General features: G+C 50.6%; 55 protein-coding genes (2 of these 55 running past the window's edge). 37 read left to right on the forward strand and 18 right to left on the reverse strand.

Features of this window, described 5'->3' with window-relative positions; all coding sequences use genetic code 11:
- From queG to B0F88_RS14480, 3 genes are all read right to left on the reverse strand, one after another.
- Nucleotides 1-277 carry the 5' end (the start) of a tRNA epoxyqueuosine(34) reductase QueG gene (gene queG / locus B0F88_RS14470; RefSeq protein WP_104424646.1) on the reverse strand. The gene continues 809 nt to the left of window position 1, outside the view, so only the first 277 of its 1,086 coding nucleotides appear in the window; the start codon lies at nt 275-277; its stop codon lies beyond the left edge, outside the window.
- Between the two features lie 254 nt (nt 278-531).
- Nucleotides 532-807 carry a type II toxin-antitoxin system RelE/ParE family toxin gene (locus B0F88_RS14475; protein WP_104424647.1) on the reverse strand — a complete coding sequence of 92 codons (276 nt, stop codon included), beginning with the start codon at nt 805-807 and terminating at the stop codon, nt 532-534.
- Nucleotides 808-810: 3 nt separating this feature from the next.
- Entirely contained in the window at nt 811-1,074 is a 264-nt protein-coding gene (locus tag B0F88_RS14480; RefSeq protein WP_104424648.1) for a type II toxin-antitoxin system Phd/YefM family antitoxin, read from the reverse strand.
- Between the two features lie 423 nt (nt 1,075-1,497).
- Here B0F88_RS14480 and B0F88_RS14485 point away from each other — a divergent pair, with 423 nt between their 5' ends.
- From B0F88_RS14485 to B0F88_RS14530, 10 genes are all read left to right on the forward strand, one after another.
- Nucleotides 1,498-2,964 (forward strand): NAD(P)H-hydrate dehydratase, encoded by a 1,467-nt coding sequence (locus B0F88_RS14485; RefSeq protein WP_104424649.1) that lies wholly within the window; start codon nt 1,498-1,500, stop codon nt 2,962-2,964.
- Nucleotides 2,961-3,383 (forward strand): tRNA (adenosine(37)-N6)-threonylcarbamoyltransferase complex ATPase subunit type 1 TsaE, encoded by a 423-nt coding sequence (gene tsaE, locus B0F88_RS14490; RefSeq protein ID WP_104424650.1) that lies wholly within the window; start codon nt 2,961-2,963, stop codon nt 3,381-3,383. Before B0F88_RS14485 ends, tsaE begins: the two co-directional genes overlap by 4 nt.
- Before the next feature lie 83 nt (nt 3,384-3,466).
- Nucleotides 3,467-4,825 carry an N-acetylmuramoyl-L-alanine amidase gene (locus tag B0F88_RS14495; RefSeq protein ID WP_104424651.1) on the forward strand — a complete coding sequence of 453 codons (1,359 nt, stop codon included), beginning with the start codon at nt 3,467-3,469 and terminating at the stop codon, nt 4,823-4,825.
- Nucleotides 4,826-4,924: 99 nt separating this feature from the next.
- The gene (gene mutL, locus B0F88_RS14500) at nt 4,925-6,739 is read left to right on the forward strand and encodes a DNA mismatch repair endonuclease MutL (protein WP_104424652.1); all 1,815 of its coding nucleotides are present in this window, start codon (nt 4,925-4,927) and stop codon (nt 6,737-6,739) included.
- A gap of 132 nt (nt 6,740-6,871) precedes the next feature.
- A complete protein-coding gene (miaA, locus tag B0F88_RS14505) occupies nt 6,872-7,813 on the forward strand; it encodes a tRNA (adenosine(37)-N6)-dimethylallyltransferase MiaA (RefSeq protein ID WP_104424703.1) in 942 nt (313 codons plus the stop codon).
- Nucleotides 7,814-7,969: 156 nt separating this feature from the next.
- Entirely contained in the window at nt 7,970-11,428 is a 3,459-nt protein-coding gene (locus B0F88_RS14510; RefSeq protein WP_104424653.1) for a mechanosensitive ion channel domain-containing protein, read from the forward strand.
- Between the two features lie 362 nt (nt 11,429-11,790).
- A complete protein-coding gene (locus B0F88_RS14515; protein WP_146083360.1) occupies nt 11,791-13,014 on the forward strand; it encodes an NrdH-redoxin in 1,224 nt (407 codons plus the stop codon).
- Nucleotides 13,011-13,436, forward strand: a complete 426-nt coding sequence (locus tag B0F88_RS14520; RefSeq protein WP_308555361.1) for an archease — start codon at nt 13,011-13,013, stop codon at nt 13,434-13,436. Before B0F88_RS14515 ends, B0F88_RS14520 begins: the two co-directional genes overlap by 4 nt.
- Before the next feature lie 12 nt (nt 13,437-13,448).
- Nucleotides 13,449-14,879, forward strand: coding sequence for an RtcB family protein (locus B0F88_RS14525; RefSeq protein WP_104424655.1), 1,431 nt, complete (start codon nt 13,449-13,451; stop codon nt 14,877-14,879).
- A gap of 94 nt (nt 14,880-14,973) precedes the next feature.
- Nucleotides 14,974-15,699 (forward strand): DUF72 domain-containing protein, encoded by a 726-nt coding sequence (locus B0F88_RS14530; protein ID WP_104424656.1) that lies wholly within the window; start codon nt 14,974-14,976, stop codon nt 15,697-15,699.
- A gap of 70 nt (nt 15,700-15,769) precedes the next feature.
- Here B0F88_RS14530 and B0F88_RS14535 read toward each other — a convergent pair whose 3' ends face one another.
- Complete coding sequence (locus B0F88_RS14535) at nt 15,770-16,267, reverse strand: GNAT family N-acetyltransferase (protein WP_104424657.1); 498 nt, start codon at nt 16,265-16,267, stop codon at nt 15,770-15,772.
- Nucleotides 16,264-16,545: a type II toxin-antitoxin system TacA family antitoxin gene (locus tag B0F88_RS14540; RefSeq protein ID WP_104424658.1), complete on the reverse strand. Its 282-nt coding sequence runs from the start codon at nt 16,543-16,545 to the stop codon at nt 16,264-16,266. The genes B0F88_RS14535 and B0F88_RS14540 overlap by 4 nt, the downstream gene beginning before the upstream one ends.
- Nucleotides 16,546-16,703: 158 nt before the next feature.
- Here B0F88_RS14540 and B0F88_RS14545 point away from each other — a divergent pair, with 158 nt between their 5' ends.
- From B0F88_RS14545 to B0F88_RS14560, 4 genes are all read left to right on the forward strand, one after another.
- The gene (locus tag B0F88_RS14545) at nt 16,704-17,195 is read left to right on the forward strand and encodes a phage holin family protein (protein ID WP_258076683.1); all 492 of its coding nucleotides are present in this window, start codon (nt 16,704-16,706) and stop codon (nt 17,193-17,195) included.
- Nucleotides 17,196-17,350: 155 nt separating this feature from the next.
- Entirely contained in the window at nt 17,351-18,676 is a 1,326-nt protein-coding gene (locus tag B0F88_RS14550; RefSeq protein ID WP_104424659.1) for a pyridoxal-dependent decarboxylase, read from the forward strand.
- Between the two features lie 113 nt (nt 18,677-18,789).
- Entirely contained in the window at nt 18,790-20,838 is a 2,049-nt protein-coding gene (locus tag B0F88_RS14555) for a sodium-translocating pyrophosphatase (RefSeq protein ID WP_104424660.1), read from the forward strand.
- 51 nt (nt 20,839-20,889) lie between these two features.
- Nucleotides 20,890-21,858, forward strand: a complete 969-nt coding sequence (locus B0F88_RS14560; protein ID WP_104424661.1) for an omptin family outer membrane protease — start codon at nt 20,890-20,892, stop codon at nt 21,856-21,858.
- 89 nt (nt 21,859-21,947) lie between these two features.
- On the opposite strand, the gene ahr is transcribed toward B0F88_RS14560, so the two are convergent.
- Complete coding sequence (gene ahr / locus B0F88_RS14565) at nt 21,948-22,964, reverse strand: NADPH-dependent aldehyde reductase Ahr (protein ID WP_104424662.1); 1,017 nt, start codon at nt 22,962-22,964, stop codon at nt 21,948-21,950.
- A gap of 219 nt (nt 22,965-23,183) precedes the next feature.
- On the opposite strand from ahr, the gene B0F88_RS19405 reads away from it, so the two are divergent.
- The gene (locus B0F88_RS19405) at nt 23,184-23,354 is read left to right on the forward strand and encodes a hypothetical protein (RefSeq protein ID WP_181049913.1); all 171 of its coding nucleotides are present in this window, start codon (nt 23,184-23,186) and stop codon (nt 23,352-23,354) included.
- A 408-nt stretch (nt 23,355-23,762) separates the two neighbouring features.
- Here B0F88_RS19405 and B0F88_RS14570 read toward each other — a convergent pair whose 3' ends face one another.
- The 5 genes from B0F88_RS14570 to B0F88_RS14590 form a co-directional block, all read right to left on the reverse strand.
- Nucleotides 23,763-25,439, reverse strand: coding sequence for an ABC1 kinase family protein (locus B0F88_RS14570; protein ID WP_104424663.1), 1,677 nt, complete (start codon nt 25,437-25,439; stop codon nt 23,763-23,765).
- A 16-nt stretch (nt 25,440-25,455) separates the two neighbouring features.
- Nucleotides 25,456-26,091: a DUF6781 family protein gene (locus B0F88_RS14575; RefSeq protein ID WP_104424664.1), complete on the reverse strand. Its 636-nt coding sequence runs from the start codon at nt 26,089-26,091 to the stop codon at nt 25,456-25,458.
- A 154-nt stretch (nt 26,092-26,245) separates the two neighbouring features.
- Nucleotides 26,246-27,223: a hypothetical protein gene (locus B0F88_RS14580; protein WP_104424665.1), complete on the reverse strand. Its 978-nt coding sequence runs from the start codon at nt 27,221-27,223 to the stop codon at nt 26,246-26,248.
- 194 nt (nt 27,224-27,417) lie between these two features.
- On the reverse strand, nt 27,418-28,680 hold the full coding sequence (locus B0F88_RS14585) for an adenosylhomocysteinase (protein WP_104424706.1): 1,263 nt from the start codon (nt 28,678-28,680) through the stop codon (nt 27,418-27,420).
- Nucleotides 28,681-28,688: 8 nt separating this feature from the next.
- Nucleotides 28,689-29,387 (reverse strand): protein-L-isoaspartate(D-aspartate) O-methyltransferase, encoded by a 699-nt coding sequence (locus tag B0F88_RS14590; protein WP_104424666.1) that lies wholly within the window; start codon nt 29,385-29,387, stop codon nt 28,689-28,691.
- Nucleotides 29,388-29,554: 167 nt separating this feature from the next.
- Here B0F88_RS14590 and B0F88_RS14595 point away from each other — a divergent pair, with 167 nt between their 5' ends.
- Complete coding sequence (locus tag B0F88_RS14595) at nt 29,555-30,580, forward strand: zinc-dependent alcohol dehydrogenase family protein (protein ID WP_104424667.1); 1,026 nt, start codon at nt 29,555-29,557, stop codon at nt 30,578-30,580.
- Between the two features lie 161 nt (nt 30,581-30,741).
- Here B0F88_RS14595 and B0F88_RS14600 read toward each other — a convergent pair whose 3' ends face one another.
- Nucleotides 30,742-34,173, reverse strand: coding sequence for an NAD-glutamate dehydrogenase domain-containing protein (locus B0F88_RS14600; protein ID WP_104424668.1), 3,432 nt, complete (start codon nt 34,171-34,173; stop codon nt 30,742-30,744).
- 566 nt (nt 34,174-34,739) lie between these two features.
- Here B0F88_RS14600 and gvpA point away from each other — a divergent pair.
- The 20 genes from gvpA (at nt 34,740) to B0F88_RS14700 (ending at nt 50,309) form a co-directional block, all read left to right on the forward strand.
- The gene (gvpA, locus tag B0F88_RS14605) at nt 34,740-34,958 is read left to right on the forward strand and encodes a gas vesicle structural protein GvpA (protein WP_021013972.1); all 219 of its coding nucleotides are present in this window, start codon (nt 34,740-34,742) and stop codon (nt 34,956-34,958) included.
- A 115-nt stretch (nt 34,959-35,073) separates the two neighbouring features.
- The gene (locus B0F88_RS14610; protein ID WP_104424669.1) at nt 35,074-35,568 is read left to right on the forward strand and encodes a hypothetical protein; all 495 of its coding nucleotides are present in this window, start codon (nt 35,074-35,076) and stop codon (nt 35,566-35,568) included.
- A gap of 513 nt (nt 35,569-36,081) precedes the next feature.
- Nucleotides 36,082-37,071 (forward strand): gas vesicle protein GvpN, encoded by a 990-nt coding sequence (gvpN, locus tag B0F88_RS14615; protein ID WP_104424670.1) that lies wholly within the window; start codon nt 36,082-36,084, stop codon nt 37,069-37,071.
- Between the two features lie 2 nt (nt 37,072-37,073).
- Nucleotides 37,074-37,382: a hypothetical protein gene (locus tag B0F88_RS14620; protein WP_104424671.1), complete on the forward strand. Its 309-nt coding sequence runs from the start codon at nt 37,074-37,076 to the stop codon at nt 37,380-37,382.
- Between the two features lie 10 nt (nt 37,383-37,392).
- Nucleotides 37,393-37,590 carry a hypothetical protein gene (locus B0F88_RS14625; RefSeq protein ID WP_104424672.1) on the forward strand — a complete coding sequence of 66 codons (198 nt, stop codon included), beginning with the start codon at nt 37,393-37,395 and terminating at the stop codon, nt 37,588-37,590.
- Entirely contained in the window at nt 37,587-38,405 is an 819-nt protein-coding gene (locus tag B0F88_RS14630; protein WP_181049914.1) for a GvpL/GvpF family gas vesicle protein, read from the forward strand. The genes B0F88_RS14625 and B0F88_RS14630 overlap by 4 nt, the downstream gene beginning before the upstream one ends.
- Before the next feature lie 9 nt (nt 38,406-38,414).
- Nucleotides 38,415-38,693, forward strand: a complete 279-nt coding sequence (locus tag B0F88_RS14635; RefSeq protein WP_104424674.1) for a gas vesicle protein GvpG — start codon at nt 38,415-38,417, stop codon at nt 38,691-38,693.
- On the forward strand, nt 38,690-40,645 hold the full coding sequence (locus B0F88_RS14640) for an ArsA family ATPase (protein WP_104424675.1): 1,956 nt from the start codon (nt 38,690-38,692) through the stop codon (nt 40,643-40,645). Before B0F88_RS14635 ends, B0F88_RS14640 begins: the two co-directional genes overlap by 4 nt.
- A gap of 18 nt (nt 40,646-40,663) precedes the next feature.
- Entirely contained in the window at nt 40,664-40,861 is a 198-nt protein-coding gene (locus tag B0F88_RS14645) for a gas vesicle protein (protein WP_219820870.1), read from the forward strand.
- A gap of 4 nt (nt 40,862-40,865) precedes the next feature.
- Complete coding sequence (locus tag B0F88_RS14650) at nt 40,866-41,213, forward strand: gas vesicle protein K (RefSeq protein ID WP_104424677.1); 348 nt, start codon at nt 40,866-40,868, stop codon at nt 41,211-41,213.
- 11 nt (nt 41,214-41,224) lie between these two features.
- The gene (locus tag B0F88_RS14655; RefSeq protein WP_146083358.1) at nt 41,225-41,503 is read left to right on the forward strand and encodes a tetratricopeptide repeat protein; all 279 of its coding nucleotides are present in this window, start codon (nt 41,225-41,227) and stop codon (nt 41,501-41,503) included.
- Nucleotides 41,504-41,646: 143 nt separating this feature from the next.
- A complete protein-coding gene (locus tag B0F88_RS14660) occupies nt 41,647-41,979 on the forward strand; it encodes a gas vesicle protein (RefSeq protein WP_104424679.1) in 333 nt (110 codons plus the stop codon).
- A 13-nt stretch (nt 41,980-41,992) separates the two neighbouring features.
- Nucleotides 41,993-42,577, forward strand: coding sequence for a hypothetical protein (locus B0F88_RS14665; protein WP_104424680.1), 585 nt, complete (start codon nt 41,993-41,995; stop codon nt 42,575-42,577).
- A 278-nt stretch (nt 42,578-42,855) separates the two neighbouring features.
- Entirely contained in the window at nt 42,856-44,277 is a 1,422-nt protein-coding gene (locus B0F88_RS14670) for a sigma-54-dependent transcriptional regulator (protein WP_104424681.1), read from the forward strand.
- A complete protein-coding gene (locus tag B0F88_RS14675; RefSeq protein ID WP_104424682.1) occupies nt 44,274-44,777 on the forward strand; it encodes an Hsp20/alpha crystallin family protein in 504 nt (167 codons plus the stop codon). The genes B0F88_RS14670 and B0F88_RS14675 overlap by 4 nt, the downstream gene beginning before the upstream one ends.
- A 7-nt stretch (nt 44,778-44,784) precedes the next feature.
- Nucleotides 44,785-46,962: a CDC48 family AAA ATPase gene (locus tag B0F88_RS14680; protein ID WP_104424683.1), complete on the forward strand. Its 2,178-nt coding sequence runs from the start codon at nt 44,785-44,787 to the stop codon at nt 46,960-46,962.
- On the forward strand, nt 46,952-47,734 hold the full coding sequence (locus B0F88_RS14685) for a GvpL/GvpF family gas vesicle protein (protein WP_181049915.1): 783 nt from the start codon (nt 46,952-46,954) through the stop codon (nt 47,732-47,734). The genes B0F88_RS14680 and B0F88_RS14685 overlap by 11 nt, the downstream gene beginning before the upstream one ends.
- The gene (locus B0F88_RS14690) at nt 47,731-48,444 is read left to right on the forward strand and encodes a GvpL/GvpF family gas vesicle protein (RefSeq protein WP_104424685.1); all 714 of its coding nucleotides are present in this window, start codon (nt 47,731-47,733) and stop codon (nt 48,442-48,444) included. The genes B0F88_RS14685 and B0F88_RS14690 overlap by 4 nt, the downstream gene beginning before the upstream one ends.
- Nucleotides 48,445-48,463: 19 nt before the next feature.
- Complete coding sequence (locus tag B0F88_RS14695) at nt 48,464-49,924, forward strand: PAS domain-containing sensor histidine kinase (RefSeq protein ID WP_104424686.1); 1,461 nt, start codon at nt 48,464-48,466, stop codon at nt 49,922-49,924.
- 4 nt (nt 49,925-49,928) lie between these two features.
- Nucleotides 49,929-50,309, forward strand: a complete 381-nt coding sequence (locus tag B0F88_RS14700; protein ID WP_104424687.1) for a response regulator — start codon at nt 49,929-49,931, stop codon at nt 50,307-50,309.
- A 215-nt stretch (nt 50,310-50,524) separates the two neighbouring features.
- Here the strand turns inward: B0F88_RS14700 and B0F88_RS14705 are convergent, their stop codons facing one another.
- Both B0F88_RS14705 and B0F88_RS14710 read right to left on the reverse strand, forming a co-directional pair.
- Nucleotides 50,525-50,950: an ATP-binding protein gene (locus tag B0F88_RS14705; protein ID WP_104424688.1), complete on the reverse strand. Its 426-nt coding sequence runs from the start codon at nt 50,948-50,950 to the stop codon at nt 50,525-50,527.
- Nucleotides 50,951-51,007: 57 nt separating this feature from the next.
- Nucleotides 51,008-51,346, reverse strand: coding sequence for an STAS domain-containing protein (locus tag B0F88_RS14710; RefSeq protein ID WP_104424689.1), 339 nt, complete (start codon nt 51,344-51,346; stop codon nt 51,008-51,010).
- 281 nt (nt 51,347-51,627) lie between these two features.
- Between B0F88_RS14710 and B0F88_RS14715 the strand changes: the two genes are divergently transcribed.
- A complete protein-coding gene (locus B0F88_RS14715) occupies nt 51,628-52,131 on the forward strand; it encodes a DUF1269 domain-containing protein (RefSeq protein ID WP_104424690.1) in 504 nt (167 codons plus the stop codon).
- 162 nt (nt 52,132-52,293) lie between these two features.
- Here B0F88_RS14715 and B0F88_RS14720 read toward each other — a convergent pair whose 3' ends face one another.
- The 4 genes from B0F88_RS14720 to B0F88_RS14735 all read right to left on the reverse strand — a co-directional run.
- Nucleotides 52,294-52,635 carry a hypothetical protein gene (locus B0F88_RS14720; RefSeq protein ID WP_104424691.1) on the reverse strand — a complete coding sequence of 114 codons (342 nt, stop codon included), beginning with the start codon at nt 52,633-52,635 and terminating at the stop codon, nt 52,294-52,296.
- A gap of 231 nt (nt 52,636-52,866) precedes the next feature.
- A complete protein-coding gene (gene ilvD / locus B0F88_RS14725) occupies nt 52,867-54,720 on the reverse strand; it encodes a dihydroxy-acid dehydratase (protein WP_104424692.1) in 1,854 nt (617 codons plus the stop codon).
- A gap of 127 nt (nt 54,721-54,847) precedes the next feature.
- The gene (locus B0F88_RS14730; protein ID WP_104424693.1) at nt 54,848-55,690 is read right to left on the reverse strand and encodes an arylamine N-acetyltransferase family protein; all 843 of its coding nucleotides are present in this window, start codon (nt 55,688-55,690) and stop codon (nt 54,848-54,850) included.
- A gap of 331 nt (nt 55,691-56,021) precedes the next feature.
- Nucleotides 56,022-57,486: the 3' portion of a spermine/spermidine synthase domain-containing protein gene (locus B0F88_RS14735; protein ID WP_258076684.1), read on the reverse strand. Its footprint extends 953 nt past the window's final position; 1,465 of the gene's 2,418 nt are visible here — the last part of the coding sequence; its start codon lies beyond the right edge, outside the window; its stop codon occupies nt 56,022-56,024.

Raw genomic sequence — 57,486 nt, forward strand, 5'->3', positions numbered from 1 at the left:
GATTCATCGTAATGGCGGATTCGGTTTGGTAATCCATGCGCACGGAAATAATGCGCACAGTGCCCGGATGCAATAGCTCGGGCCTGCTGCGTTTAAGACCGTGGCGCTGCATATAGTCCATCTCGCCGTGGAAGCCATTGTTCAGCCAGTTTTGCAGGTGGGCTTCCGCTTCCGGCAAACCGGCGTCGGTGATGCCCACTTGTTGAAAGCCCAGCTCTTGTCCCCATTGCTTGATTTGCACGGCGAGGGTAGTCATTTGTTGGTTATTGATGTCCATAGCGGGCGACGGGAGGCGAAGGATTGAATGTAGATGAAATGGAACTGATTAATAAGCCGAAACGTTAAATGTAGTCGCTTTGCTTAAATGCAGCGTTAGGGACGGGATTGCGAATCCTGTACTGCTAAAGGAACTATACTCATCGGGCTTCAAAATTCGGCATCTATGCGCCCTCTCCTGCTGGAGAGGGTTGGGAAGAGGAGATTTAAAAACTGAATTTTGAAGTGCAAACACTATAACCTTGCATATGCCCCTTACCGGTACACCTCGTCATGGCTGCCTACATCTAGCAGGATGATTTCTTTATCCGAAAACAGTAGGGTTAGGGTAAGACGATAGCTTGAAGTGATACTGACTGCTTGTACGCCCTTTAGCTTGCCGCCAAGCGAGTGATACCTGAGGTACGGTTGAAAGGGATCGCGCTCCAGATCGCCGAGAATCGCAGCAAACTTTTCCTTCAATTCCGGGTGCTGCTTTAGAAATTTACCGGCCGTGCGGGTAAAGCCTGCCGTCCAAACGAGGGTGTACATAGCTCAGCTTTCCATGTCCAGTTCCTTGAGCAACTCCTCCGCCGTGCCGCGTTGCACCCGCCCGGCGCGCAAATCTTCCAGCGAGGCCATTACCCGCGCCGTGTGCGCTTCGTCTTCCGCCTCCAGCAACGCCTGATAGCGAGCCTCGGAAAGCACCACATATTGCGGCTGATTGTTTCGTATGACATGGACATCACCTTTGGTAATGAGCTCATCTACGGCGGCAATCCCGCGCCGCTTGATCTCCTGTGCAGGGATGGTATTCATATTTATACTCCTTTTGGTACTTAATAAGATATTAAAATACCACGCCAAGTGCTATAGAACAACAGACCCAGTCAACATTTAAAAATACGCGGTACTCGACGAAATACTCAGGCTATAGGATGTGCCGACGATAGGAGGCGCATCATTCGCGAGATGATGCGCTTCACTTTTCAGCCAAGCTTTTTACTACTGCGTTATAATCAAATCCAGCCAATAAAACCTGTAGGGAAGCGTTGAGCAAATCATTTCCGTTGATGGTTCGACAGGCTCACCATGAACGGAATCAGTATGTTACCGTTTTCTTGAGCCCTTCGGCTACGCTCAGGAGAGCCCTGTCGAAGGATTAAATCGGCGTTTCCTTTAGGTTTCTCGGTGCTACCCAGAGGACCTGCCGGTTGCCGCTACGAAACAACATCACAAGACATGCAAAATTTACCAATAAAACTCTATCGCGCCGCGCAGGTCAGGGAAATGGATCGAATCGCGATACAAGAACGCGGCATTCCCGGTTTTGAATTAATGAGCCGGGCAGGGCATGAAGCGTTCCAGCGCATTAAAAAACAATGGCCGGACGCCCGGTCGGTGGCCGTTTTTTGCGGTTCCGGCAATAATGCGGGCGACGGTTATATTATTGCCGCGCTGGCAGTGGAAGCGGGGTTGAACGTTTGCGTATATGCGGTTTCGGAGCCTGATAAACTGACCGGCGATGCATTATCCGCCTACCGGAAATACAGTGCAGCCGGTGGCGCGGTTATGCCGTTTCAGGCCGGGCAAGCCATCAACACCGATGTGCTGGTTGACGCGCTGCTGGGTACCGGATTGGACAGGCCGGTTACCGGGCTTTACGCCGAAGCGATACAGACCATCAATGCCCATCCGTCCCCTGTGATCGCCGTGGATATTCCGTCCGGTTTAAATGCCGACACCGGCAACGTGATGGGTTGTGCGGTAAAAGCCGCTTGCACGGTTACTTTTATCGGTTTGAAACAGGGACTGTTTACCGGACAGGCAGCCGAGTATTGCGGCGAGATATGCTATGCGCAACTGGGCGTGCCCGAAGATGTGTTTATGGGGCTTAAAGCCTCGGCGACGCGTGTAGTCAAAACCTCATTGCCGCGCCGCGACCGTTGCGCGCATAAAGGCAGTTGCGGGCATGTGCTGATAATAGGCGGCGAACTGGGGTATTCCGGTGCGGCCCGGATGGCCGGCGAGGCGGCGTTGCGGGTCGGCGCAGGCTTGGTCAGCATAGCGACCAGGGTCGGGCATGCCGGGTTGATGAACCTGAACAGGCCGGAATTAATGTGTCATGGCGTGGAAACAGCCGGGCAGTTGGCGGCGTTGCTGGCAAAAGCCGATGTTGTCGTGGTCGGGCCGGGATTAGGGCAAAGCGATTGGGCGAAAGCGCTGTTTAATGCCGTGATAAGTTCAGCAAAACTGATGATAGTCGATGCAGACGGCTTGAATCTCTTGGCCGCTTCGCCAACCGCAAAGCCGGACTGGATTTTAACGCCGCATCCGGGTGAAGCCGGTCGACTGTTAAACTGCACGACTGCGGGCATACAGCAAGACCGGTTTGCGGCGGCCTTGTCCATTCAGGTTCGCTACGGCGGCGTTGCGATTGTTAAAGGCGCAGGCACATTGATTGCGTCCGAACACGAACTTGCCGTTTCCAACACCGGTAATCCGGGTATGGCATCCGGCGGCATGGGCGATGTGCTGTCTGGTGTGATTGCCGCATTGCTGGCTCAGGGCTTGTCTTTAAAGGATGCGGCGCAGCAAGGGGTTTATAATCACGGTCTGGCGGCGGATTTGGCCGTAGAAAAAGACGGGGAAAGAGGCTTGCTGGCCGGTGATTTAATGCCTTATCTCAGACAATTGGTAAATGAATGAAGACATATTTAAAGGATACCGAAGCGACAGAACAGTTTGGCGCGAAGCTTTGGGCGGAGTTGCCGACAAAATGCGTGATATTTTTGCAGGGCGATCTTGGCGCAGGAAAAACAACGCTGGTCAGGGGCTTTCTCAGGGCGGCAGGTTACACCGGCGCGGTTAAAAGCCCGACCTATACGCTGGTCGAAGAATATACGATAGCGGGGCGCAAGATATTTCATTTTGATTTGTACCGGGTCGCCGATCCCGAAGAGCTGGAATGGATAGGCATAAGAGACTATTTTGATCAGGATTGCGTGTGTTTTATTGAGTGGCCGGATATGGGCAAAGGCTTTTTACCCGAGCCGGATAGGGTCATCAGTTTGGCTACGGACGGGAACGGGCGCTCACTGGAATTACACGGCAACTCACAAAGTTAAAAAAATAGTTATATAACCGGCCTAGAAAAACAATTACATACTGCTATAATCTAATCCAGATTATTACTTTATGAGTTATGCCGATGGGAAGTTACTGGAAGCTCTTGTTTGTTATTGGATTACAGGTATTGGCGGTGGTACCCGGTTACGCGCAACAAATCGATGTGAGTTCATTGCGTTATTGGAATACGCCTGACCAGACTCAAATGCTGTTCGATGTGACTGCTTCGCCGGAACATCGTATTTTCCTGATGAAGAATCCGGCGCGTCTGGTGATTGATATGCGCAATGTTAATTTAAAGCAGGCGTTAAGCCAGCCGCCCGCATCCCATCCGCTGTTTTCTCAAGTACGCGTTGCAGCAAAAAATAAGACCGATATAAGAATTGTAGTCGATTTAAAAAGAGAAATTAGCGCACAAAGCACGTCACTAAGAACCAATAGCCTGAATGGCAAGCGTTTGGTTATTGAATTGCTGGATAAGAATCCGAATAGCTACGCGAAGCTTGAGCAGAAAGCAGATATTAAGCCTATTGCCTCTAAACCGGCGGCCCTCAAAGCGGCGGACAGCCAGCAACAAATAGAAAAACCGGTTAAGGAATTGCAAAAGAAAGCAGCTGAAAAGTCTGAAGCGATAGCTGTTAAATCAACAAAAGAAGCTGAAAAGGCAGAGGTCGTGCCGGTTAAATCAACAAAAACGGCCAAACGAAACAAAGACATCATTATTGCGGTTGATGCGGGACACGGCGGAAACGATCCCGGCGCACATGGAGCCAACGGTACCGAAGAGAAAAAGATCACACTCGAAATTGCCAGAAAACTTGCGCATTTAATTAATAAACAGCCGGGCATGAAGGCCGTCATGGTTCGCAAAGGCGACTATTTCGTCGATCTTAGGAAAAGAATGCAGATTGCCAGGGCGGCCAAGGCCGATTTATTCATCTCAATTCATGCCGACGCCTTCCAGAATACGACAGTCAAAGGCGCTTCGGTATTCACCTTGTCTAACAAAGGAGCAACCAGCGAAGCCGCGCGTTGGCTGGCAGACAGCGAAAATGCATCGGACTTGGTCGGCGGCGTCAGCCTGAACGATAAAGAGGATGTGCTGGCTTCGGTATTGTTGGATTTGTCGCAGACCGCTACTCAAGACGCCAGCGTGAATGTTGCGGGCAAGGTGTTGAAAAATTTCGAACGCATCGGCGAACTGCATTACGCTTCGGTGCAAAAGGCCGGATTTTTGGTGCTGAAATCGCCCGATGTGCCGTCTATTTTGGTTGAAACAGCGTTTATCTCCAATCCGTCGGAAGAGCTTAGGTTAGTCAATGCCGCGCATCAAGCGAAAATAGCCGGCGCTATTTTTGATGGCGTGCGCAATTATTTCGATACGACGTCTCCTTACAAACCCTCCCCAGAGGGAAGCAGCGTAGCGGCTTTAGAGATGTGAAAAAGCTTTAACCTTGCAGGATGCCGGTCGGCTTCTTACAAGGCAGTGTGAATAATTACCCCCATCATATAAAATACGCTTTTTGCTTTAGGCTGGCTGATGCGTATCCGTTCCCTCCCCACTCAACTTGTTAACCAGATTGCCGCCGGCGAAGTGGTCGAAAGACCCTCGTCCGTGGTTAAAGAACTGGTTGAAAACTGTTTTGATGCGGGGGCCAGTCAAATCTCCATTGAAATCGAGCAGGGCGGCGCAAGGCTGATAAAAATCAGGGATAACGGTTGCGGCATCATCAAAGACGACTTGCCGTTGGCCTTGTCCCGGCATGCGACCAGCAAGATCGCCAGCTTAAAGGATCTGGAGCAGGTGGTCAGCATGGGCTTTCGCGGCGAGGCCTTGCCCAGCATCAGTTCGGTTTCAAGGCTTACGCTGATTTCACGCATCAGCGACGCCGATTGCGCCTGGAAGGTTGTTGCCGACGGCTCGGAGCAGGATTTCGATCCCCAACCCGACCCGCATCCTCCCGGCACCACGATCGATGTGCGCGACCTGTTTTACAACACCCCGGCCCGCCGCAAGTTTTTAAAAACCGAAAAAACCGAATATGTCCACATAGAAACATTGATCAAACGCATGGCGCTGAGCCGTTTCGATATTGGCTTTACGCTGTCGCACAACCAAAAGGAAATGCTCAACCTGAAGCCGGCGGCAACGGAAACCGAGCGGGAACAGCGGATTGCCGGTATCTGCGGCACGGCCTTTATCGAAAATTCAATAAAAATCGACTTTGCGGCATCGGGCCTGCAACTGACCGGGTGGGTCGGCTTGCCGACTTTTTCCCGCAGCCAGCAGGACATGCAGTTTTTCTACGTCAACGGCAGGCTGGTCAGGGATAAGCTGGTTTCTCATGCGGTCAAGCAGGCTTATCAGGATGTGTTGTTTCATGGACGGCACCCGGTTTTTGTCTTGTACCTGACGCTCGATCCTGCGCTGGTCGATGTCAATGCACATCCGGCAAAGCTTGAAGTCAGATTCAGGGAAGGCCGTCTGGTGCATGATTTTCTGTTTTCTGCGCTGCACCGGTCGCTTGCCGATTTAAGGCCGGGGCATGGCATAATCCAACAGTCGGCCACCGAATCGCCGCCGCAAACACAAGTTGTCCAGAATGTAGGTTGGCAAAACGATAGCGCAACCCAACAGTCAACGCCCGGTTTTGATAATAAACCGGTCTACAGCCTCAGACCGCCGCTACCCTTGCATGTGGAAGAAACCGTACAAGCCTATGCGTCGCTGTATCCAAAACCCGAGCCGGTAGCGCAGGTTCAACCGGAAGCGAAGCCGCTGGGCCACGCGATCGCGCATTTGCACAACATCTACATCTTGTCCGAAACCGCGGCCGGCATCATCCTGGTCGACGCCCATGCCGCTCATGAACGGGTTACCTATGAGCGTTTGAAACAGCAATACCAAAACGGCGCGGTGCCCAGTCAGCCTTTATTGCTGCCGATTAAAATAAAGGTCAGTGCGGCGGAGGCGGATTTGGCCGAACAGGAGCAAGCGTTTTTCACTTCCCTGGGTTTTGAACTTAACCGTGCCGGACCGGAAACCATCGTCCTGCGCTCGATACCCGCTCTATTGGGCAATACCGACATGGAAACCCTGATTCGGGATGTGCTGGCCGACATGGCCGAACACGGCATGAGTCGGCGGATACAGGAAAAATCCAATGAAATATTGGCCACGGTGGCCTGTCATGGCTCGGTGCGTGCGCACCGCCGCCTGACTATCGACGAAATGAACGCCTTGCTGCGGGACATGGAGCAAACCGAAAGAATAGGGCAGTGCAATCACGGCAGACCGACATGGATAGAATTATCGACCGGTGATTTGGATAAATTCTTCTTGCGCGGGCAATAATGTTATCGGTACAAGGCGAAAGGCAAAGGGCGAAAGGTGTTTTTTTCGCCTTTCGCCCTTTGCCTTTTTATCCGTATTAATCTATCCAATCAGCGTCATCCGTGTTCCATTTTAGTTACCATCACCTCAATTATGAAAAACCACCCCAATCCTCCGGCCATTTTCCTGATGGGGCCTACCGCTTCAGGGAAGACCTCGCTATCCGTACAACTGGCCCATGCGATTAACGGAGAAATCATCAGCGTCGATTCCGCGTTGGTGTTTAAAGGCATGGATATAGGCACCGCCAAGCCGACGTTGGATGAAAGAGGCGGCGTTGCCCACCATTTGATCGACATACTCGATCCCGCCGAATCGTTTTCTACCGGTCAGTTTCGGAAACAGGCGCTGGACTTGATGGATGACATAACCCGGCGCGGCAAAATTCCGATACTGGCCGGAGGCACGATGCTGTATTTTAATGTCCTGAACAGCGGGCTTGCGGTACTACCCGAAGCCGACCCGGCTATCCGGGCCAGGCTCGACCGGGATTTGGAACAATTGGGTAAAGAGACCCTGCACAGCCGGCTGGCCGGGATCGACCCGGAGGCGGCGGCGAGAATCCATCCCAATGACCCGCAGCGCGTACAACGCGCCCTGGAAGTTTACGAAATCAGCGGCAAGCCGTTAACGTCTTTTTTCACCGAAGCCCAGGCGAAAGACATCCCCTATCGACGGATAAAACTGATTATCGCCCCCCAAGACCGGGCCATACTGCACGGCATCATCGCCCGGCGCTTTAAACAAATGCTGGAACAGGGATTTATCGATGAAGTGGAAGCGCTTTATCGGCGCGGCGATTTAACCGAGAAAATGCCGTCGATCAGGGCTGTCGGTTATCGCCAAGCCTGGTCCTATCTGCAAGGCGAATATGATCTTGAAACCATGACCGAAAAAGCCGTCGTCGCCACCCGGCAGCTGGCCAAGCGCCAGTTTACCTGGCTGCGCCGGGAAACCGACGCGGCAAATTTCCAGACCGGCGAACCGGAACTGTTAACAAAAGTGTTGGCGGAAGTGAATGCCAGGCTGCGCTGAAAGCCGCCGCATCTTGCCTGCATCCTTGCCGGTAAAGAATGCATCTATGCCGCAGTGCCGGAGATTCGCATCCTTCTCACGCTTCCCGCTTCGAAACCGGCAAAAACAGTTTACAATAACGCTGCTATCCATTCCCAGTTGTGCTTTGAATAATCTATGAAAATCATTAATTTGCCTCTTACTCAATTTAGGATTCATCCCCTGTTGTTTTTATTGCTGGTTGTCGCCTTGGGCTCAAGCGGGGCATGGGCTAAAAGTGCAGCCTCGGATGCGGGGCAGAAAAACCCGGTGTTTCAGATCAATAAAGACACGCTAAAAGCCAAAATAGACGCCATCAATACACGGGAGGGCATTGATGAGGCAACAAAATCCAAGTTGCTGTCAATTTATCAAACGGCCGAAGATAATTTGGCCAATATCGAAAAGTTTAAGGCGCAGACCGCCGATTTTAAGGCGGCCCTGAAGCAAGCGCCTGAACAAACCAAAAGGCTGCAAAAGGAAATTGAGCAGGCTTCGCTAAAAGCTTCCAGGCAAAAACCGGAAGATTTTAGCCGGATACCGGTCGAGGAGCTTGAGCAGCGTCTTATTATTGAGAAAGGAAATCTCAGTAATCTGGACGAGCAGCTAAAGAAACTTGAAGATGAGCTTGCGGTGCAAAGTAGCCGCCCGCAATTTATTCGCGAAGAAATGCTGGCTGCGCAGCAAGATATAGAGACGGCGCAAAAAAAACTGGGAATGACGGCGGATAAATCGGGCTCAAAACTGGAAGTCGAAGCCCGGCAGGCGCAGCTGAAAACATCGATTGATTCCCGCGCGGCCGAGTTGAAAATGCTAGATGTTGAAGCCATCAGCAATCCGGCCCGGGTTGAATTGCTTAAAGCCCAGTTTCAGCAGCTGGATATGCAAAAAGCGGCGTTGAGCTCGGTTGTTGCTGCAATCGAGAGTCTTGCTCTCGATTTACGCCAGCAGGAAGCGAAACAAATGCAGGATGCACTCAGCCAGGCGGAAAAAGCGGCTTCCGGTAAGCATGCCCTTATCCAGGAAAATACGCGGGAAAATATTCAATACAGCCGCGATTTACAGGACTTTACCGCAAGAATTGAGCGATACACCGAACAAAAAGCCAGGGTGGATGCTCAAGCCGGCGAAATTGAAACCGACTTTAAAAGCGCTGAAAAGAAAATCAGCCTGGCGGGTTTAAGTCCGGCTCTGGGGAAAATACTGCGCGAACAGCGGCGCAATTTACCGATTCAGAATGAGTTTGAGCAGCAATCCCAGGTTATTCAGAATGAAACTGCAATAGCCAGTCTTGCGCAATTCAAGGTCGAGGACAAACTGGAGCGGCTGGCCGATGTTGATGCAACGCTGAAGGACATGATGAGACGGCAGGTCGATCCGGCCTTGCCTGCCGATCAGCGCATGATGATACAGGCCGAGTTAAGGGTGTTGCTGAACAATCAGAAAGAGCTGCTCAACAAGTTGTCCGTTGCTTATACAAGCTACCTGCACACCTTAGGCGACCTTGATTTTGCCAGGCAACAAATGATCACTCAGGCCGGTAAATTCGCCACTTATCTGGACGAGCGTTTGTTGTGGGTGCCCAGTTCGGAGCCGATTAACCTGAATTATATCGCCGATTTATATCATTCCGCACAATGGCTGCTGTCGCCGTTTAACTGGATGGCGCTGATTAAAGATACGGTTAAGCTGGCCTGGAATTACCTGTTTCTGACGTTTGTCGCGGTATTGTTTTTTGTCGGTCTACAGTTTGCCAGAAACTGGGCGAAATTACAGTTGCAAGCCATTTCCGGCAAGGTTGAAAGGATTTCTACCGATAGCTTTTATTACACCTTAAGAGCGTTGGCCTACAACTTGATTATAGTCTTGCCGTTGCCGTTGCTTTTTGAGTACCTGGGCTGGTTTTTGAGTATGGATATTGGCGTTGACGATTTCTCCCAAGCGCTCGGTAAAGGTTTGCAGGGAGCCGCGCTGCCGCTGTTTTTCCTGCAATTCTTTTACCGCCTGTTTGCGGCCGATGGCATAGCGCGCAAACATTTTCAATGGCAAAAAACGATAGTCGGTCTTTTACGCACACAGGTCGCCTGGATACGTTTTATTGTCGTGCCGGGGGTATTCATTATCAGCAGTACCGGCGCATCAAAGTTTTCCGCACACAGCGACAGCATCGGCCGTTTGGCGCTGATTATCGACATGATTGCCATGACTGTATTTGTGGGCCGGGTGTTAAAACCCTCCAGCGGTTTGTTGCGGGGCTATATCGACAAAAACGCCGACGGTTGGATAGCCAAGCTGCGCTACGTCTGGTATTCGGCGGCCATCGCGATACCGTTGGTTATCATCGGATTTGCTGTGGCAGGCTATTATTTGAGTGCATTGGAGTTGCAGCAAAAACTGGTTGTCACCTTAAGGCTGATTTTTTCGGTCATCATTATTCATGCGCTGGTGTTTCGCTGGTTAACGTTGGTCAACAGACAGCTGGCCATCAGCAATGCCAGACAAAAACGCAAAACCGCGGCGATTGCCGAAAAACCTCTGGCAGGATCGGAAGATCCGATACTGCCGGTTGACGAGCAACAAATCGATATACCTAAAATAAACGCTCAAACGATAAAACTGCTGAACGTTTTTATCGGTTTTACCGTGGTGATCGGTTTCTGGATGATCTGGAAAAACATCTTGCCGGCTTTTTCATTTCTGGATCGTGTTGTACTCTGGCATCATCTGGTTAATATCGACAACCAGGAGAGTTATCAGCCGATAACCTTGATCAATCTGCTGTTGGCCGGGTTGTATATTTTTATCGCGGTGGTCTCGATACGAAACTTTTCCGGCGTAATGGAATTATTGGTATTCAGGCGCTTGCCGATAGAGGCGGGCGGCCGTTACGCGGTTAACCAGCTGGCTAAATATGTTTTATTTTCGATAGGCTTTATCAGCGTCGCAAATGAACTGGGCGGCAGCTGGTCTCAGGTTCAGTGGCTGGTGGCGGCGCTCAGTGTCGGCTTGGGTTTCGGCTTGCAGGAGATCTTCGCCAACATGGTGTCGGGCATTATCCTATTGTTCGAGCGTCCGATCCGGGTCGGCGACACCGTAACCATAGGCAGCATTACCGGTAAAGTCAGCCGTATTCATATGCGCGCCACTACGCTGATAGACATGGACCAGAAAGACCTGATTGTGCCGAACAAAACCTTTATCACCAGCCAGCTTATCAACTGGACGTTAAGCGATGCGGTAACCCGCGTGGTGATTCCTGTCGGCATCGCCTACGGTTCCGATGTGGAACTGGCGCATAAAGTCATGGTCGATACCGTAAAATCAACGCCGCTGGTGCTTGCAGAGCCTGAGCCGAGTGTATTGATGGTCGGTTTTGGCGAGAGTTCGCTGGATTTTTCCATTCGTGTTTTTGTCTGCGAACTGTCAAACCGGCTGCCGGTGACGCATGATTTACTTTTCCGGCTTGAAAAAGCCCTGCGAGAGCACCGCATAGAAGTTCCCTTTCCGCAACGGGACATCCATGTGCGTTCTGTAGTGCATGATGCTAGTGAGACAAACCATGATGTGCAGCAATTGATAACGGCGCCGCAAGAGTGAGAAAGGCTTTAAAACTTGCTGCAACGATTAGCCGCACGAGGGAGCGAGAAAAATAATTGGGGTTGCGAACGACAGACTAAGGATACGGTCATTAATAACTTCCCGATATGGATCGGGTAAAATTCTTCCGTTCGCCCTGAGCCCTTCGGCTACGCTCAGGAGAGCCTTGTCCAAGCCTGTCATGAGCTTGTCGAATGGGGTGGACGGAAAAATTTCGGCCTACCGCGTCAAGCCGATCATGCTTCGACAAGGCCTTTAGTCCTGAGCGTAGTCGAAGGGGCTGCACGAACGGCTTGACGATAGAAGACAGTGATTTAGGAAAGTTATTTTTAACCAAATCCTAAGAGGAGGTATCCTTGAAAATGATAGTTGGATTATCTGTTATCCGGTGGTTTTTGGTTTTTGTCTGGCTATCGGCTTTCGGCCTGAGTCCGACGGCGTTTGCCGGCAGAATGGATTCTTTACCGGCAAGCGCCGACAACTCGATTACGCAGCCAGCCGATATTGAGGTCTTTGTGCAAGAGGGTTGCCCGCACTGCGCGAATGCGCTGGCGTTTTTACAGGCTCTTAAACGCGAACAGCCCACGCTGAGCATCGCCACTCATGACGTCGTTCATGAGCCCTCAGCACTGGAGCGATTACGGCTGATCGCCAGAAACCAAGGTATCAATGCAGTAAGAGTGCCCGCTTTTCAAGTGGGCGGGCAATTGATTTCCGGTTATTCGGAGGAGGCCGGCACAGATCAATTGCTCCGCAGCCTACTGGCTAAAGTCCGCATACCGGAAAAACAGGATGATTCGGGCAGCTGCACCATTGAGGCGCCCTTGTCCTGCGAGGCGGCGCAAGACATCGACTTTTTCGGTTACAGGCTATCGCTGGATCAGCTGGGTCTGCCGCTGTTTACGCTGGCAATCGGTCTGCTGGACGGGTTCAATCCGTGTTCGATATGGGTGTTGCTGCTGATGGTCTCGTTGCTCGCGTCGATGAAAGACCGGATGCGGATGTTCATGATCGCCGGTACATTCGTCGCTGTGGAAGGTTTGGTCTATTTCATCTTCATGGCGGCTTGGCTCAACCTCTTTCTGCTGATCGGCCTGTCCCGTGTTTCGGAAATCGCCATTGCAGTTATAGCCTTACTGGTCGGCGCGATTAACCTGAAGGATTTTCGGTTTTATCGACAAGGCGTGTCATTAACGATCCCCGATGCGGCCAAACCCGATATTTATGCCCGGATGCGCAAAATTCTGCAAGCGCAAAATCTGACCGGCGCGCTGATCGGTGCGGTAGTGCTGGCTGTTTTGGTGCAGATTGTCGAATTCATGTGCACCTCGGGTTTTCCGGCGTTGTACACACGGATTCTAACGCTGAAACAGCCCGATAGTCTCGGCTATTACGGCTATTTGCTGCTGTACAACCTAGCCTATATGTTCGATGACGTTATTGTTTTAGCCATCGGCATCGTCACGCTGAGCCAACGGCGGCTCCAGGAAAGAGAAGGGCGCCTGCTTAAATTAATCAGCGGTTTGGCGATGATCGGGGTTGGCGTCTATCTATTGTTGAAGCCCGTCGGAGCTGTTATAAGATGATGAACATGCCTCACTGGGAACATTTCGAACACGAAGCCGACATCGGCATACGCGGTATTGCGCCAACGCTTGAGCAGGCGTTCGAACAAGCCGCCGTCGCGATGACCGCCGTGGTGACCGATCCCGAGCTGGTTTCGGATGCCTTAGCCGTGCCGATAAAATGCGAAGCACCCGACAACGAACTGCTGTTGGTCAGCTGGATCAATGAGCTGGTTTATGAAATGTCCGCGCACGGCTGGTTGTTCAACCGCTACCGGGTCGCCATCGACGGCGGCAAATTAACGGCGACTGCTTTTGGCGTAGCCGTTGACCGGCAAAAACATCAGCCCGCCGTTGAAATCAAAGGCGCTACTTTTACCGGGCTGCACGTCTACCGGCAAGCTGACGGCATGTGGGTTGCCCAATGCGTTGTCGATGTTTAAAGGAGAGAATCAATGGATACCGGTCAATTTATACAACGAGACGAAACTTGCTGGGAAATTGAGCCTAAAGGCGCAATGCACGTTCCGGCGATTATTTATGCCGACGCGCAATTATTGCAGGAGATGGACCAGAAAGTTTACGAGCAGATCACCAATGTCGCGACCTTGCCGGGCATTGTTCAGGCCGCTTATGCGATGCCTGACGCGCACTGGGGTTACGGCTTTCCGATCGGCGGCGTCGCCGCTTTCGATCCCGATCAAGGCGGGATAGTGTCGGCAGGCGGCGTCGGTTTCGATATTTCCTGCGGTGTCCGCACTTTGCATACCGGCCTTAACATCGATCAGCTGCAGCCGCACAAACAGGCGCTGGCGGATGCGTTGTACCGCACGGTGCCGGCCGGTGTCGGCAGCCGGGGCAAGATACATCTGAACCATAAAACCATGCACGGCATGTTGACAGGCGGCGCGCGATGGGCGCTTGACCAGGGGTTCGGCGAACAGCGGGATCTGGAGCGCATTGAGGAACACGGCTGCATGGCCGGCGCCGAACCGCACTATGTTTCCCCCAGGGCCAGGGAGCGGCAACAAGATGAAATGGGCACCCTGGGCTCCGGCAATCATTATCTGGAAGTGCAGCGGGTCGCGGAGATTTTCGACCCGGCTGTCGCCAAAACGTTCAGTTTACGGGTTGGTGATGTGGTGATCAGCATCCATTGCGGTTCCAGAGGCTTAGGGCACCAAATCGGCACCGAGTTCCTGAAAGACATGGCGATGGCGGCGGCCCAGTACCAAATCGCCTTGCCGGACCGCGAACTGGCCTGCGCGCCGCTGAATTCACCTTTAGGGAAACAATATCTGGGCGCGATGCGGGCCGCGATAAACTGCGCATTAGCTAACCGCCAGATTATCACCCACCTGACCCGGCAGGCCGTGGCGACGGTGTTCCCTGGCATCCACCTCGGTTTGCTGTACGATGTCTCGCACAACACCTGCAAGCTGGAGCGGCACATGATTGACGGCCAAAAGAAATCGCTGTTCGTACACCGTAAGGGCGCAACCCGCGCTTTCGGCCCCGGCCATCCCGATTTGCCGGCTGCATTCAAAGAAGTCGGTCAACCGGTGTTGATCGGCGGCTCGATGGGTACCAGTTCTTATGTGTTGTGCGGCACCAAAGAAAGCGAACAGCGCGCATTCAGCTCGGCCTGTCACGGCGCGGGACGGGCGATGAGCCGCACGCAGGCCACCAAGCAATGGCAGGGCAGAACGCTGGTCGACCAACTGGCGGCCAAAGGCATTATTATCCGCAGCCCGTCGATGCGCGGCGTCGCCGAAGAAGCGCCCTTGGCTTACAAAGATGTCAGTGCGGTGGTGGATATTGCCGACCGGGCCGGCCTGGCCCGAAAAGTCGCCAGACTGGAGCCGGTGATTTGTATTAAAGGCTAAAGGCTAAAGGTGAAAGGTGAAAGGTGAAAGGTGAAAAGGGTGTCCCGCTAAAGTTTCTACGCTGTTGGTTATCCCGGCAGGACTGTATAGACCTATGATTTTCATCGGCACCAGCGGCTGGAGCTATCAGCACTGGCAAAACTGTTTTTACACCGGCGTCGCGCGAAAAGACTGGCTTAAATTCTATGCAGAACGCTTTTCCGCAGTGGAAGTGAACGGCACTTTTTATCGCCTGCAAAGCCCCGCCACGTTTAAAAAATGGTTTGACGAAACCCCGGCAACATTCAAGTTCGCATTAAAAGCCAACCGCTATTTAACGCATAACAAGAAACTGCTCGACCCGGAAGCATCAATTCTGATCGAGAAAAATCATGCCGTAGCGCTGGGAGAAAAACTGGCCGTTGTTTTGTGGCAACTGCCCGGCCTGTTGAAAAAGGATCTGCTCCGGCTGCGAGGTTTTATCGACGCCTTGCAACAATGGCCCGAAGTGCGCCACAGCATAGAATTCCGGCACGTCTCCTGGTTTGATGATGAAGTGGCAGCCAAGTTGGCCCAAGCGGAAATCGCCGTTTGTATGTCCGATGCCGAAACCTGGCCGATGTGGGATTGTGTCACCTCAAATCTGGTTTATATCCGCCTGCACGGGCATGCGCGAACTTACGCCTCTTCCTACAGCAACCCCGAACTGGCCTATTGGGCTGAGCGTATTACTGAGTGGTTAAATGAGGGTAGGGAAGTGCATGTTTATTTCGACAATGACGCCGAATGCGCCGCGCCTTTTAATGCCTTGGCCTTGCGGGCAATGCTGGAAGTTTTATAAAGGCGGAAGCTATAACTATCCAGACAAGTTTTATCGGTCATCCGTAGGGCGTGCTGCGCGCGCCTTATTTTCATCGGCAAAAAACCGCAGCAGGCAGCAATAAACGATCCGGTTGACCCGAAAGTTCAATAAATCCGAAATGCCGATAGAACGCGGCGGCAGAATCATCCTTCGCATCAACGATGATACCAACCACAGCTAAAGTATCTCTTGCCCGTCTTACCTTTTGGCAAGCATCGGCCAACAAGATTGAACCCAGCCCTTTGCCTTGAAAGGCTTGGTCGACGGCTAAACGCCCTATTAAAGCCACCGGCACAGGGTATCGCGGCAGTTTGTGCGCCAGTTTTTCGGGTAAATCCGAGCAATTGACACTGCCCGCACTTAACGTAAAAAAACCGGCCAAGCAACCTAAATCATCCGCCGGCGAAGCGACAAAGACTCTTGCAAGATCGCGTTTTATATCCTGTGAAGCATAGCGGCGGATATAATCATCAAGTGCGGATTGTCCGCAACTAAACGATTTTGCATCAAACTTTCCATCGTGAGCCCGGATTATATAGCTCGTCAACGTTCAACCTGTTCACTATGGCGATCGAATGCACGGATTAAAGCGTCATTGGCTTGTGCGGGGTTGTCAAGGGCGGCAAGAAACGCTTCAAAATCTGCCGGATCTAAAGTGATCGATTCATGCGCCTGAATTACTTGTTCCGCTGAAGCCAAGGCATGAGAAAGTATAAATTCTGAAACGCTGACATGCGCGTAGGCAGCAGCCTTATTAAGCATTTGTCTGGCGTGATTATCGCATCGTATGTTGAGACGATTTTCTTTGACGGTTGTTGCGCTCATTGGGAATCTCCTAAACCAATGGGTTTAATTGTGCGCCGTTTGTACAGACATTGCAATATCGGTATCAAGCAATCTCGACTATTTGCCGGAAAAAAAGTCCTGTGTGGAGTGCTATTTATGTTGGCGCCTCTATATTTCAATATGCGTAGGTTTCGGGTTTGCCCGCAACCGTTCCATCATCAAATACCGAAATGTTGGCATTCGATGAAACTCTGCACGCTACGGTATTTTTTGTGGCGATTGAAAAAATAGTACGCACAGCGTACCCTACAAAGCTTAAGTTTTCACAGGACACTCAAGCCTTACCGGAGGTATTTATGCTCACGTTCCTTGCTCATCTGATTTTGTCGGCAGGCTTGTTGCTGCTGATGGCCAACCTCGTTCGCGGCGTTCAGGTGGAGGGCTGGGGAGCCGCGTTCATCGGCGCGCTTGTGCTCGGTTTCGTGAATGCGGTTGTGCGGCCGCTGATGGTTCTTCTGACGTTGCCGCTCACTGTGCTGACCTTTGGGCTCTTTCTTCTTGTGATCAACGCGCTGATGCTTTGCTTGGTTGCGGCAATCGTTCCGGGCATCCGCGTTCAGGGGTTTGGACCCGCATTGCTGGGAAGCCTGGTGCTCACGTTGCTCAATCTTGTCGTTGCGTTCCTCTAGCGAGGTAAGCGTAGGTGGGACATCTTGCTGACATGAAAGAAGCTGAATTTTAAGCGCCTCTGTTTTCCATTGACTTATATGAATGGACTTGAGAAGCTGAACCTGTCTAATAAAACCAAGTTCAAAAGATCGTCAGATTTTAAAAGGAGTTCGCCATGCTTACACGACGTCGTTTTTTAGGTTATGGTGGTGCAGGGATCCTGGCCGTTTCCAGCGGCTGTAGACCGCAACATCTCGATTGGGTGGTAAATCAGGCGGAAGCATCCCCAGAGATAAACCTGTCGCTGGCAGACAAGGCAAAGCTCAAAACGCAGAAAAATCTTTTGCTGGGGTATCCGGTCAATATGAATACGCTGTCCGATGATTTTTTTGCTTGGCGGCGGCAACTGCTCGATGCCGGAATCAATACGTTTGCCTACAATAACGTCGGCAATCCGTTCAAAGACAGCGCTATCCCAAACAATACCCACGATTTTGAACAAGAACTGATCCTGAGATTCGGCAAGTTATACGGATTTCCTCCGGGTAATACCTGGGGCTTTCTTTCACATAGCGGGACCGACAGCAACATGCACGGCATGTACATGGGGCGGACCCTGTTAAAAGGCCGTACCGGCGTGTTGCCGAAAGCTTATTTCACCAAAGAAGCGCATTATTCGATACAGATTTTGCGGGACTTGCTGGGGCTTGAAACCGTTTTGATCGAAACGCTGCCGGATGGCGGCATGGACCCCAATGACCTGAAGCAGAAGCTGGCCGATAATCCATCTCATCCGGCTTTAGTCATAGCGACGATCGGGACCACTTTTAAAGGTGCTATCGATCAGGTTGACCGCATTCAGGAAGCGTTAAAAGGCTATACCAGTCACCTGCATCTGGATGCGGCATTATTTGGCGGCTACCTGCCGTTTACCGCCCATGCCGGGGAAGTGTCATACCAATCCCAGAGCAACCCGGCTTTGGCCCGATATGATTCGATAGCCGTTTCCTGTCATAAATTTTTCGGTTTTCCATCGCCCGCCGGATTATTCATTACCACGAAAAGCCATTTCGACGAGTTTAATGAGCTTTTCAGTCAAATTCATAATCCCGAATATATCCATCATGTGCCGGGAACGATAACCTGCTCCAGGGATGCCGTAAAACCGGCGGAATTCTATTTCTTTTCAACGCCGTCGGCGATGGACAAACTGGCTGAAGACGCGCGGTCCATGTTGCAGAACGCGGTTTACCTGATGGAACAGATGCAAAGCCATTTTTCCTACCTGCAACCCACACGCGTTAACGATCGATCCAATACTATCTTTTTTAGAAAGCCCAGCGACCGGATTGTGGAAAAATATTCACTGGCAACCATGCATTTGGACATTAATCATCAAAAACAGGAGTATGCGCATGTTGTGGTGATGCCGCATGCAGACCGGAAAGTGCTGACAGAATTTATGACCGACCTGGATAAAGATTCAATGCCATTGAGTTAAGCACAATGACTCCGTAGGAGCGGGCCGCGCCCGCGATATTGAGGCAACCGGCATTTGCTGAGCATGGTGTGCTGGAACTGCTGGTTGCGTGAAATCATTAACCGGGAACCCTTATGCTTGACAACACCTATTCCGTTTTTTTGCCGGAGCATTGGCTTACGCTCTTCGCTCCCGGTGCAGCAATCTGTGCGATTTTGTACGGCTTTATTTCGATTAAGTGGATTAATGCCCAACCTGCCTGTACCGAACAAATGCAGGCGATTGCCGCCGCGATACAGGAGGGAGCCCAAGCCTACTTATCGAGACAATACAAGATCATCGCGCTGGTGGGCATTATTCTGTTCGCGATAATCGCATTCTCGTTAAACTGGGAAACCGCAGGCGGTTTCGTTATAGGATCAACGTTTTCAGCAATGGCCGGTTTTATCGGCATGCATGTTTCCGTGCGTGCAAATGCCCGTACTGCCCAGGCGGCGGCCTACACAGGTATCAACCGGGCCTTTTTGATCGCAATCAGGGGTGGGTCTATTACCGGGATGCTGGTTGCCGGCCTGGGACTGTTGGCCGTTAGCGGCTACTACGAAATGTTGCTTGCAAGCGGCGTCCACGAACCCTTGCAAGCCATGATCGGGGTCGCTTTCGGGGCCTCTTTGATTGCTGTATTTGCCCGCCTCGGCGGCGGTATTTTTACCAAAGGCGCCGATGTCGGCGCCGACCTGGTCGGCAAGTTGGAGGCCGGAATTCCCGAAGACGATCCTCGCAATCCGGCCGTTATTGCCGACCAAGTCGGCGATAACGTCGGCGATTGCGCGGGCATGGGCGCGGATTTATTCGAATCGTACACGGCTTCGATAATCGGAACCATGATATTGGCGGATATTCTGGTGACTGGAAGTAACAACATTCAGCTATACCCTCTCGTGTTAGTGGGCATTTCCATCCTGACGTCCATCGTCGGCATCTTCTGTATCAGGATAGGCATTAATGGAAACATCATCGCTGCGTTGTACAGTGGATTGATTGTGACGGCTGTTTTGACGGTCCTGATCTATTATCCCGTTACTCAATGGATGCTCGGAGAGACGCTGATTATCGGCGGCAAGACCGTGCCGTCGATAAACCTGTTTTATTCGGCAATTACCGGTTTGGCTTTAATGGCCGCGTTGATGCCGGTGACCGTCTACTATACTTCCAGCGATTACGCTCCGGTCCGTTATATCGCAAAAGCATCAACCACGGGTCACGGCACTAATGTGATCGCCGGACTCAGCGTATCGATGAAAGCAACGGCGGCGCCGATTATTCTGATATGCGCCAGCATGTGGTTATCCTATCAACTCGCCGGTTTGTTCGGAATTGCGATGGCATCCGTCGGCATGATGTCGTTGACGGGCCTGATAGTCGCCATGGATGCCTACGGACCGATTACCGACAATGCGGGCGGCATTGTTGAAATGGCAAAACTGCCTGAAGAAATACGCAAGATGACCGATGCCCTGGATGCCGTTGGCAATACCACGAAAGCCGTGACCAAGGGATCTGACTTGGGTTGTGCAGGATTAGCGGCGTTGGTGCTGTTTTCTGACTATACCACTGAACTGGGAGGTCTGGTTTGCGATCTGGGCGATATTAGGGTCATTCTCGGGTTGTTACTCGGCGCCCTGATCCCCTATTTATGTTCCGCACTGGCTATGGAAGCCGTCGGCAAAGCCGCCGGCGATATTGTGAATGAAGTTCGCCGCCAATTTAAGGAAATTCCCGGCATTATGGATTACACGGCCAAGCCGGATTATTCCAGGGCCGTCGATATACTGACGATTTCAGCAATCAAAAAAATGCTGGTTCCGGCTTTGTTGCCGGTATGTATTCCGGTCATCGTCGGCTTTACCCTGGGCAAAGAAGCCTTGGGCGGCGTATTGATAGGTTCGATTATCTCGGGCCTGTGCCTTGCCATTTCGATGAGTGTGGGCGGCGGGGCCTTTGATAATGCTAAAAAATTTATTGAAGCGGGGCATCATGGCGGGAAAGGTTCTCTTGCGCATAAAGCTTCGATTACCGGCGATACCGTGGGCGATCCCTACAAGGACACTGCCGGCCCTGCGGTCAATATTATTATGAAAATAGTCAACATTATCGCCTTGTTGATTGCGCCGTTGTTGTGAGATATTCACTTTAAATAATTATTCGTCCATCGAAAGAAGAGGGCATTCGCCATGAAACGTTTGTTGGCTATTTTAATCCTGTTGACCGCTGTTTCGGCGACCCAGGCTTCCTCTGCTATGGATCCGGGCGATTCCCCGGACACACCCTGGTCGGTCAACCCGAAGGTCAGGAACGATTTTAGCAGCCACACCTCCTACGAATTCGGCAACCCTTTCCCCCCTTATCAAGCCCCCCTGAGCCGTCTGGAGTTTCCTCTCGATTCGTGGTGGGCCGGCCTCGAGGCGAGGCGGAGCTTTTCGAGGGTTTCTGTCGGCATCGAAGCCATGCGGAATATCTCGGGTGCGGCCGACGGCCCGTTCAAGGATTCGGATTGGGATGATGACGCCAGGCCGGGGGTTAAGACGATTTATTCCGAATCGAACTTACGCCTCGATCCCAGCTACTCGGTTCGGGCCGACGTGGATCTGAAGATCTCGGATTGGGTCGGATTGCCCTCGGGATTCGATCTGCGTCCGGTAATTGGGGGGCGCTGGCAGCGTTTCTCATTTGTCAGCCATGACGGCCTCCAGGTTTATCCGTCGCCGGGAGACACCACGCCACCGATAGCGCTGCCCGGCGACGGGATACGCTTCGAGCAGACCTATTGGCAAACCTTTTTGGGGGTCAAGACAGCCTATGAATGGCGGAACCCGGTTTACGTTTCGAGGCTGGGGGTACGGATGCAGCTGGACTGGGCTTATGTGATAGGAGAAAACGAGGACCATCACATGCTCAGGGAGGGCCGACGCTTCACCTACGAAGAGACGAGGGGTAATGGCTGGCATGCTGCGTTGGGGCTGGACGTCGGCCTGACGCGGCAGCTCAGCGCGAATCTCGATCTGGACTACCTGAAGCTGGACACGTCCGGTTCCCATCGCTGGGTGAATACCGTGTTTGGCGAGGATGAGAGCTCCGGTTACGAGGTCAATGTCTGGTCGCAGCAGTTCGGCATTACGATGGGCCTTAAGTACGCGTTTTAAGACAGTGAAATGCGATTATCAACGAGAGTCGCAAGGGTGCAATGGGCGTTAGCCGTATTGCACCGCATGGTGTGTTTCGGTCAATTCAATCAAACAAAATCCGCATCAAGCACTATGCGGTAACGCGCTTTACCCGACGCCAGATGTTCGAGCGCGTCGTTCACTTTGCTCATCGGGAAATGTTCGACTTGCGGGACGATATGATGCCGCGCGGCAAACTCAAGCATCGTCGCTATGGCTGTGGGGCCGCCGGTCGGCGATCCCGATACGCTTTTTTGCCCGGAAATCAGGTCAAAGGCGGCAATCGGCATCGGTTCAAGAACCGCGCCTACGACATGCATGCGTCCGTTGGGTTTCAGGGTCTTCAATAGCGCAGGCCAGTCCAGCGGCGTATTGACGGTCACAATTAACAAATCCAGTGAGTTTGCGATTTTTTGCATGTCCCCGCTGTCGCGGCTCGACACGACGCGATGAGCGCCGAAGCCTTTGGCTTCGTCAGTCTTGGCGGGATTAGAGGTGAAAGCGGTTACTTCGCAGCCCCAGGCGTTGGCGAATTTAAGGCCCATATGACCCAGGCCGCCGATACCGACGACGCCGACATGGTCAGTCGGTTTGACGCCGAAGGTCAGCAGCGGCGAGAAGACGGTGATACCGCCGCATAACAACGGGCCCGCTCCGGCAATATCGAGCGCGTCCGGCAGCGGGATTGCCCAGACCCAATGCGCTCTAACCTTGTCCGCAAAACCGCCATGATGCCCGACTATGGTCGGCGCGGCTTCTGCGCACAGGTTGTTGTTGCCGGTCATGCATTGATGGCAGTGCATGCAGCTGCCGGCATTCCAGCCCACGCCGACGCGCTGGCCTATTTTTAGGCCTTTGACTTGTTCGCCGATGCCGACAATCTTACCGACGGCCTCATGGCCGGGAACGGTCGGATATTGCGATATTGCCCAGTCATTATTGATGATCGACAGATCGGAATGGCAAAGGCCGCAATATTCGACCGCAATTTCAACTTCTTCGGGACCCAGCGGCCCGTCATTGTATGAGAAAAGTTCGAGTTTTTGCTTGGGACCGTGCGTGGCCCATCCGCGAGTTTCAGTCATGACGATTTTCCTGTGCGGGTTGGTAGTAAAATCAATATACTCTGATTGGCGTATTTTGTTGCGCTTGCGCGGTTTTTAGAATAAAGCGCGCCGCTTTTTTACCGGAATCAAAGGTAATGGCGGCCGATATTTTGCCCCTTCCGGTCTCTTAGGTACATTTGAATATAAAATCGTTATCAACCTCTTTATCAGCGCGGTCACTACATCAGGAGTCTCGCCATGACAAAAACTGCTTTTTTCCCAAGGCTGCTCGTTTGCATTTTAGTCTTGATAATATTGATCATTTTACACGTCATACCGCTGCCGATATTGGAGGTGCTGATTTTGTTCGTGATGGTTTTCCGCCCGCGCTGGTTTAAGAATTTGGTTGACCAGATTTATAACGAATAATGGGTGAAAAGGGGATGGAGTATAAATTGATCAAGGAAAAATGCCCCGTAGAACTTGCGTATGATATGTGGGCGTACCCTACGCGGCTTTGCGGGGCGGAATGTCGGACGCCGTTCCCATCGTGGGAGTAACGGTCGGTAACCGTCCAATCCTGGAGTATCGAAAATCTACCCGTCGAGAGGGGAAGAATGGCTGCACTCCAGAACCGTCATGAGGGGGAGGTATGAACGGCTACCGGGGAGCATTGTATTGCCTGAAGCTTTCAAGAACCTTTCAGCGAATGGCACGGTTTTTCATTCCGGGAATTGAACAACGGTGCAAGCGGGGATATGTCGATTTGGAGTGCAAGCTCCTCTGACATGAAATAAAAAACCGCTTATTGGCTTGGATGGTGCGTGGTCTGAAAAATCATTGCCCGCTTTTCCATATGGAAAGCAGCAGCCAGATGCCTCCGATCGTGGCAAAAGAGTAGCCCAAAAATCCGAAGGCAGGCAGGCCGAATAGCTCCGGCCCGCCTTTTACGGTCATGATAATGGAGGAACCGATAATCAGCGCCGCAGTCACGATGCCCATGGTTAACCGGCTGATCGCATTATCAATGTTATGAACATATTGGTCGAGACGCCTGACGGTAATATCGACTTGAACGGCCCCTTTTCTGGAGGCACGCAGCAGTTTACGCAGGTCTTTCGGCAAGCTGGATAAAAGATCGGCGACGCTGACCAGGTTGCGCCAGCCCCGTCTGGCAAGCGCCTCCGGCCTGTAACGTTCCATCATGGCTCTCTGGACATAGGGCGCGGAAAAGACCAGCGTATTAAAATCCGGGTTAAGCTGCCTGCCGAGACCGTCCAGGGTGATATAAGTCTTGATCAGCAGGGCGAGATCGGCGGGCAATATCAGTTTATGGTCCCTTAGCAGCGCCATCAAGTCGCCCATCATCGCGGTAAGGCTTAAATCCTTCAGCGCCAGCGAGCTGTATTGATCGACAAAGGCTTCTATCTCAATGGTGAGCACTTGCTCATCGGTATAAATATTGTCCGACCAGTCTTCCAGTATCTCGGCCACTTTAACCGGCAGGTGATTGGTCATGCCGTACAACAGGCTGACAACCTGTTCCCTGCGCTCCTCGGTCAGGCGTCCGACCATGCCGAAATCGATGAATGCGAGCTTGTTATCCGGCAGATAAAACACATTGCCCGCATGCGGGTCGGCATGAAAAAAGCCGTCTTCTATGATCATCTTGATGATCGCCCGGGTGCCGCGGTCAGCCAGCAGTTTTCTGTCCAGTCCCGCTTGGTCCAGCGCAGCCAGATCCCTGCCTTGAATGCCTTGAATATACTCCTGTACATTGAGCCGTTCGCCGGTCCATTGCCAATAGACAGTAGGAATCTTGATGTTGGGATCGCCGGCCAGATTGACGGCTACCCGTTCCGCGTTTCTGCATTCGGCGGCAAGGTCGAGTTCCCGGCGCAAGGACTGGTTAAACTGGCGGAGGACTTCTTTCAGATGAAACCTTCGGACTTCCTCTGATTCGGATTCGGCAATATCGATAATGCGCTGTAAAAGGCGTAAATCGGCTTCGATGATTTTGCGCAGGCCGGGTCTGCGGATTTTCAAGATAACCAGCGTCCCGTCTTTCAGCGTAGCCTTATGAACCTGGGCAATCGATGCCGCCGCAAGGGCTTGTGTCTCGACGCTTAAAAAAAACTCGTCAATGTTGCCGCCGAGATCTTCTTCAAGCTGGGGCAACAACTCTTCAAAGGGGATGGGGGGCGCCTGATCCTGAAGTTTTTCAAATTCGGCAATATATTGAGGCGGGAATAAATCGACGCGCGTCGCAAGAATTTGCCCTAATTTGATGAAGGTAGGTCCAAGCTCTTCGAGTACGCGGCGCACGCGCTGCGGCGTGTCGAGCTTTGCAAACTCTTCGGCATGCTGCCAATGCAGCACCCGGCCTGCGCTCTCCAATACCTTGCCCATCCCCAGGCTGCGAACAAAGCTGCCGAATCCATAGCGGATTAATACGGTTGCAATATCTTGAATCCTGCCCAGGTCCCTCGCCGCGTTTAACATTTCCCATAACATGCTGCGCTGTTGAACCTTATTTGTTGGAATGGGACGGCTTCAGGCTTTCAGCGATGCCCAATAAAATACCGCTGCCTATTTGCGCCAAAGTGGACGTTGTGGCGACCGTGCTTGAAATGATGATGTCCTTGCTTATTTTCGGCAAATCTTTCAGCGCATCCAAGGCAATTAAAGTTTGTTCGCCGACTGACGTTCCGTTTTGCCGCGTATGGGCGATAAAATCGCCGATGATGTCGGCAACAACCTGATTACTGTCTTTGGCGACTTTCTCCAGGGTGTCGATAAACATCCCCTCCATATCCTGTATGTCTTTGATGGCATCATTAAAATCATGTTCGGAATACTCGGCGACTTTGGACGCGGCCTCTTCAACAGCCAATGCCGATGCTTCCGCGGCAGTCGCCAACGCATCGTCCAATGCTGTGGCCGCCTGCATAAAGACCTCTTTGCCGTGCTTGCCATGATCGGTCATGCCCTCATTAGTGCCTTTAATGACCGCTTCAGTGACACTTTTGATATTTTCAATATCCAGTTGCCGCTTTGTCAGCGCTTTCAGGGTTATATCCTTAACTTGCTGATGAACATCATCTCCCGATTTAACCGCTGCCCGGACGGCGTCTTTAACATCTTGTTGTTGGTTTGTTTCAGTCATCGTTATTCTCCAGATCAATATGAAAAACTTTTCGTAAATGGTTTTAAAAAAGGAAACTACATTCGATGTAACGTTCTAAAAATATCGTCAATCAGGCCTATACAATGGATGAAAGTCAGACCACCTATTCTATAGATTCATTTTGTACTCAAGATCATGAAGTATCGGGGCTACTCAGTGTATCCGATTCGGAATTGAGGCGGATGCATTTCTCCCTGGCTGAAGCCGGCGCGTACAGAAAATCTTTGCAAGCTGAATTTTCTTTATCGGTCTCGCAGGATTTATGTCTTTCGACGATCCAGCGGCGCTGAAAATAGTCTAAAAAAAGATCCGGCATGTTCCACTTTTCCGACTCGAAAAAGTAACTGGTGTCGTGTTTCAGTTCAGACTGCCAATGCAAATAAGGCATTCTTCCTATCGGCTCGGACAGGTAAAAACTGTTAAAAACCTCCAGGGTTTCTGATTTTTTGCGAAGAATAAAGAACAGAGGAACACTGGGTAAATTATCGTAATCATAGGCAAAAACGCCCAATGTGCCGCTGTCCTTCTCATTAATGCGTCCTGCTATATCTTTCAGCGATGTTAAAAACAAGCGGTTATATTGTCTGAACTCCTCGACGCCGAAACCTATTATTTCATTCGCATAGAGTTCCGGCGTGGGGCAATCCTTTAAAATAAGCATCCTGAAATGAACGCCCCTTTTAATGGCGAGTTCAAACTCCCGGCAATAATGCCTGTAACGCGGATCAAAGATGATTAACCAATAAACATAATCGCCGGGATACAGACTGTGCATGATTTCTGAAAAATCCAGTTCTTTCTCGGTTATGCCTAAAAACCCCCGTTTCTTGGCATTGATAACCGTCCCATCGATATATCGGGTCAGTACGCTGTGAAATATCTTTTCGGTTTCTCTACGTTCTTCGGTAGCAATGATCCAGTGATGGAAAAAACCCACTGAAATGACCACCGACGTGAATAAGCCAAACTCAGAGATAATTTTTAGTATCCATGCGTATTCTTTGCTGCCGAGGTCGACAGCCAGAACGCCGAAAATCTTGTAAACGGTAAACCCGCCGAAAATAAGAACCAGCGCGAATAACCACTTCAGGATATTAAGATTTGATGACATCTTTATGACTCCCCCGGTTTAATTACTATCATTCCCACGCTTCGGCGCAGGAATGTCCCCTGGGCGCTCCGATGCGGTAATTAGGGAAGCGCTGAACAAAATGCTTCCGTTCATGATTCGACAGGCTCACCACGAACGGAATCAATACGTTACCGTTCGTCCTGAGCCTGTCGAAGGACTAAATCAGCGCTTCCTTAGGTGCCTTCTTTCCAGGACGACAGATAAGCCTGTTGTTCCGGGCTTAAGCTGTCAATACTGAGGCCCATCGCCGCCAGTTTCATGACGGCGACCCGTTGGTCAATATCCGCCGGCACCGGATGCACGGTGTGCTCAAGGCCGGCGCCGTGCCGCCACAAATAGGCAACGCTCAAGGCCTGATTGGCAAAACTCATATCCATGACCGTTGCCGGATGGCCTTCCGCAGCCGCCAGGTTGACCAGCCGCCCTTCGGCCAGCAGCCGGACGGTGCGCCCGTCTTTAAGCTGATAGGCTTCGACGCTGGTGCGCGGGCGGTGTTTTTTTACGGCCAGTTTTTCCAGTGCCGGAATGTTGATTTCGACATTGAAATGCCCGGAATTGGCGATCACGCAGCCGTCCTTGATGACTTCAAAATGCGCGTGATCCAGCACATGCTTGTCGCCGGTTGCGGTAACGATAAAATCCGAAATAGCGGCGGCTTCAAGCAGGGGCGTCACGCGGAAGCCGTCCATGGCGGCTTCCAGCGCTTTTAACGGATCAACTTCGGTGATGATGACCTGCGCGCCGTGGCCTTTGGCGCGCATTGCGATGCCGCGCCCGCACCAACCGTAGCCTGCAACTGTGAAGGTCTTGCCGGCCAGCAGGATATTGGTCGCGCGAATAATGCCGTCCAGCGTGCTTTGTCCGGTGCCGTAACGGTTGTCGAACAGGTGTTTGGTCATTGCGTCATTGACCGCAATGACCGGGAATTTGAGCGCCTTGTCCGCCGCCATCGCGCGCAGGCGAATTACGCCGGTGGTGGTTTCTTCGGTGCCGCCGATCATTTCAGCCAACAAGTCGTTGCGGTTTTTATGCAGTTCGCTGACCAAGTCTGCGCCGTCATCCATCGTCAGTTGCGGATGATGATCCAGCGCCCTGGCTATATGCCGGTAATAAGTGTCGCTGTTCTCGCCGCGAATGGCGAAGGTGGGGATCTGATAATGCCGCACCAGCGCGGCGGCGACATCATCCTGGGTGCTGAGCGGATTGCTGGCGCATAACACCAGCTCCGCGCCGCCCGCTTTCAGGATGCGGGCCAGGTTGGCGGTTTCCGTCGTGATGTGCAGGCAGCCGCTGATCCGCGCACCGGCCAATGGCCGTTCTTCGGCAAAACGATCATGGATGATGCGCAGTACCGGCATTTCAGTCAGCGCCCATTCAATGCGCTCGCGTCCCTGATCGGCCAGCGAAGAGTCTTTAATGTCATGGTGGATATTCATGGTACTGATCACCTGTGTCCTGAATTTAAGGCGGCGCTGGCGTTTGTTTCTTCGTCGTCTCCGCCGGTCAGCGGCACAAAACTGACGCCAAGAATAGTGCGGGTCTCAGTCTCGCCGCTGGCTTTTTTTTCTAAAACCATCAGCTCCTGGTAACTGTAAGGCAATCCCACCGGTATGACCAGCCGGGCGCCGGGGCGCAGTTGGTCGATCAGGGCCGGTGGAATATAAGGTGCGGCGGCGGTCACGATGATGCCGTCAAACGGCGCATATTCCGGCCAGCCTGAGTGGCCGTCGCCGGTGCGCACCGTGATATTGCCGTAGCCCAGCTTTTTGAGTCGGCGGCGCGCTTTTTCGGACAGCTCCGGTATGATTTCAAGCGAATAAACCTGCTTAACCAAGTTTGAAAGAACGGCCGCCTGATAGCCGGAACCTGTGCCGATTTCCAGGACGGTATCGCCGGGCTTGGTGTTCAATAAATCGCTCATCAGCGCCACAATATAGGGCTGGGAAATGGTCTGTCCCGAACCGATCGGCGCGGGTCCGTTATCGTAGGCGAGGAAGCGGAAATCCGCAGGCACGAACTCATGTCTCGGCACTTGTTTGATGGCCGCCATGACCCTGTCGTCCAATGCATCCTTGCCGATCAGATGACGGGTCAGGTTAACTTCCATTTCAATATCGTTCAACATGCGTTGCAGATCGTTCATTAATTATGCTCCGGGGATGGATTATCGTTAAGCGGGCAGGGGACCGTTTTCTCCAGCAACACGAACCATGATTGCAACATAACGGTGGTGTATTTTCAATTGGAGACATTACTGATAGCTTAGAGCGGAAAGCCGTGGCAGAATCGGAATCAAACGAGGGGGAAGCAATGAAAGCCATGGTATTGAAACAGCTCTGCGATCTTAAAGAAAACCAGGTTCCGCTGGAATTAACGGAGCTGCCCGTTCCGGTTCCCGGCGACCGGGCAATCCTGCTGAAAGTTTCGGCCTGCGGGGTTTGCCACACCGAACTGGACGAAATTGAGGGACGGACGCCTCCACCGCGATTACCGATAGTGCCGGGGCATCAAGTAGTCGGGCGGGTCGAAGCGGTCGGCAACAAGGTAAATAGTATTAAAATAGGCGACAGGGTGGGAGTGGCCTGGATTTTTTCCGCTTGCGGCAAATGCAAATTCTGCTTGGCGGGCAATGAAAATCTGTGTCCGGTTTTTACTGCGACAGGTCGTGACGCCAATGGCGGTTACGCCCAATATATGACGGTTACGGCGGATTTCGCCTATGCCATCCCCGAGACATTTTCCGACGTACAGGCCGCACCGCTGCTTTGCGCCGGTGCAATCGGCTACCGCTCGTTGCGCCTGGCCGGGCTGAAGGACGGGCAACGGCTGGGACTGACCGGCTTTGGCGCATCGGCGCACCTGGTGTTGAAAATGGCGCAGCACCGGTATCCAAACAGCGAAATTTATGTGTTTGCGCGAAGCGCGAAGGAAAGGGCGTTTGCCGAGCAACTGGGGGCGGTGTGGAGCGGAGACACCGTGGAGCGGGCGCCCAATAAACTCGATTGCATCATCGATACCACCCCGGCATGGGAGCCTGTCGTTGAAGCCTTGGCGAACCTCGAATCCGGCGGCAGGCTGGTGATTAATGCGATCCGCAAGGAAGGCGACAAGCACGGCCTGCTGAACCTGGATTATCCCTTGCATCTGTGGCAGGAAAAAGAGCTAAAGAGCGTCGCCAACATCACCCGGCGCGATGTAAAAGAATTTTTGACCATGGCCGCGGAAATGAAGCTCCAGCCGGAGGTTCAGGTGTTTGCATTGGAGCAGGCCAACAAGGCCTTGCTTGAGCTGAAGACAGGGAATATTCGCGGCGCGAAGGTGTTGAAAATTGATTAACTTGAAAACCGCAGTTGGGCGGATTGCACACGCATGAGCATTCCAAAATCCCGTTCGCCCTTCGACAAGCTCAGGGCGAACGGGATTTTGGAATGCTCAACTTAGGTTTTTAGGGTTAAGCGTACAGCACGGCAATGCGCCTTCTATAAGTTTCGGACAGATTATTTCTTGCCGGCTACCGGATCAACGCCAACCAAATGCTGCAACTCTTTAGCCAAGGCGATATACGGAAACAGGTTAACCGGCACGGCGCTGTTGATTTCCTGGTAAATGCGCCGGTATCGGCTGATTTTATGTTTTTGGTCCGGCCGGTCGAAGTAATCGGTGCAGCTTTCGGCCTTGCTTGCGAGGATAGCCTTGATGGTAAGGCCCACCATGCGTTTGATGTCCTCTTGCAATTCATTCAATACCTTTCGTTCCCAATAATCGTGCATCGGTAGCTTCGCCAACTGATCATAAACCGGGTACAAACCCAGATAGCCGGTGATTTCATTGAACAGTTTCAAAGTAGTGACAAAATCCTGGGCGGTTTCGGCGGCCAGCGAGACGATCAGCGGGAAATCGTCAAGGCTGGCTATAAACGCCATGTCCAGCGCCAGTTGCTCGGGGATGCCGTCTTGCCGGTATTGCGCCAACTGCTCGGCAAACTCGGAACAATCGGTCTTGAAATATTGCTTATAGCCTTTTAGATAACGTTTATAGCAGTTGATGGTCTGATCGTTGGGCCGGATTTTTCTTCGTTGCATTAAGGCCCAGCGGCAAAAACCGGCCAATGTAGTTTCCAGCTGCATCAATAAGCGATATTGCTTATCGACCGGCGCGTTATGGTCCAGCGCATTAATCGCCTGCCGCAACGCATCGCCGTCTAAAACCCGGTCGAAAGTCAGGTAACAGGTGACATGATCGAGTGTGCCGTCGCTGTCGGCGGCCAGGCTTAAAAAGCCGCAACCGGCTTGGTTGATGATTTTATTGCTGATCAGTGTGGCTTTGATTTCACCGGCCAAGGGATGGCTGGAAAGTTGGTCTGCGTATTGTGTGGCAAGCTGTTTCGGAAAATAGGCCTGCAAATAACAAGTGCAGCATTCTTCCTGCAGCAAGGCCGATTGATCCTGTATCAGCTGGGTCAGGTGCATTTTGCTTGCGGCCATCAGTACCGCAAGTTCAGGCCGGGTAATAAGCTGTCCGGGCCTGGACATCACGTCTTTGACGTGTGGAAAACATTCCGCGGCTCTATCGAAAGAACCGGCGGATTCCAACTGTTCGGCCAGTTGTAAAAAAACCGCCGGGTTTTCTTTGCAGCGCAGTTGTTCCAGCGACAAGCAAAGGCTTTGGGCGATATTGTCGGCCAGTACCAGACGGCAAACCTCCTCGGTCATGCTGATGAATAACGGTTGATAGTCGGCTATCAGACCTTTTTTTTGCAGACCGGTCAGGAAGATTTTTAAATTCACCTCATGATCGGAGGAATCGACGCCCGCCGAGTTATCGACCGCATCGGTGTTAATGCGCCCGCCCTTCAGGCCGTATTCAATGCGCGCTTTTTGGGTAAAGCCCAGATTGGCGCCTTCGCCAACGATGCCGGCGCGCAAGTCCGCCGCATTCACCCGCACGTTATCATTGGCCCGGTCGCCGACCTCTTCGTTCTTTTCGGTGCCGGCTTTGACATAAGTGCCGATACCGCCGAGCCATAATAATTCGACCTGAGCCGTCAGCAGGTAGCGGACCAGGGATTCGCCATCCAGTGTTTTGTAGCGGATGCCTAACCATTTTTTCAATTCGGCGGAAACCGGAATATCTTTGGCCGATCTTGGATAAACGCCGCCGCCCGCCGAAATAAGCGTCCGGTCGTAATCATTCCAGCTGGAGCCGGGCAACTCAAACAGGCGCTTGCGTTCATTAAATGCGGCATCGCCATCGGGCGGATTCGGGTCGATGAAAATATGCGATCCGCTAAAAGCCGCCAGCAACCGGATGTAGGGCGACATCAACATGCCGTTGCCGAACACGTCACCATCCATGCTGCCGATGCCGACGACGGTAAATGCTTCGTGTTGTATGTCTTTGCCGGCAGGACGCAGGTAAGAGGGCTGATCAGGTGCGGCGGCTTTGTCTAATTCGCGAAAATGGCGTTTTACGCATTCCCAAGCGCCGCGAGCGGTAATACCCAACGCTTTGTGGTCGTAACCGTGAGAGCCCCCGCTGGCAAAGGCATCGCCCAGCCAGAATTGATATTCCGCCGAAACGGCATTGGCGCTGTCCGAAAACTGCGCCGTGCCTTTATCGGCGGCGACGACAAGATAGGGGTCGGGATTATCGTAACAGACGATGCTGTTGGGCTGGACGATCCTGTCGTCGACATAATTGTCGGTCAAATCAAGCAAGCCGCGGATGAAGGTGAGATAGGCTTTTTTCGCCGCTTCTTTGACGTCCAGGCCGTTGCTTGACAACGAGTGCTTTAATCCGCTCTTTTTAAGCACGAAACCGCCTTTGGCTCCGGTCGGTATAATCAGCGCGTTTTTGCTGATCTGGGTTTGCATCAAGCCCAGAATTTCGGTCCTGAAATCATCGGGCCGGTCCGACCAGCGTATGCCGCCGCGGGAAATCTTTCCGTTGCGTAAATGTATGGCTTCCATATCCACCGAATGGACATAAATCTCGTTTTGCGGCTTTGGCGATGGCATATCGATGATGCCCAGGCTGTTAATTTTAAAAGCGATGAAATAATCCGGCCGGTCGCGGCGCAAATGAAAATTACAGCGCATGGTTGCGTCGATCAGGTTAAACAGGGTGCGCAGAATCCGGTCGTCATTAATATCGGAAACCGAGGCAATGCTGCTTAGCAACTGCAAACGCAACGGAAATAAAGCCTGTTCCTCCCGAATCATCGGGTCGTCCCAGTCGGGATTCGGCCTGAACCGTACCTCAAAGTAATTAAACAGGCCCAGCGCGGCCTGCGGGTTGTTAAGCAAGGCATGATGAACGCTGGCCCGGGTCGTTTGGTGGCCCAGTTGCAGGAAATAATTCCGGTAAGCCCTGAGCACGTCGATTTCCTGCCAGGTCATTCCGATCAGCACACACAGCTTGCTGAGCGCGTCGTTTTCGACCATGCCGTCCATCATCATCTGAATGGTTTCCAGCATCCGGCATCTTAACTTGGCGAATGAAGCGCACTGGCTTTTGGCGGCCTTGATCGTAAAGCTTTTTATAAACAAGGTTGTGCCGGCAACCGTAACCGGAAACTGCACCTGATCCATGATCCGTAAATGCATGTTTTCCAGAACCGGGATATATTCGTCCAGATAGCGCGGTTGCAGGCTGTAAAAATGCAGCCGGTAATGATCGGTTTTTTTGCCGGGACTCAGCAGGCTGATGCGCTGCCGACAGGATGCAGACGAGGGGATTGCGCAGGACGCCAGGACTTCGTCGAGATACAGCATATCTTTTAGCGCATAACGCGGCGATACCTGCGCCCGGTATGCGGCCGAAAATGTGGCATGGTATTTCTGCCACAAGGCGTGACCGGCTTGCTTGCCCAAAGCTCTTTCAGCGATACGTTGCAAGGCTGCCGGCCATGTTTTGCTAGGTCTGTTCATGCTTATACGGTAGTTGTAAAAAGTAAAGAATGCAACACCATGTTTTGAGAGATTGACAGATGCTTTGTTTTCATTCCATTCGTATTTGGGTTGTATTTAGCATACGATGGGAAGTCGATAGTTGTGGCTGGAAAAGAGTTGATGCATCGCCGTTAGTACAAAATTGAGTTGATTTTGCCGTTCAGATTTTTAAAAAGGCTGCTTTTTTATGTCGAATTCAAATTAATTAATCTATGGTCGGCAAGCTAGGGAGCAGCTTACCTAACTGAGTAATTAACACCATAGTTGCATGGTAATTTCAATTATTGTTAGCAAAAAACGCCTAACTTTTCACAGTAAAAAAATTTTATTCAATACTGCTCTACACTGCTCAAAAACAATAAATATCTTTATTGTTCAGTGCACTCAAGACATTCCATACGAAAAAACAAATTATTCAGCTCAAAGAATACTCTAACGCCGAAAGTTTGGCGTACTAATTGCCTTACTCTTACTGTGCAGCATATCGTTGCACATAAAATCCAATTACATCTGTAATTTATTAACATTTTTTAGGAGACGCCGTCATGGCTAAAGTTCAAAAATCAACTGACTCTTCTAGTTTAGCTGAAGTAGTAGACCGCATTCTGGACAAAGGCATTGTTATTGATGCCTGGGTCAAGGTTTCATTGGTCGGTATCGAATTGCTGTCGATAGAAGCACGCGTTGTGATTGCTTCTGTTGAAACTTATTTGAAATACGCAGAAGCCATTGGTCTTACCGCCAGTGCAGCTACTCCAGCTTAATTAACCAAAGAGTAAGAGTGACCAGCCGTTGAGTATTCAGCGGCTTGGGCGCTTTCCACCGCCTCAAGCTTACTGATTGGGGTTTTACTAAAGTGATGACCTAAGGAGAACACCTATGGGACGCTTAACAGATGATATGGCGCAGTTGCGTAGAAACATTGACAATAGTCGTGAATCCCGTTTAGCTCAACAAAATGCGCGGGTTTCCAGTGTAAACGCACAGATTGCTGACTTTGCTGCTACCCGGGCAAGGAATGGAGTGCGAGATGCTCACATGCGGGCAGCGTTTGTCACCGATAATACCAATGATGTTAATCGCTTACTGAATGAATTTCGGCATACACATCAAGTGATGGGGCGGCAGGGCCGCAAAGACCGTGCCGCTTTCTTGACCGATATGTCAAAGAAGACGCTAGATTTATTAGGCAGCTTTAAGGCTAATCGTAACAGTATGGCTGAACGCAGTGCCAAAGAAAGAGCGGTTTTCATTGCCGACATGACTAACAATGTTGCCGCTTTTATCAAAGATGCCGCACAGGACAGAGCCGGGGCTCATGCTGTATTTTTCGGCACAGCCACGTCTAAAAAAAAAACAGCATTCCCAGTATAGACATTCATCTTAATGAGACTCCGACTGGAAGTGTTGAAGGTTTGTTAAGCCAACATGAAGCACATGGAAGTGTACAACCTGTACTAACAGACGTTGAGCAAGCAGCTGTGCCGTCATCACCACATGCAGAGCACTTTGGATCGATAGACGTTGCTTCCGAGCGTACAGAAGCGGGTGAAATCAAAAAGCCTAAGAAAAAACCTAGTGAGTTTTTTGGCGCGAAGAAAGGCAAATAGGGATATTGCCGCTGTCGCTCACAAAGAGCATGTGTGCAGATGAACAGCCTACATAGAAAGAAACAAGGTTATAAGGTTATTGGGAATGCAGTTTCTCACTGAACTAATAACTTTTTCATAGACCTTTAGCGCTAATTAGGCACTAAAGGTCTGGTTGTGGTGCTTTTATCAGTCGCATCGACCGAACATCTTCTCTAGACAACTCTGATGATATTTATCCAGAGCTTCAGTCCCACCAGTGTGGGGAACCTATACCGATTAGTACAGGAGTATTTTTATGATTAAGCAAAATACCGTTTCACATTATACCGTAGAAGATGATCTCGTCGTTCCAGAAGCGAGCGATCATTTTGTGCTGACTTCTTATGTAAAAGATATTATAGATCGCGCGTTGGTTTATTTACACGCAGGCTATCCCGTACATTTTGCCGGTCCATCGGGAACAGGAAAAACGACTTTAGCATTTCATCTCGCTGCACAATGGGGTCGCCCCGTCACCTTGTTGCAAGGTAACGAAGAGTTCGTAAGTTCCGATTTGACGGGAAAAGACATTGGCTATCGCAAAAGCAGTTTAGTCGATAATTACATTCATTCGGTACTTAAAACTGAAGAGCAGATGAACCGCATGTGGGTGGATAATCGTTTGACGACCGCGTGCCGCAATGGCGATATGCTGATTTATGATGAGTTCAATCGTTCGAAGGCGGAAACCAATAACGTGCTGTTATCGGTGTTGTCCGAAGGTATTTTGAACTTGCCCGGTTTACGCGGTGCCGGGGAGGGTTATATGGATGTACACTCAAGCTTTCGCGCTATTTTCACCTCCAATCCAGAAGAATACGCGGGTACGCACAAGACCCAAGACGCCCTGATGGATCGAATGATTACCATCAATATCGGTCTTGCGGATCGGGATACCGAACTACAAATATTACATGCGCGTTCTGACTTGGAATTAAACGAGTCGGCATATATCGTTGATATAGTCAGGGAGTTGCGTGGCAATGAACATGAAACCAAACACGGGTTACGCGCAGGCATCGCCATTGCCAACATCTTGTCCTTGCAAGGAATGAAACCGCGTTATGGCGACAAGTTATTCCATTCTATTTGCTACGATGTTTTGAGCATGGAAACGGCTAAAATACAACGAGCCGGACACTCGATCTTTCATGAAATGGTCGATGATGTTATTCGAAAAATTTGTCCGCCAGTGGGGCCAGCAACAATCAAAACATCCACACAAAAAATGAAAGTGGTGGAGTAGTCATGGCAATCAGTACGCGTCCTCCTCGGACAATCTCAGATATAAAAACTCACTCAGGACGGGGTAGCGGTGACCACCAAACATACCGAGACTATTTTCAGGTCGGTGCGTTGGAATTGGAGCGTTGGCGGCGGATACGAGAACGTGAGGCCGCTTCATCGCGTATAGCCAGTATCGATAGCCGTATAGCCGATATTGACAAAGAAAAGGAAATGTTGCTTGCAGCCGCTGCCTGTGCGTCGATTGACGACAACGGTAAATCAAAGTCAACTGAGAAGAAAAAATCTTCCGGTCTGCGAATCAAATATTGAGGCGGTCATCATGAACAAAATTCGCACCCTCGCTCATATCCGTACCCCGCATATGGCGAAGAGTTTTCGCGCTTGCGTCAACATGACGGGGAAGCCACAAATTCTTGCCGATTTAGGACGTATTTATTCAGAAGAATATCGGCGATTAAACCGCATGCAGATGCAGCACACTAGAGGCAAACGCATTTTACTAAGGAGTGCATTGTGAACATCGATAAATCCAGAAGTTATCGTGCTAAAGTGCTTTATGCTCTTTGTGCTTCCGACGACTCAAAACCCAACTACAAAATACGCGGACTGGAATCTGCGTCTGTTTATGCCATCGATAAAAACGGTTTAAGAGCCGTGGTCAGTGATACGCTTAGCACCCGTTTACGCCCGGAAAGACGCAATATTACTGCGCATCAGGCTGTATTACACTCGCTGACGGAAGAAAATACCGTATTGCCGATGCGTTTCGGCGTCATTGCACGCAATGCCGAAGCCGTACAAAATTTGCTGGCCTCCAACCAGAAGACCATCAGAGAACATTTTGAACGTCTAAATGGGCGCGTGGAAATGGGCTTACGCGTTTCTTGGGATGTCACCAATATTTATGAATATTTTGTTGCTTTGCATCCAATCTTGAGCGAAACGCGTGATGAAATCTGGAATAGAGATTCCAGAGACGGTAATCGCCGCGAAGAGAAGATTCGATTGGGTAATTTATATGAATCATTGCGTAGCGCGGATAGAAAAGAATCGACTGAAAAAGTAAAAGAAGTATTGTTCGATTATTGCGAAGACATTATTGAAAACCCTGTTAAAAAAGAAAAAGATGTGATGAATCTGGCGTGTTTGGTAGAAAGAAAACGGCTGGATGAATTCGCCAAAGGCGTTTTTCAAGCCTCAAAGTTATTTGATAACGTTTATTTGTTTGATTATACCGGTCCGTGGGCGCCGCATAATTTCGTTACTCTGGATTTACATGCCCCCACAGCAAAGAAAAAAGCGTTGCCGAGCGAAAGCGTTCACCCTGATTGAGGATAAACCATGCTGCTGGTCGATGACATACTGTTTTCTCCTATTAAAGGCATTATGTGGATTTTTCGGCAAATTCACGAACTGGCCGAAGAAGAATTGGCTGGCGAGGCGGATCGTATTCGTGAAAGTTTGACAGAGCTTTATATGCAACTGGAAGCGGGGCAGATCACCGAAGAAGAATTTGAACAACAGGAAGCCGTACTACTCGATAGATTAGATGCGCTGGATGAAGAGGATGACATGATAGGAGATGCCGAGGATGAGGACAATGAGGACGCGACAAAATGAAACCTGCGATTTATCCAGAATTTTTACAGCCGTCACTGCTGAAATTGGTCTTCTTCGGCGGTAAAGGCGGTGTAGGAAAAAGCACCTGTGCAAGTGCGACCGCTTTAAAGCTGGCGCAAGAACAACCACAGCATCTTTTTCTGCTGGTTTCTACCGATCCGGCGCACTCCCTGAAAAATATTCTTTCCAATCTGGTGTTGCCCAAGAATCTGGAGGTGCGCGAATTAAATGCCGCCGCTTCCTTGCATGAGTTCAAAATGCGACACGATGCCCTCCTGAAAGAAATCGCTGATCGCGGTACTTTCCTTGACAAAAACGACATTCAAGGCTTAATGGACGCCGCGCTTCCAGGCATGGATGAATTGGCGGCTTATCTTGAAATAGCCGAGTGGATTGAACAGGATACCTATTACCGCATCATTATAGATACCGCGCCTACGGGGCATACATTGCGGCTTTTGGAAATGCCTGACCTGATTCATCGGTGGTTGACGGCTTTGGATACCTTGCTCGCCAAACACCGCTACATGCGAAAACGTTTTGGCGGCGATAATCGATTGGATCATTTGGATAATTTTTTATTGGGCATGAGTGATTCGCTAAAAGCCATGCACAGTCTGATGACCGACACAGAACGTTGTTGTTTTATTTTAGTAATGCTGGCGGAGACGATGAGTGTGGAGGAAAGTATTGATCTTGTCAGCGCCTTGAATAAACAGCGGGTGTTTATCTCCGATCTGGTGGTCAATCGATTGTTTCCTAAAAACGATTGTCCAATCTGTTTAGCTGAACGCAGCAGGCAAATGCTCGCGCTTAAAAGCGCCCTTAAGCTTTTACCGGGACACCTGTTTTGGACGCTGCCTTTACTTGCCGCAGAACCAAGCGGCAAATTACTTTACTCACTGTGGTCAGAGGTGCGTTTACTTGATGAAAACGAAGTCATAACTACTACTGCCTATAGTCATAAATTGCCCTTGCATGTAGAAAACCCCATTCAGCTGCCTGCCAGCACATTACGGCTATTGATTTTTGCCGGCAAAGGCGGTGTGGGCAAGACGACCTTGGCCTGTGCCACGGCATTGCGCTTGCATAGCGAATATCCGCACAAACGTATTCTATTATTCTCAACGGACCCCGCGCATTCGCTTAGCGATTGTTTGGGGATAAGCGTACAACGGCACCCTACTTCAGTCCCTTCGGCTACGCTTCCTTCGACTACGCTCAGGACGGAGTTGGTTGAAATCGATGCACAGGAAATTAATGCGGAAGCTGACTTCAAAAAAATTCGGCAGGACTATCGTGCAGAATTGGAAGATTTTTTGCAGGATGCTTTACCGCATCTGGATATTACCTTTGATCGTGAAGTGATGGAACACTTACTCGATTTGGCTCCCCCCGGACTGGATGAAATCATGGCATTGACCACAATTATTGATTATCTCGATAGCGACCGTTATGACATAATAATAATAGATGCCGCGCCTAGCGGGCATTTACTACGTTTACTGGAATTGCCTGAATTGATTCGAGATTGGCTGAAACAGTTCTTCTCGTTATTGCTAAAATACCGCCAGGTCATGCGGTTGCCGCATTTATCGGAACGCTTGGTACAGCTCTCACGCGAATTAAAAAAACTACGCATTCTGTTGCAAAACATCGAACAAACAGAAGTGTATGCCGTCACTATTCCGACTCAATTGGCGATAGAAAAAACCAGTGAAATGCTATGCGCACTACAGCGGCTAGGCATGACGGCAAAAGCGTTGTTTATCAATCAGATTACACCCATCAGCGGTTGTGCATTGTGCCAGGCAATTAATGCGCGTGAATCATTGCAGCTCAAACGCGCGCATGACATTTTTCCTGACCAGCCGCAAGCACAAATTTTTCGGCAAATAGAGCCTACGGGTTTGGATGAGCTAAAGGCTTTGGGTTCGGCGTTGTTTCTATAAACTATGAGTATATGCATTATGTCTATGAATCGGCAGTATCAGGATGAACAGCAACAAGTTTCTCTGTGTGAGGCATTGGATCGCATTCTGAACAAAGGTGCGGTTGTTGTTGCTGATGTAACCATTTCAGTCGCTAATATTGATTTGATTTATTTAAGTCTACAAGCTTTAGTCGCTTCTGTAGAAACAGGAAAACGTTTACGTGGCAGGGAGTAAGACAATGACAACGAATCACCTGTTTCCAGATTATTCCAGGGTTGATTTACCACCGCAAACAACGCAACAACCGGATGTTCAAGGTAACAAGCGCAAAATAGAAATCGATGGTGAACGCGTTCGTAATGGTTTGGCGCAACTCGTTTTAACACTGGTTAAACTGCTGCACGAACTGTTGGAACGCCAAGCTATTAAGCGTATGGATTCGGGTTCGCTCAGCGATGAAGAAATTGAGCGCTTAGGTTTGACGTTAATGCGGCAAGCCGAGGAACTGGAACATTTACGAGAGGTTTTTGATCTTAAAGACGATGATTTGAATTTTAACTTAGGCCCATTAGGCCGATTACTATAAGGACGAGTGTGATGAACAATCCTGTGAAGCATAACAATACTATCGACATAAATGCAGCAACGCGTGGATTGCTACTGCGTATGGGCAATACTTGGTTTGAACAAGATGAACTATGGCAAGCGGTAGATGTGTATCTAAAAATTATTGAGGAATATCCTGACAGCGAGGAAAGTGAAGCTGCTCAATCCAGTTTGATGAGCATTTCCCGGGGTTACGAACAGGATGGCTTGTTACGGCTGTCGCTGAATGTACTTGAACGAATTGAGCAAGCGATGACGACGACCGTATAGCTAGCGTACTGTTTTAGTTGACCACTACAGTTCCTGCGTTGCGTGACGCCGAGCGTTACTGACGGTATCCCCACGCCAAAGCGTGAGAATGATGAAAATGTGGCTTTGAGGCCTTTAGGTCGACTACTGTAAGGATTTACACCATGAGCGATAACAAAAGATTAACCCACTCAACCAATTCGACTACCGTAGCCGATTTGTTAGAACGATTGCTGGACAAAGGTATCGTCATCAGTGGCGATATTCGAATCAGGCTGGTTGAAGTAGAATTGTTGACATTGGAAATTCGCCTGCTTATTTGTTCGGTAGATAAAGCGGTAGAAATGGGGTTAGACTGGTGGAGCGGTAATCCTGCGTTTGATTCCAGAGCCAGGATAGCATCATCTTTACCCGCGACAGAGTTAGAAGAACGTCTACAGCGTCTGGAAGCTCGTTTGGAAGCTATGCCGACCGTTATCGAAGAAACACACACATAAGGATTGCCTTTTCATGCGTGCACTGATTCATTTTCCCATTATTCACAGCGCTAAGGATTTAGGATCACTGGGCGGAACGGTAAGCAATTTGCTGACTGAGGAACAAGCACACGAGCATCTTGCCGCCATTGAACATTTCTGGACAATGATCGCAACAACGATTGAAGGTTTAGGACTGGATTATACCAAGTTGAAAATCTATCAAGATGGTTTGCCTGTTTGCGGAAAAGAAAATGAAATAGTTGCGGATGTCGCTAAGTCGGGTAGTCAGAATTATACGTTATTACTCGCTTTACAGCATAAAGGGGCTATGTTGGTGGGAACTGAATCCCCCGAATTGTTATTACAAGAACATGCCTTAATGACGCAATTGTTACAGTCTACGGAGCGAACCGAATCTTCTTTGGAAACAGCGCAAGCATTATTGGATCAGCGAGATGATTATATTGCTCAACGTATTAATGAAACGTTGCAAGACGACGAATTAGCGATACTTTTTTTGGGACTAATGCACAACATTGAAACGAAGTTACCCAAAGACATCGTTCTCATTCAACCATTGGGGAAACCCGGTGGCATCCAGGCAAGGAGAGAATAGCTGCCAGAATACTTAACATATCATACATATAGAATATTTATGGTTTCGGATGGTTTTGCTGACATCATAGCAGCTTCTTTTTTTGGTGTTTCAAGCTAAGTATTTGGCCCCCAGTTTAATACATTAAGAAGTCGGGCAATGTTTTCTCTGCCCTCTGTTTTAACGTAGGTGTTATTCTACGCGTCCATTGCAAGCGGTAACCATTACTAGCAATAGAGCCTAATGACGTAAGTAATTCAGCACTTAACCATCACATCTTGAACAAATGGATTTATTAAATGAAAAGCATTGATCCTGGCTATGTTTTGATAATTGATGACGACAAAGATATTTGTGATCTGCTGTCGCATCTCCTAGAAAAAGCCGGCTATGAAACCCAACAAGGTTACGACGGCGACATGGCGATAAAATTATTGTCTCAACGTGAACCTGATGTGCTGCTACTCGACAGCATTATCCCTAAACACAGCGGTATGGCAGTATTAGCCAATACCCATGCGCTGTACCCGCAACTCCCCGTTATCATTATTACCGGCAATGTTGGCATCCTCAGTGCCGTTTGTGCTATTAAAGCAGGCGCCTGGGATTACATTCCCAAACCGTTCGACAACAATCGAGTATTAGAGCTGGTGAACCGCGCTATGCAAACGCGCGGCGGTAAACACCATTCAAATTGCAAAGCCAGCAGAAATACTAAAAACCGTATCGCTGCCATGATGGGTAATAGCCCAAATATTCAATCTGTTGTCAGAGATGTTATTAACGTGGCACACACGGACTTTTCAGTTATTATTCAAGGCGAAACTGGAACAGGCAAGGAACTGATCGCAAAAAACATTCACTTAGCCAGCCAACGCGCGACTGGCGTTTTTATTCCCATCGATTGTGGCGCTATACCGGATTCGCTGATCGAAAACGAATTATTCGGCCATGAAAAAGGCTCATACACGGGTGCGGATCGCGTACAAGCGGGCAAGTTTGAAGCTGCTGACGGCGGTACGTTATTCCTGGACGAAATCGCCAACATGTCATTATCCGCACAATCCAAATTATTGCGCGTACTACAAGAACGCGTTGTTTATCGTATTGGCGCGACTAATCCCATTCCGGTCAATGTGCGCGTACTTGCCGCCAGCAATGAAGGATTACTGGACGCTGTGGTTAAAGGGAAATTTCGTGAGGATTTATATTACCGCTTGAATGAATATACCATTTGTATCCCACCGTTACGCAGCCGTCATGAGGATATTCTATTTTTAGCCGATCGCTTTATGACAGAAACCTGCATTGAGTTAGACAAAACACCGCTCGATTTTTCTGTTGCCGCTAAAGACATGCTTCTACGCTATCAGTGGCCGGGTAACGTGCGCGAATTACGCGCTGTTATTCGTCGTGCTGTTTTAGTATCCGAAAAAGAGATTGCTGCTGATGCCTTGGCTTTGGTTATAAATGGGATAGAACTGTCACAGCCGACAAAAGAACATCATCTAAACACTGTGTGGCATTTTTGTCTCGAAGGGTCGTCCCTCAAAGAGATCACCCAGTTAAACATTGATCAAATAGAACGTATTATTATTAAAGACACCCTGAAAAAAACAGGCAACAACAAGGCGGAAGCGGCGCGGCGTTTGAATATTGACTACAAAACGCTGCATTCTAAACTCAAAAAAATCAATGCAGCCGAGGTAAACAAATCATGAGTAACAAAAAAGGTAACGTGGCGGGCAATGTCGAAGGCATTTTACGCGGCTTAGGCGAGTTGGTGGAAAAATTGGCGGAAACCGGCGAACAAATAAAGCGTAGCGGTGCGTTCGATATCGACACGAGCAGCGGCAAAAGTGCTAAGGCGGTTTACGGTTTTTCCGTAAAAATGGGTTTGGATGAGAACCAGGAAACGCGCGTAGAGCCGTTCGGCAATGTACGCCGAGATGAGCAAACCGGCGAAACCACAGTGCAGGAAGTGTCTGAACCGCTGGTCGATGTCATCGAAGAAAGCGATCATGTTTTGGTATTGGCGGAAATGCCGGGGGTTGCCGATGAGGATGTGCACTTAGACTTGAACGGCGACATCCTGATGCTTCACGCTGAAAGAGGCAGCAAGAAATATCATAAAGAAATCGTGTTACCGCGTTCGTTTGATAGCATGGCTATTGAACGATCTTGCCGTAACGGCATTTTGGAAGTCAAACTAAGAAAGTGAGGCGTTGATGTCTGAAGAACTCAAGCTCAAAGTAGTTGAAGCCTTGCCCAAAGATATTGGGCGAGGTTACGCCCGTTTAGACCCCGCCGATATGGCTAAATTGAATTTGGCTGTTGGCGACATCGTGCAGGTAAACAGCAAAAAAGGCAGGGGGATTGCCAAGTTGATGCCGACTTATCCCGATATGCGCGATAAAGGCATTGTGCAATTGGACGGCTTGACACGGCGCAATGCAGGGTTGAGCATAGATGAAAAAGCGCAGATCGAACCTGTCTCATGCAAACACGCTACGCGCATCGTCCTTATTCCCACTACGATTACGCCTAATCAGCGTGATTTGGCTTACATCGGCAGTCTACTCGACGGCTTGCCCGTGCAGAGAGGCGATCTGTTACGCGCACATCTGTTTGGCAGCCGTTCTGCCGATTTCAAAGTCGACAGCACCGCGCCCGCAGGTGCAGTGCTGATCAATCCGACTACTACACTGGTAATCGGCAAGTCAGACGAGGCTAAAAATACGGGCTACAGCGCACAGCGTTTATCTTATGAAGATGTAGGGGGCCTTAAAGGTCAAGTGCGGCGCATTCGGGAAATGATCGAGCTGCCGTTACGTTATCCCGAAGTCTTTGAACGTTTAGGTATAGACGCTCCCAAAGGTGTGTTACTTACTGGCCCTCCGGGATGTGGCAAAACCCTAATTGCCCGTATTATTGCGCAAGAAACCGATGCACAGTTTTTCACCATTAGCGGCCCGGAGATCGTACATAAGTTTTACGGTGAAAGCGAAGCCCATTTACGCAAAATTTTCGAGGAAGCAGGACGCAAAGGGCCCAGCATCATTTTTCTGGATGAAATTGATTCTATTGCACCGCGCCGCGACAAGGTAGTCGGTGATGTGGAAAAGCGTATCGTTGCGCAATTGCTCGCATTAATGGATGGGCTTAAGAGCCGGGGCAAAGTTATCGTCATCGCCGCAACCAATTTACCCAATGCAATTGATCCCGCGTTGCGTCGTCCAGGGCGCTTTGACCGGGAAATTACCATTCCCATTCCAGACCGCGAAGGTCGCCGCGAGATTATCGAAATTCACAGCACAGGAATGCCGCTCAATGCCGATGTTGACTTGAACGTAGTTGCCGATGTCACCCACGGTTTTGTCGGTGCCGATTTGGAAGCCTTATGCCGCGAAGCCGCGATGAGCGCTTTACGTCGTTTACTGCCTGAAATTGATTTCAGTGCCGCGGAATTACCTTATGACCGTCTGGCGGCGTTGACGGTAACGATGGATGATTTTCGTGCCGCTTTGTGTGAAGTATCACCGTCAGCGATTCGTGAGCTATTTGTCGATATTCCCGATGTGCGCTGGGAAGATGTCGGCGGTTTGGATGATGTGCGCCGCCGCTTGATAGAGTCCGTGGAATGGCCGATCAAATACCCCGACCTCTATCTGCAAGCGGGCGTGAAACCGCCTAAAGGCTTGCTGTTAGCGGGCCCGCCCGGCGTAGGGAAGACGCTGATTGCTAAAGCCGTCGCTAATGAAAGCGGTGTTAACGTCATTTCAGTCAAAGGGCCGGCACTGATGTCGCGCTATGTCGGTGATTCTGAACAGGGGGTGCGAGAACTGTTTCACAAAGCCCGTCAGGCTTCACCGTGCATTATTTTTCTCGATGAAGTCGATTCTGTCGTCCCCGCTCGTGGTGAAGGCGCGACCGATTCACATGTTGCTGAACGGGTGTTGAGCCAATTTTTATCTGAAATGGATGGCTTGGAAGAACTCAAAGGCGTTTTCGTTATGGGCGCGACTAATCGTGCGGATTTGATCGATCCTGCGATGCTGCGTCCGGGACGCTTTGATGACATCATCGAACTGGGCCTGCCCGATGAGGATGCGAGGCGGCAAATTCTGGCGGTGCATTTGCGTAATAAGCCTTTAGCCACGAATATTTGTGCCGAAGATTTAGCCGCGCGTTGTCACGATGCCAGTGGTGCCGAATTGGCGGCAGTGTGTAACCGCGCAGCGCTAGCGGCACTGCGCCGCGCAGTGCAACAAAGCAAAGAGGCTGTCCTGAGCCAGTCGACGGGCGATGAGGAGCCAGTAAAATTGACTGTACGCATTGAACAGCACGATTTTGACGAAGTGATTGCAGAAATGTTTGGCGATAAGGGGAATAACAGTGATCACTGATGCGCAGACCACTCAAGCCATTTATCTGTATGGTTTTACTTTGCCAAATTCAGTCGCACCGCCGATTTTGGGAGTCGATAATCAGCACCCGATTGGCACACATCAATGCGCTGGGTTGAATGCGGTGATCAGTTCGGTGCCGCTGTCTGATTTTACCGGTGAAATCGGTGAAACCAATGTACAGAATGTCGCATGGCTAACGCCGCGCGCCTGTAGGCATGCTCTAGTTGCAGACAGATTAATGGTTCAAGGTCCGGTCTATCCTTTACCATTTGGTACGCTGTTTTCCAGTTTGATCGCATTGGAGCAGGAAATGCAATGCCGCTCTGTAGAAGTGTTAGATGTGTTGCGGCACATAACAGGCTGCCAAGAATGGTCACTGGAAGCAACACTGGACCGTAAACAGGCGGTTGATTCTTTATTCGCCGAAGGTCTGCACTCCGGCCGCTTTTGTTTGCCTGAAGCCGCGGGCCGCCGTCATCTGGAAGAACAGAAATTACGCCGCACCTTAGCCACTGAGTTGAACGACTGGCTGGCACAATGCTTGACCTCGCTGCAAGATGAATTGCATCCCTTGATGCGTGATTTTCGCTCACGGCGGCTGTTGGATGATAAAGTTTTGCATTGGGCGTATCTCCTCTCTGAGGAGAAGGTCGCCGCGTTTCAGCAGCAAGTCACTAACATTGCCGACCGCTATGAAACCTACGGTTTTAGTTTTCGAGTGACAGGCCCGTGGGCAGCCTATAGTTTTTGCCAACTTGTTGCGTCATGAGCCCCCTTCGACCAAGCTCAGGGCAGGCCACTTCGACAAGCTCAGGACAGGCTTCGACTACGCCCAGGAGCGCCTTGTTACTGTATGGGATTGTTGCCGAAGATGCACCGCTGGCAGCCGAACACGGGATGCAGTTGATTAAAGCAGCGAAGTTAGCTGCTATAGTCAAATCTGGCGAACCGGAAATCAGTCACGAGTCGGCTGTAGTGCTGGCTTTTGGCGAACAGGTAATGCGCATTCATCAACAAACCGCGCTCATTCCTATGCGCTATGGCAGTGTGTTAGCAGACGAATACGCGGTAACACAGCATTTACTCAACCATGAGGAGGGTTACCGAACACGATTAGCAATGCTTGCGAATTGTGAAGAAATGGGTATACGGCTACCGTTGGATTCGGCTTCGGATAATGCCGTTACCATGCCGCAAGTTAGCGGTCATGACTATTTGCTGGGGCGGAAACGCGCTTATGCTGTCCCCGAACATGTCGAACAGCAAGCTACCCTGCTGAACAATGCGTTGACAGGACTGTATCGACAACACTGCGCGGAAATCAGTGTTTTTAATGGACAGCGTACTTACCTGTTGAGCTATTTAGTGCCTCGCACCGAATTACAGGCATTTCGCGACAAGTTAAATGCCCTGGCCGACAGCATAACAGATATAGGGTTCATCAGCGGGCCTTGGCCTCCCTATAACTTCGCCAGCTAACTGATTAACAACAGCCTATATGCCAGATAATCCATTTAAAAAAAAGTCCAAAAATCACTTTGAACTGCTGTATAACATGTTATTGGATGCTATTCCTTCTTCCGTACTAATGGTGGATGAAAAACTACATGTAGTTTCAGTCAACCAGAATTTTTTACTGAAAAGCCAGCGTAGCAACGCGAATACGGTTGGCCGCCCTTTATCGGAAGTCTTTCCGACCGTCATATTAGAAAATACGGGTCTTGAAGAACGCATACGCAATGTATTTCGTAGCGGATCACCTGTCAATGGTCAGAAAATGACCTATCGCGCTCCGGGCGTACCGATTCGAATTTACTACTACTCTATTTTACCGATTCCTACTAACCAGATTATGCTGCTAATGGAGGATGTCACCGAACAAGTCCGTCTTTCTGAAGAAGTGCGTCGAGTTGAGCGACACCTCGCTTCAGTGGTAGAAAGCGCCAGCGATATAGTTCTTTCGACCGATATTGAGGGGCGCATATTAACGTGGAATTCGGCTGCGGAAAAGCTGTCGGGTTTAAGCTCGCATGAAGTTCATGGACGATACTTTTTTGAATTCTGCGACACTACTCAAAAACAGCCAGTGCGACTGATCTTCATGCGCATGAAGAACAGTAATGAATCGCACACGACAGAATTCCATTTATTAACGCCTAATAACGGCGGCAGCATATTGATTTCTTGGGTATTTTCACCGATGAAAGATGATTATGGTCAAACAGTAGGTACGGTGGTAGTCGGCCGCGATTTGGCTGAGCGGCGCAAGCTGGAACTGCAATTACGTCAATCGCAGAAGCTGACCGCATTGGGCGTCATGGCGGGCGGTATCGCCCATGAAATTCGCAATCCGCTTGCCGTTTGCTCTTCGGCCGCGCAATTTTTGCTGGAAGACAATATCACCGCTGAATTCCACAAAGAATGCTCAAAAAAAATACAGGCTAACATTCAAAAAGCCTCGGCGATTATTGAGAACCTGCTACGCTTTGCCCGTTCTTCGCTCGATACCGAAATGGTAGAAGTCGAGCTGAACGCGGTACTGAAAGAAACCATTGATCTGGTCGCTAATCAAGCTAAAGTGCAGAAAATTCAGATTTTGTTGCCCATGCAAAAAAAGTACATCTTGGTGTCGGGCGTGTCGGGTTTATTGCAGCAGGTATTTATGAATATTTTTCTCAATGCCATTAATGCGATGCCCGAGGGCGGTGTGTTGCGCATTGTTGTCGACACCTTTGAAGACAGGGTAGTTGTGCGTATTTCCGACACGGGAATCGGCATTCCCTCAGGCGAGTTGGATAAAATCTTCGATCCGTTTCATACCTCCTCACCCGTAGGACAAGGAACAGGGCTGGGTTTGTCTATTTGCTATAGCATTATTCAGCAACATCTTGGCTCTATTCAAGCGGAGAGCCGCTACGGTGAAGGTGCTACTATTATCGTCACCTTGCCGTTACTTTAAAACCATGAATACACCTATTCTGATAGTCGATGATGATCCTGATATGTGTTGGGCTATTTCCCACATCATTGAATCCCAAGGTTTCAACGTCATCACGGCTTACAATGGAGAAGAAGCCTGTTTTAAACTGACTCACGGTGATTTTTCTATTGTGTTTTTAGATGCCAAACTGCCGGATATGGACGGTTTAGAAGTAGCACGCCGTGCTAGCACTCTGTTGCACGAAAAGCCGCGCATAGTGCTGGTTTCCGGCTATCACTATTACGATGATCCCGTTGTTCGGCATGCCATAGTTGAAGGTATTATCTGTGGTTTCTTGGCTAAGCCCTTTACCAATAAAGAATTGCTAAAAACGCTGCACACACTATCACAAGCGATAGAGTAGCGCAGGCCAATCGCGCTTAAAAATACTTGGGGATAGAATTTAAGATAAGGGATAAATTTATCATCTTGATTTTCAATGGTAGTAAAATCAACACGATCGCTTTTCTAATATTAAAGATCCCAGAGTAGACCGGTATTGAGCGGGAATAGCAGTACAAAGCGGCTTAACCCTGTGTCCGTAAGTGTTGACACATCAGATACCAATGAGCATTATGGTCAGCTTAGGTATTTGATGATTTCCAAAACATTGCAATCGCCCTGGCGGGTATAGGTGACCGAATCCATTAGTGTGCGGATGAAAAAGATGCCCATGCCGCCTTCTTGCGGATGCTCAAAATCCGGCAGCGGCACGGACTCCAGGTCGAAGCCCTGACCGTGATCATAGACCTTGATATTCAGTTCGTTTTCCCGAATATGAATGGTTATCCTGACGGTGTCATTCGGGTTCGTCTGCGTCCCGTGTTTGATCGCATTGACGGTCGCTTCGGTTAACACCAGGTTTAAATGATAAGCCAACGCTTCCCGGTCGCCGGAAAACTTATCCAGTTCTTTCGCTATGCGCTCACCGATGCTTCCGATCAAATCCAGATATTTGGTCTGCGTCGGAATGATTACCTCTACCTGAATAAGCGAGTTACACATACATAACCTCTACGTTTCTCGGCAACCGCTCCCTGCGTTGCCCTACCTCCTGTATCCCTACAGTCGGCTGTCAAAAGCTTCGTTTAAATCCGCATAAATCTCAAACACCCTGTCCAATCGGGTTAATTCAAACATCGATAACACCTGTTGCTGCATGTTGGCTATAGCCAGCTTGCCCGATTTGGCCGCTGCGTTTTTAAACCCTGACAGCAAAGCGCCCAAACCGGAGCTGTCGATAAAACGCACTTGTTCCAGCTGGACAATAATATTGATTTCGCCATGCTCTATCAGGTGCAAAATCGCTTCCTTTAATTCGCCTGAATTGTGGGCGTCTATTCTTTCTTCCTTAATAAAAAGGACGTTGCAGCCATTTATTTTTTCCGACTTCAAATTCATAGGTTTTCTTGAGTGGGATAAGTATTTAAAACAAACTTCGTAACCGAATCATAGCACCATAAGCGGCATTGCAAATAAAAAACCGGCATGGCTGCTACGGCTAAAATATTTCCTATTAAAGTTGGGAATGCGTTATTCAGTAATACGGTCGTTGCTGCCGAACACCGGGAATAGTCTATCCATTCATTCTTAAAATACGTGTTTCAACTTATTGGAAAATAATAAAATTAATTTATGATTCTTGTCCGGTATGTGAATGTAATCATAATGAGGAGAATGTGATGAGAAGAATTTATTTTTTAGTTCCCAATATTCAAATTACCCATAAAATCGTCAAAGAACTCCAAGCTAACGGTATAGAAGACCGCCATATTCATATCCTGGCGAAAAGGGATACGCCGCTAGAAGGCCTGAATGAGGCCGGAGTAAGCATAAAGACGGATTTTATTCCCGCAGTTGAACGGGGAGTCGCATTAGGCGGCGCCACCGGATTATTGGCCGGATTGGTTGGCTTGCGTTTTGCGGGTTTCGCCATTGCGGGCGGGCCGCTGTTAGGGATCATTATCGCAGGCGCAACGATCGGGTCTTTGATGGGCGGCTTGGCGGGCATGAATTCGGGCAATTCACGCTTAAAGCAGTTTGAAGAAGCCATCGAACAGGGCGAACTACTGATGCTGGTTGATGTTCCGCGCGACCGGATAGAGACCATCAGGAAATTGGTAACAAGACATCATACTGAGGCGGAGTTTGAGGGCATCGAGCCGATTCTGCCGCCGTCTTACTGAAGACAAAATCTAAAATTAAGGCGATTACAAGACCTAACAATATTTCTCTTAGGATTTGGTTAAAAATCACTTCCCGAAATCACTGTTTTCTATCGTCAAGCCGTTCGTCCTGAGCTATCGAAGGATTAAATCAGCTTAAACCAACCGGAAAGCGGTTTCGCGTTATGACGCGTTTTCTATCAGCGACTTGACGCGCCCGCCAATCTGTATGGGATCGGCGTCTGCTTCAATGCACACGGACACATGTCCCCATCCTGTCGGGAGGATAAACTGAAAAAAATGTCCGTATCGAACCAATAGGTAATCAAGGCCGCCGCAGTCGATGTTGCCGCGTTGCGAGGCCAATGTGAGTAAGCTTGGGTTGACCAGCAATTCCTCGTATCGGTCGGTCTCCGAAGCGCTGCTGTTTAGCAGCGCGGCTTTTGATTTTGATTCAAGGTGACCATTTTTATAGACGGCAACGTAACGGATGCCGTCGGACAGTCGAAAGATGCTTTCAATCATAACGCCACTCTATTGCCGCACCGGGTAATTTACGCTGTGTCTATAGCAGCGACATGACCGAAAGCCGGGCAAGCAATGCGGCTTGTCGATTTTTTATAAAACGTAAAACGCTGTGCGGCGGACTGAGTGTTGCCGCGAAACGGCGCCGCAACAAACATTTTCCGCAACGCAGCTGGCCGATGCCGAGTAGCGCAATAGTACCGGCTACTGTTCAGTCAGCCAACGTAGGCTTTACTTCCGCTCGACTTGGGAAACGTCTCTGACCGCACCTTTAGCGGCCGAAGTGGTCATGGCGGCATAAGCCCTGAGCGCAGCGGATACCGTTCTTTGACGGTTGACCGGCTTCCACGCCTGCACGCCCTTAGCTTCCATACTCGCGCGGCGGCGCTCCAGTTCCTCCACCGTCACGGCCAAGTGGATACGGCGGTTGGGAATATCGATCTCGATGGTGTCGCCTTCTTCCACCAAGCCAATCGCGCCGCCTTCGGCCGCTTCAGGCGAGGCATGGCCGATAGAAAGCCCGGACGTGCCTCCAGAGAAGCGTCCGTCAGTCAATAACGCACAGGCTTTACCTAGGCCTTTAGACTTGAGGTAGCTGGTCGGGTAGAGCATTTCCTGCATGCCGGGGCCGCCTTTGGGTCCTTCGTAGCGAATTACCACCACGTCGCCTGCGACGATTTGATCGGTCAGAATGTTGGCGACGGCGGCGTCCTGGCTTTCGAAAATGCGAGCACGGCCGGTGAACTTGAGGACGCTGTCATCGACGCCTGCGGTTTTGACGATGCAGCCGTCCAGCGCGATATTGCCGTGCAATACCGCCAAGCCGCCGTCCTGCAAGTAAGCATTCGCCTTGTCGCGGATGCAGCCTTCGGCGCGGTCGTTGTCCAAGGTCGGGTAGCGCACTGATTGCGAGAAGGCGATTGTAGTCGGAACGCCGCCGGGCGCGGCACGGTAGAAATCTTTGACCGTCTCATCGCCGGTGCGCTGAATGTCCCACTGATCCAGTGCGGCAGCCATGCTCGGCGCATGCACGGTCGGCACGTCACGGTTGATCACAGCGGCGCGGTCGAGTTCGCCCAGAATGCCCATCACGCCGCCGGCGCGATGTACGTCTTCCATGTGGTATTTCTGTGTGGCGGGCGCGACCTTGGACAGACACGGTACGCGGCGCGAAACGGCATCGATGTCAGCCATGGTGAAATCTACGCCGGCCTCATGGGCGGCGGCCAACAGGTGCAACACGGTGTTGGTGGAACCGCCCATCGCAACGTCCAGACTCATCGCGTTTTGGAATGCGTCGAAAGTGGCGATGGAACGTGGCAGCACAGATGCGTCGTCCTGTTCGTAATAACGTTTGGCCAGTTCGACAATGGTGCGCCCGGCGCGCAGAAACAGCTGTTCTCTATCCGCATGGGTGGCGACAAGGGAGCCGTTGCCCGGTAACGACAGGCCCAGTGCTTCGGTCAGGCAGTTCATCGAGTTGGCCGTGAACATGCCGGAGCAGGAACCGCAGGTCGGACAGGCTGAGCGTTCCACGGCGGCGACTTGTTCGTCGCTGATTCTGTCGTCGGCGGCTTCCACCATCGCATCGACCAGATCCAGTGCGCGGGTTTGACCGTTCCAGACTACTTTTCCGGCTTCCATCGGGCCGCCGGACACGAAGATAGCCGGAATATTCAGGCGCAGTGCGGCCATCAGCATGCCTGGGGTGATTTTGTCGCAGTTGGAGATGCACACCAGCGCATCGGCGCAGTGGGCGTTGACCATGTATTCCACGCTGTCGGCGATCAGGTCGCGGCTGGGCAGCGAATACAGCATCCCGTCGTGGCCCATAGCAATGCCGTCGTCCACGGCGATGGTGTTGAATTCCTTGGCTACGCCGCCGGCTTTTTCGATTTCTCGGGCCACCAGCTGCCCCATGTCCTTGAGATGCACATGGCCGGGCACGAACTGGGTAAATGAGTTGGCGACAGCAATGATGGGCTTGGTGAAATCCTCCTCCTTCATCCCTGTGGCTCGCCACAGCGCCCTTGCTCCAGCCATGTTGCGGCCGTGGGTGGTAGTGCGGGAACGGTATTGTGGCATGGCGAACCTCGGAGTAGTTTTAATGGGTTGAATGTAAATTCCTGTGATTTTACTTTAATCGCGCAGGTAGCGCCACATGTAGCCTTATCGGTTTCCGCTGTTGAGTAAGAACAAGATTTACAGCTTTTTATAGGGCCGTCTGAATCTCAGTGCCGCTGCTGTCAAAGCGCATCGCCCAAGCGACATGGTGTAATTCGGCGGCTGTGAGGGTAATGCCGAAATCGTTTCGAATGCTGGCTTCCAGATCGTCAAGCGTTTCGAGCAGGCGTTTTGTTTGGCCGTATCCGCAGGATTCAGTCAACGTTTTGTTATACAGCTGAATGCGGCCCTGCTCAGTATTGCGGCACATTAACAGATGTTCGGGAAATGGCGACAGGGTGGCTTGGCTCCAGGTTGAACAGACCACATTGGCGGCTTCCAGATCGCAACGCTGCACTTTCGCCCTGTCGAATCCGTACAATGCAAACCAGTCGTCATTTTGAAGCTTTTCAACGACCCATTCGCCGCTGGCAGGATCGTTCCTGACGCGGAACTGGTCATGGTCTTGATGCTGGATTTGGCCGTTGCTGACCAACAGCGGTTTTTTGGGGCAGGGGCCGCCGAAACCGGCATCGACCAGCCATAAATCGTTTTCGATGTTGACCAAAAAAGCCAAGTGAGCGCGCGGTCCGCCTTCGGGTCGGCCCATCCGAACCCTGGCTAAAATAGGCTCGAAGTTAAAGCCCAGCTCGGTCAATACAAGCCCTAATAAACCGTTTAATTCCAGGCAGTAACCGCCCCGTCCTTCATCGAGAATTTTTTTGCTTAATGCGGCAGGCTCCAAATCGGGCAATATTCCGCGTATCGGATCGATATTTTCGAAAGGGATGCTGCTGAGCTGAGCCCATTGCAGTTGCGCCAAACCTTCTGCGGTGGCTTCGGGGTTGGCAATGTTTATTCTGTTCAGGTATTTGTTCAGATCGAATGTCATAAGAGCGGTAGATAAATGGGTTTAAGACGCGGGTGAAGAATTATCCATGCGGCGAAGGACGAAAGCAATGCCGTTAAAGCAAGAGCGGCAGGAGCGGGCCATGCCCGCGATGAAGGCGTTAGAACTCTGTAATTGCTGCGGCGGCAATACGCTTAACTTAGGATCGTGCATAAATTAATTTAGGCAATTACCATGAAGAGCATGAAGACTTAAACCTTTCATGCCGCTTCATGTCCTTCATGGTTAAAAAATGAAAAATAAAACTTGCTCAAGTTATTTCATGCACGTTCCTTAACGCCTTGGGGTGAATGACGTTTTGCCGAGCGAATGTCTATTCGGGAAAACACCAAGCCGCCACGCCGTATAACGCAACCGCCAGAAAGATCAGCACAGTAAAGCCGAACTGCATTGCAATCAGGGTTGCCAGTATCGCGCTGATGACCGAGGCGCAGCCGTTAATGCCCCAGGCCCAAGGTATCAATGCCGGGGTTGTTTGGCTGATTTTAGCCAGCGCCATCGGAAACGGCATGCCCATGCAAAAACCCAGCGGCATTATCAAAATTATCGAATACAGGTAACGGCTCAGGTGCCCCGTTTTCAACAAAAATCCGGCGATGACCTCAAAGCCGAGGCTGTAGCCGGTACTGAGCAAGGCGATAGCCGCAATCGGCAGCATAAACGCATATTTTTCCGGGCTATGGGACAGATGGGTCGAGAAATAGCTGCCGGCACCGGCGGATAACAAAAAGGTGCTCAGCATCACGGCAATGGCGTAAAGCGGATGATGCAGAACCAGGATGAATTTTTGGATAAAGGCGATTTCGATAAACAGGAAAGCCAATCCCAGGCAGAAGAAATACACCGGCATGTGCAGATGATTTTTTGAGTCCGCTTCGATGCCCAGCTTGGCTTTGCAAAGCCACAGCGGCAACGCTATCAGCAACAGGCTGGCGAGTATCGCCTGCAACAACGCCGCGATTAACAACAAGTAGCCGCTTTCCAGCAAGAAGCTTCCGCCGCTGCGCAATAACGGCAAAATTTCGGGCAAGGTGCGCCATTTAAAAAAATGGAACAAATAGGGCTTATCGTCGGTCGCAGGTTCGATGTTGAATTTGTAGGCATCGATAAACGCCGGGCTGTTATCGCCCAATAAGGCCGCCGCGGCTTGGTACAGATAAGGCTGTTGCTGGATGTTGAAGCGATTGACTTCCCCCTCCGATATGCCGGGATAATAAACCGGGTCGAAGCTGCGTTCGTCGCAGAACTGTTTTAACCGGCTGATTTCATCGGCCGATAGTGCGCCGTTTTTGACGATTAAGGTGCTGGTTTGCCAGCCGCGTATCATGATTATCTGCCGGCCGGGTTCGCGGACGCCGGTCTTTTTAAGCGCGTTAATGACCGTAGCCAACAGTTTGGGTTCATCGCGCGGCGGAATTTTAATCCAGCGGGTAATGCTCAGATAACCGTCCGGGCTTACATGATGCAGGTATTCCTCAATGGCCTGTTCGGTGTAAAGGTAGTTTTCGGCCATTGAATACAGGCCCGCCGCCGATGCGCCGAACGCATCCAGCAAGGAAAGATTGATCAGGTCATAGGTTTTATCGCTTGATGCAAGGTAGCCGCGGGCTTCACCAATATGGATATTGATAGGGGCGCCGAAATAAATATCGCCTGCAAAAGCGGCATATTTGCGTTGAATCAGGTCGATGACCAGCGGGTTCAGTTCAACGGCGTCGATGTGCTTAATGGCGTGATAGTCGGCCTGTAAAATATCGCTGCCGGTGCCTGCGCCTAGA

The organism is Methylobacter tundripaludum (genome assembly GCF_002934365.1).
Taxonomy (GTDB): Bacteria; Pseudomonadota; Gammaproteobacteria; order Methylococcales; family Methylomonadaceae; genus Methylobacter_A; species Methylobacter_A tundripaludum_A.

What these genes read in the sequence shown, in the direction of transcription:
- B0F88_RS14515 (WP_146083360.1), top strand. Translation starts at nt 11,791, where the DNA reads ATGATAGTTGGATTATCTGTTATCCGGTGGTTTTTGGTTTTTGTCTGG.
- B0F88_RS14510 (WP_104424653.1), top strand. Translation starts at nt 7,970, where the DNA reads ATGAAAATCATTAATTTGCCTCTTACTCAATTTAGGATTCATCCCCTG.
- B0F88_RS14715 (WP_104424690.1), top strand. Translation starts at nt 51,628, where the DNA reads ATGAGAAGAATTTATTTTTTAGTTCCCAATATTCAAATTACCCATAAA.
- B0F88_RS14720 (WP_104424691.1), bottom strand. Translation starts at nt 52,635, where the DNA reads ATGATTGAAAGCATCTTTCGACTGTCCGACGGCATCCGTTACGTTGCC.
- B0F88_RS14550 (WP_104424659.1), top strand. Translation starts at nt 17,351, where the DNA reads ATGCTTACACGACGTCGTTTTTTAGGTTATGGTGGTGCAGGGATCCTG.
- B0F88_RS14540 (WP_104424658.1), bottom strand. Translation starts at nt 16,545, where the DNA reads ATGAGCGCAACAACCGTCAAAGAAAATCGTCTCAACATACGATGCGAT.
- B0F88_RS14480 (WP_104424648.1), bottom strand. Translation starts at nt 1,074, where the DNA reads ATGAATACCATCCCTGCACAGGAGATCAAGCGGCGCGGGATTGCCGCC.
- B0F88_RS14600 (WP_104424668.1), bottom strand. Translation starts at nt 34,173, where the DNA reads ATGAACAGACCTAGCAAAACATGGCCGGCAGCCTTGCAACGTATCGCT.
- B0F88_RS14670 (WP_104424681.1), top strand. Translation starts at nt 42,856, where the DNA reads ATGAAAAGCATTGATCCTGGCTATGTTTTGATAATTGATGACGACAAA.
- B0F88_RS14660 (WP_104424679.1), top strand. Translation starts at nt 41,647, where the DNA reads ATGAGCGATAACAAAAGATTAACCCACTCAACCAATTCGACTACCGTA.
- B0F88_RS14650 (WP_104424677.1), top strand. Translation starts at nt 40,866, where the DNA reads ATGACAACGAATCACCTGTTTCCAGATTATTCCAGGGTTGATTTACCA.
- B0F88_RS14560 (WP_104424661.1), top strand. Translation starts at nt 20,890, where the DNA reads ATGAAACGTTTGTTGGCTATTTTAATCCTGTTGACCGCTGTTTCGGCG.
- gvpN (WP_104424670.1), top strand. Translation starts at nt 36,082, where the DNA reads ATGATTAAGCAAAATACCGTTTCACATTATACCGTAGAAGATGATCTC.
- B0F88_RS14610 (WP_104424669.1), top strand. Translation starts at nt 35,074, where the DNA reads ATGGGACGCTTAACAGATGATATGGCGCAGTTGCGTAGAAACATTGAC.
- B0F88_RS14730 (WP_104424693.1), bottom strand. Translation starts at nt 55,690, where the DNA reads ATGACATTCGATCTGAACAAATACCTGAACAGAATAAACATTGCCAAC.
- B0F88_RS14645 (WP_219820870.1), top strand. Translation starts at nt 40,664, where the DNA reads ATGTCTATGAATCGGCAGTATCAGGATGAACAGCAACAAGTTTCTCTG.
- B0F88_RS14655 (WP_146083358.1), top strand. Translation starts at nt 41,225, where the DNA reads ATGAACAATCCTGTGAAGCATAACAATACTATCGACATAAATGCAGCA.
- B0F88_RS14580 (WP_104424665.1), bottom strand. Translation starts at nt 27,223, where the DNA reads ATGTCATCAAATCTTAATATCCTGAAGTGGTTATTCGCGCTGGTTCTT.
- B0F88_RS19405 (WP_181049913.1), top strand. Translation starts at nt 23,184, where the DNA reads ATGACAAAAACTGCTTTTTTCCCAAGGCTGCTCGTTTGCATTTTAGTC.
- B0F88_RS14495 (WP_104424651.1), top strand. Translation starts at nt 3,467, where the DNA reads ATGGGAAGTTACTGGAAGCTCTTGTTTGTTATTGGATTACAGGTATTG.
- B0F88_RS14700 (WP_104424687.1), top strand. Translation starts at nt 49,929, where the DNA reads ATGAATACACCTATTCTGATAGTCGATGATGATCCTGATATGTGTTGG.
- B0F88_RS14695 (WP_104424686.1), top strand. Translation starts at nt 48,464, where the DNA reads ATGCCAGATAATCCATTTAAAAAAAAGTCCAAAAATCACTTTGAACTG.
- B0F88_RS14570 (WP_104424663.1), bottom strand. Translation starts at nt 25,439, where the DNA reads ATGTTATGGGAAATGTTAAACGCGGCGAGGGACCTGGGCAGGATTCAA.
- B0F88_RS14640 (WP_104424675.1), top strand. Translation starts at nt 38,690, where the DNA reads ATGAAACCTGCGATTTATCCAGAATTTTTACAGCCGTCACTGCTGAAA.
- B0F88_RS14620 (WP_104424671.1), top strand. Translation starts at nt 37,074, where the DNA reads ATGGCAATCAGTACGCGTCCTCCTCGGACAATCTCAGATATAAAAACT.
- B0F88_RS14555 (WP_104424660.1), top strand. Translation starts at nt 18,790, where the DNA reads ATGCTTGACAACACCTATTCCGTTTTTTTGCCGGAGCATTGGCTTACG.
- B0F88_RS14585 (WP_104424706.1), bottom strand. Translation starts at nt 28,680, where the DNA reads ATGAATATCCACCATGACATTAAAGACTCTTCGCTGGCCGATCAGGGA.
- B0F88_RS14530 (WP_104424656.1), top strand. Translation starts at nt 14,974, where the DNA reads ATGATTTTCATCGGCACCAGCGGCTGGAGCTATCAGCACTGGCAAAAC.
- B0F88_RS14525 (WP_104424655.1), top strand. Translation starts at nt 13,449, where the DNA reads ATGGATACCGGTCAATTTATACAACGAGACGAAACTTGCTGGGAAATT.
- B0F88_RS14705 (WP_104424688.1), bottom strand. Translation starts at nt 50,950, where the DNA reads ATGTGTAACTCGCTTATTCAGGTAGAGGTAATCATTCCGACGCAGACC.
- B0F88_RS14665 (WP_104424680.1), top strand. Translation starts at nt 41,993, where the DNA reads ATGCGTGCACTGATTCATTTTCCCATTATTCACAGCGCTAAGGATTTA.
- B0F88_RS14635 (WP_104424674.1), top strand. Translation starts at nt 38,415, where the DNA reads ATGCTGCTGGTCGATGACATACTGTTTTCTCCTATTAAAGGCATTATG.
- B0F88_RS14690 (WP_104424685.1), top strand. Translation starts at nt 47,731, where the DNA reads ATGAGCCCCCTTCGACCAAGCTCAGGGCAGGCCACTTCGACAAGCTCA.
- B0F88_RS14680 (WP_104424683.1), top strand. Translation starts at nt 44,785, where the DNA reads ATGTCTGAAGAACTCAAGCTCAAAGTAGTTGAAGCCTTGCCCAAAGAT.
- miaA (WP_104424703.1), top strand. Translation starts at nt 6,872, where the DNA reads ATGAAAAACCACCCCAATCCTCCGGCCATTTTCCTGATGGGGCCTACC.
- B0F88_RS14485 (WP_104424649.1), top strand. Translation starts at nt 1,498, where the DNA reads ATGCAAAATTTACCAATAAAACTCTATCGCGCCGCGCAGGTCAGGGAA.
- B0F88_RS14595 (WP_104424667.1), top strand. Translation starts at nt 29,555, where the DNA reads ATGAAAGCCATGGTATTGAAACAGCTCTGCGATCTTAAAGAAAACCAG.
- B0F88_RS14590 (WP_104424666.1), bottom strand. Translation starts at nt 29,387, where the DNA reads ATGAACGATCTGCAACGCATGTTGAACGATATTGAAATGGAAGTTAAC.
- B0F88_RS14675 (WP_104424682.1), top strand. Translation starts at nt 44,274, where the DNA reads ATGAGTAACAAAAAAGGTAACGTGGCGGGCAATGTCGAAGGCATTTTA.
- B0F88_RS14710 (WP_104424689.1), bottom strand. Translation starts at nt 51,346, where the DNA reads ATGAATTTGAAGTCGGAAAAAATAAATGGCTGCAACGTCCTTTTTATT.
- B0F88_RS14575 (WP_104424664.1), bottom strand. Translation starts at nt 26,091, where the DNA reads ATGACTGAAACAAACCAACAACAAGATGTTAAAGACGCCGTCCGGGCA.
- B0F88_RS14475 (WP_104424647.1), bottom strand. Translation starts at nt 807, where the DNA reads ATGTACACCCTCGTTTGGACGGCAGGCTTTACCCGCACGGCCGGTAAA.
- ahr (WP_104424662.1), bottom strand. Translation starts at nt 22,964, where the DNA reads ATGACTGAAACTCGCGGATGGGCCACGCACGGTCCCAAGCAAAAACTC.
- tsaE (WP_104424650.1), top strand. Translation starts at nt 2,961, where the DNA reads ATGAAGACATATTTAAAGGATACCGAAGCGACAGAACAGTTTGGCGCG.
- B0F88_RS14520 (WP_308555361.1), top strand. Translation starts at nt 13,011, where the DNA reads ATGATGAACATGCCTCACTGGGAACATTTCGAACACGAAGCCGACATC.
- mutL (WP_104424652.1), top strand. Translation starts at nt 4,925, where the DNA reads ATGCGTATCCGTTCCCTCCCCACTCAACTTGTTAACCAGATTGCCGCC.
- ilvD (WP_104424692.1), bottom strand. Translation starts at nt 54,720, where the DNA reads ATGCCACAATACCGTTCCCGCACTACCACCCACGGCCGCAACATGGCT.
- B0F88_RS14625 (WP_104424672.1), top strand. Translation starts at nt 37,393, where the DNA reads ATGAACAAAATTCGCACCCTCGCTCATATCCGTACCCCGCATATGGCG.
- gvpA (WP_021013972.1), top strand. Translation starts at nt 34,740, where the DNA reads ATGGCTAAAGTTCAAAAATCAACTGACTCTTCTAGTTTAGCTGAAGTA.